General features: G+C 62.0%; 59 protein-coding genes and 2 pseudogenes (2 of these 61 only partly in view). 27 read left to right on the top strand and 34 right to left on the bottom strand.

Features of this window, described 5'->3' with window-relative positions; translation table 11 throughout:
- The 5 genes from traF to AmiPiv_RS20825 all read left to right on the top strand — a co-directional run.
- Positions 1-210 carry the final stretch of a conjugative transfer signal peptidase TraF gene (traF, locus tag AmiPiv_RS20845; protein ID WP_340040453.1) on the top strand. 324 nt of this gene lie to the left of the window's left edge, so the window shows 210 of its 534 coding nt (coding positions 325-534); its start codon lies off the left edge, out of view; it ends in the stop codon at positions 208-210.
- Positions 200-1,366 (top strand): conjugal transfer protein TraB, encoded by a 1,167-nt coding sequence (locus tag AmiPiv_RS20840; RefSeq protein WP_252928207.1) that lies wholly within the window; start codon positions 200-202, stop codon positions 1,364-1,366. The genes traF and AmiPiv_RS20840 overlap by 11 nt, the downstream gene beginning before the upstream one ends.
- A gap of 760 nt (positions 1,367-2,126) precedes the next feature.
- Entirely contained in the window at positions 2,127-2,876 is a 750-nt protein-coding gene (locus AmiPiv_RS20835; RefSeq protein ID WP_252928209.1) for a LuxR family transcriptional regulator, read from the top strand.
- A gap of 83 nt (positions 2,877-2,959) precedes the next feature.
- The gene (locus tag AmiPiv_RS20830) at positions 2,960-3,619 is read left to right on the top strand and encodes an acyl-homoserine-lactone synthase (RefSeq protein ID WP_252928210.1); all 660 of its coding nucleotides are present in this window, start codon (positions 2,960-2,962) and stop codon (positions 3,617-3,619) included.
- Positions 3,620-3,910: 291 nt separating this feature from the next.
- Positions 3,911-4,285 (top strand): transcriptional repressor TraM, encoded by a 375-nt coding sequence (locus tag AmiPiv_RS20825; RefSeq protein ID WP_340040450.1) that lies wholly within the window; start codon positions 3,911-3,913, stop codon positions 4,283-4,285.
- A 15-nt stretch (positions 4,286-4,300) separates the two neighbouring features.
- Here AmiPiv_RS20825 and AmiPiv_RS20820 read toward each other — a convergent pair whose 3' ends face one another.
- From AmiPiv_RS20820 to trbB, 12 genes are all read right to left on the bottom strand, one after another.
- Positions 4,301-5,005 carry an autoinducer binding domain-containing protein gene (locus AmiPiv_RS20820; protein WP_340040448.1) on the bottom strand — a complete coding sequence of 235 codons (705 nt, stop codon included), beginning with the start codon at positions 5,003-5,005 and terminating at the stop codon, positions 4,301-4,303.
- Between the two features lie 80 nt (positions 5,006-5,085).
- Complete coding sequence (gene trbI, locus AmiPiv_RS20815) at positions 5,086-6,387, bottom strand: IncP-type conjugal transfer protein TrbI (protein WP_252928215.1); 1,302 nt, start codon at positions 6,385-6,387, stop codon at positions 5,086-5,088.
- Complete coding sequence (trbH, locus tag AmiPiv_RS20810) at positions 6,384-6,851, bottom strand: conjugal transfer protein TrbH (RefSeq protein WP_223006676.1); 468 nt, start codon at positions 6,849-6,851, stop codon at positions 6,384-6,386. The genes trbI and trbH overlap by 4 nt, the downstream gene beginning before the upstream one ends.
- Positions 6,852-6,854: 3 nt before the next feature.
- Positions 6,855-7,679: a P-type conjugative transfer protein TrbG gene (gene trbG / locus AmiPiv_RS20805; protein WP_252928217.1), complete on the bottom strand. Its 825-nt coding sequence runs from the start codon at positions 7,677-7,679 to the stop codon at positions 6,855-6,857.
- 20 nt (positions 7,680-7,699) lie between these two features.
- The gene (locus tag AmiPiv_RS20800) at positions 7,700-8,362 is read right to left on the bottom strand and encodes a conjugal transfer protein TrbF (protein WP_252928259.1); all 663 of its coding nucleotides are present in this window, start codon (positions 8,360-8,362) and stop codon (positions 7,700-7,702) included.
- 2 nt (positions 8,363-8,364) lie between these two features.
- Positions 8,365-9,531 carry a P-type conjugative transfer protein TrbL gene (gene trbL / locus AmiPiv_RS20795; RefSeq protein WP_252928221.1) on the bottom strand — a complete coding sequence of 389 codons (1,167 nt, stop codon included), beginning with the start codon at positions 9,529-9,531 and terminating at the stop codon, positions 8,365-8,367.
- Complete coding sequence (gene trbK, locus AmiPiv_RS24800; protein WP_252928222.1) at positions 9,512-9,721, bottom strand: entry exclusion protein TrbK; 210 nt, start codon at positions 9,719-9,721, stop codon at positions 9,512-9,514. The genes trbL and trbK overlap by 20 nt, the downstream gene beginning before the upstream one ends.
- Positions 9,718-10,518 (bottom strand): P-type conjugative transfer protein TrbJ, encoded by an 801-nt coding sequence (gene trbJ, locus AmiPiv_RS20790; RefSeq protein WP_340040444.1) that lies wholly within the window; start codon positions 10,516-10,518, stop codon positions 9,718-9,720. The genes trbK and trbJ overlap by 4 nt, the downstream gene beginning before the upstream one ends.
- Entirely contained in the window at positions 10,490-12,937 is a 2,448-nt protein-coding gene (locus AmiPiv_RS20785) for a conjugal transfer protein TrbE (protein WP_340040443.1), read from the bottom strand. The genes trbJ and AmiPiv_RS20785 overlap by 29 nt, the downstream gene beginning before the upstream one ends.
- 5 nt (positions 12,938-12,942) lie before the next feature.
- On the bottom strand, positions 12,943-13,242 hold the full coding sequence (locus AmiPiv_RS20780; RefSeq protein WP_252928229.1) for a conjugal transfer protein TrbD: 300 nt from the start codon (positions 13,240-13,242) through the stop codon (positions 12,943-12,945).
- Positions 13,235-13,612, bottom strand: a complete 378-nt coding sequence (locus tag AmiPiv_RS20775; protein ID WP_252928231.1) for a TrbC/VirB2 family protein — start codon at positions 13,610-13,612, stop codon at positions 13,235-13,237. Before AmiPiv_RS20775 ends, AmiPiv_RS20780 begins: the two co-directional genes overlap by 8 nt.
- The gene (gene trbB, locus AmiPiv_RS20770; protein WP_340040441.1) at positions 13,602-14,573 is read right to left on the bottom strand and encodes a P-type conjugative transfer ATPase TrbB; all 972 of its coding nucleotides are present in this window, start codon (positions 14,571-14,573) and stop codon (positions 13,602-13,604) included. Before trbB ends, AmiPiv_RS20775 begins: the two co-directional genes overlap by 11 nt.
- A gap of 480 nt (positions 14,574-15,053) precedes the next feature.
- Here trbB and repA point away from each other — a divergent pair, with 480 nt between their 5' ends.
- The 3 genes from repA to repC all read left to right on the top strand — a co-directional run bounded on the left by repA (position 15,054) and on the right by repC (position 18,809).
- Positions 15,054-16,241 carry a plasmid partitioning protein RepA gene (gene repA / locus AmiPiv_RS20765; protein WP_252928233.1) on the top strand — a complete coding sequence of 396 codons (1,188 nt, stop codon included), beginning with the start codon at positions 15,054-15,056 and terminating at the stop codon, positions 16,239-16,241.
- A gap of 75 nt (positions 16,242-16,316) precedes the next feature.
- On the top strand, positions 16,317-17,327 hold the full coding sequence (gene repB, locus AmiPiv_RS20760; RefSeq protein WP_252928235.1) for a plasmid partitioning protein RepB: 1,011 nt from the start codon (positions 16,317-16,319) through the stop codon (positions 17,325-17,327).
- A 165-nt stretch (positions 17,328-17,492) separates the two neighbouring features.
- Positions 17,493-18,809 carry a plasmid replication protein RepC gene (repC, locus tag AmiPiv_RS20755; RefSeq protein ID WP_252928237.1) on the top strand — a complete coding sequence of 439 codons (1,317 nt, stop codon included), beginning with the start codon at positions 17,493-17,495 and terminating at the stop codon, positions 18,807-18,809.
- Positions 18,810-18,872: 63 nt separating this feature from the next.
- Here repC and AmiPiv_RS20750 read toward each other — a convergent pair whose 3' ends face one another.
- The 3 genes from AmiPiv_RS20750 to AmiPiv_RS20740 form a co-directional block, all read right to left on the bottom strand.
- Positions 18,873-19,082: a hypothetical protein gene (locus AmiPiv_RS20750; RefSeq protein WP_252928239.1), complete on the bottom strand. Its 210-nt coding sequence runs from the start codon at positions 19,080-19,082 to the stop codon at positions 18,873-18,875.
- Between the two features lie 96 nt (positions 19,083-19,178).
- On the bottom strand, positions 19,179-20,102 hold the full coding sequence (locus tag AmiPiv_RS20745; RefSeq protein ID WP_252928241.1) for a recombinase family protein: 924 nt from the start codon (positions 20,100-20,102) through the stop codon (positions 19,179-19,181).
- Positions 20,103-20,552: 450 nt separating this feature from the next.
- Positions 20,553-21,662, bottom strand: coding sequence for a tyrosine-type recombinase/integrase (locus tag AmiPiv_RS20740; RefSeq protein WP_340040436.1), 1,110 nt, complete (start codon positions 21,660-21,662; stop codon positions 20,553-20,555).
- Positions 21,663-21,789: 127 nt separating this feature from the next.
- Here AmiPiv_RS20740 and AmiPiv_RS20735 point away from each other — a divergent pair, with 127 nt between their 5' ends.
- Both AmiPiv_RS20735 and scpB read left to right on the top strand, forming a co-directional pair.
- Positions 21,790-22,818 (top strand): DUF1403 family protein, encoded by a 1,029-nt coding sequence (locus AmiPiv_RS20735; RefSeq protein ID WP_340040469.1) that lies wholly within the window; start codon positions 21,790-21,792, stop codon positions 22,816-22,818.
- A 5-nt stretch (positions 22,819-22,823) separates the two neighbouring features.
- Positions 22,824-23,522, top strand: coding sequence for an SMC-Scp complex subunit ScpB (scpB, locus tag AmiPiv_RS20730; protein ID WP_340040434.1), 699 nt, complete (start codon positions 22,824-22,826; stop codon positions 23,520-23,522).
- Between the two features lie 16 nt (positions 23,523-23,538).
- On the opposite strand, the gene AmiPiv_RS20725 is transcribed toward scpB, so the two are convergent.
- From AmiPiv_RS20725 to AmiPiv_RS20700, 6 genes and pseudogenes are all read right to left on the bottom strand, one after another.
- Positions 23,539-24,579 carry a TniQ family protein gene (locus AmiPiv_RS20725; RefSeq protein ID WP_340040432.1) on the bottom strand — a complete coding sequence of 347 codons (1,041 nt, stop codon included), beginning with the start codon at positions 24,577-24,579 and terminating at the stop codon, positions 23,539-23,541.
- On the bottom strand, positions 24,576-25,454 hold the full coding sequence (locus tag AmiPiv_RS20720) for a TniB family NTP-binding protein (protein ID WP_340040430.1): 879 nt from the start codon (positions 25,452-25,454) through the stop codon (positions 24,576-24,578). Before AmiPiv_RS20720 ends, AmiPiv_RS20725 begins: the two co-directional genes overlap by 4 nt.
- A gap of 1 nt (position 25,455) precedes the next feature.
- Entirely contained in the window at positions 25,456-27,108 is a 1,653-nt protein-coding gene (locus AmiPiv_RS20715) for a transposase family protein (protein WP_340040428.1), read from the bottom strand.
- A gap of 99 nt (positions 27,109-27,207) precedes the next feature.
- Positions 27,208-27,402 (bottom strand): annotated as a pseudogene (locus AmiPiv_RS20710) (LysR family transcriptional regulator); the annotation flags it as partial.
- Between the two features lie 99 nt (positions 27,403-27,501).
- On the bottom strand, positions 27,502-28,008 hold the full coding sequence (locus tag AmiPiv_RS20705; protein WP_340040426.1) for an Hsp20/alpha crystallin family protein: 507 nt from the start codon (positions 28,006-28,008) through the stop codon (positions 27,502-27,504).
- A gap of 51 nt (positions 28,009-28,059) precedes the next feature.
- Positions 28,060-28,551, bottom strand: a complete 492-nt coding sequence (locus AmiPiv_RS20700) for an Hsp20 family protein (RefSeq protein ID WP_340040424.1) — start codon at positions 28,549-28,551, stop codon at positions 28,060-28,062.
- 59 nt (positions 28,552-28,610) lie between these two features.
- Between AmiPiv_RS20700 and AmiPiv_RS20695 the strand changes: the two genes are divergently transcribed.
- Both AmiPiv_RS20695 and AmiPiv_RS20690 read left to right on the top strand, forming a co-directional pair.
- Positions 28,611-28,997, top strand: coding sequence for a hypothetical protein (locus tag AmiPiv_RS20695; protein ID WP_340040422.1), 387 nt, complete (start codon positions 28,611-28,613; stop codon positions 28,995-28,997).
- Positions 28,998-29,127: 130 nt separating this feature from the next.
- Positions 29,128-29,451 (top strand): DUF982 domain-containing protein, encoded by a 324-nt coding sequence (locus AmiPiv_RS20690; RefSeq protein ID WP_340040420.1) that lies wholly within the window; start codon positions 29,128-29,130, stop codon positions 29,449-29,451.
- Here the strand turns inward: AmiPiv_RS20690 and AmiPiv_RS20685 are convergent.
- Positions 29,435-29,713 (bottom strand): usg protein, encoded by a 279-nt coding sequence (locus AmiPiv_RS20685; protein ID WP_065996795.1) that lies wholly within the window; start codon positions 29,711-29,713, stop codon positions 29,435-29,437. The two genes, AmiPiv_RS20690 and AmiPiv_RS20685, sit on opposite strands and share 17 nt — an antisense overlap.
- Before the next feature lie 713 nt (positions 29,714-30,426).
- Between AmiPiv_RS20685 and groES the strand changes: the two genes are divergently transcribed.
- From groES to AmiPiv_RS20660, 4 genes are all read left to right on the top strand, one after another.
- Complete coding sequence (gene groES, locus AmiPiv_RS20675) at positions 30,427-30,741, top strand: co-chaperone GroES (protein WP_340040417.1); 315 nt, start codon at positions 30,427-30,429, stop codon at positions 30,739-30,741.
- Positions 30,742-30,797: 56 nt separating this feature from the next.
- Positions 30,798-32,426, top strand: a complete 1,629-nt coding sequence (gene groL, locus AmiPiv_RS20670; protein WP_340040415.1) for a chaperonin GroEL — start codon at positions 30,798-30,800, stop codon at positions 32,424-32,426.
- A 74-nt stretch (positions 32,427-32,500) separates the two neighbouring features.
- On the top strand, positions 32,501-32,725 hold the full coding sequence (locus AmiPiv_RS20665) for a hypothetical protein (RefSeq protein WP_340040413.1): 225 nt from the start codon (positions 32,501-32,503) through the stop codon (positions 32,723-32,725).
- 136 nt (positions 32,726-32,861) lie between these two features.
- Positions 32,862-33,077 (top strand): hypothetical protein, encoded by a 216-nt coding sequence (locus tag AmiPiv_RS20660; RefSeq protein ID WP_065996790.1) that lies wholly within the window; start codon positions 32,862-32,864, stop codon positions 33,075-33,077.
- A 105-nt stretch (positions 33,078-33,182) separates the two neighbouring features.
- Here the strand turns inward: AmiPiv_RS20660 and AmiPiv_RS20655 are convergent, their stop codons facing one another.
- Together AmiPiv_RS20655 and AmiPiv_RS20650 are read right to left on the bottom strand one after the other, a co-directional pair.
- Positions 33,183-33,467: a DUF982 domain-containing protein gene (locus tag AmiPiv_RS20655; protein ID WP_065996789.1), complete on the bottom strand. Its 285-nt coding sequence runs from the start codon at positions 33,465-33,467 to the stop codon at positions 33,183-33,185.
- 20 nt (positions 33,468-33,487) lie between these two features.
- Positions 33,488-33,793: a DUF982 domain-containing protein gene (locus AmiPiv_RS20650; protein WP_340040408.1), complete on the bottom strand. Its 306-nt coding sequence runs from the start codon at positions 33,791-33,793 to the stop codon at positions 33,488-33,490.
- A gap of 335 nt (positions 33,794-34,128) precedes the next feature.
- On the opposite strand from AmiPiv_RS20650, the gene AmiPiv_RS20645 reads away from it, so the two are divergent.
- From AmiPiv_RS20645 to AmiPiv_RS24785, 9 genes are all read left to right on the top strand, one after another.
- On the top strand, positions 34,129-35,196 hold the full coding sequence (locus tag AmiPiv_RS20645) for an RHE_PE00001 family protein (RefSeq protein ID WP_340040406.1): 1,068 nt from the start codon (positions 34,129-34,131) through the stop codon (positions 35,194-35,196).
- A gap of 71 nt (positions 35,197-35,267) precedes the next feature.
- Positions 35,268-35,489: a hypothetical protein gene (locus AmiPiv_RS20640; protein WP_340040404.1), complete on the top strand. Its 222-nt coding sequence runs from the start codon at positions 35,268-35,270 to the stop codon at positions 35,487-35,489.
- Complete coding sequence (locus AmiPiv_RS20635; protein WP_340040403.1) at positions 35,476-35,727, top strand: hypothetical protein; 252 nt, start codon at positions 35,476-35,478, stop codon at positions 35,725-35,727. The genes AmiPiv_RS20640 and AmiPiv_RS20635 overlap by 14 nt, the downstream gene beginning before the upstream one ends.
- Complete coding sequence (locus AmiPiv_RS20630) at positions 35,724-38,930, top strand: efflux RND transporter permease subunit (protein WP_340040401.1); 3,207 nt, start codon at positions 35,724-35,726, stop codon at positions 38,928-38,930. Before AmiPiv_RS20635 ends, AmiPiv_RS20630 begins: the two co-directional genes overlap by 4 nt.
- Positions 38,931-39,040: 110 nt before the next feature.
- The gene (locus AmiPiv_RS20625; protein ID WP_287947604.1) at positions 39,041-39,925 is read left to right on the top strand and encodes an MBL fold metallo-hydrolase; all 885 of its coding nucleotides are present in this window, start codon (positions 39,041-39,043) and stop codon (positions 39,923-39,925) included.
- Positions 39,925-40,137, top strand: coding sequence for a hypothetical protein (locus tag AmiPiv_RS24795; RefSeq protein WP_445206984.1), 213 nt, complete (start codon positions 39,925-39,927; stop codon positions 40,135-40,137). The genes AmiPiv_RS20625 and AmiPiv_RS24795 overlap by 1 nt, the downstream gene beginning before the upstream one ends.
- Positions 40,138-40,274: 137 nt before the next feature.
- On the top strand, positions 40,275-40,649 hold the full coding sequence (locus AmiPiv_RS24790) for a TIGR01244 family sulfur transferase (RefSeq protein ID WP_445206983.1): 375 nt from the start codon (positions 40,275-40,277) through the stop codon (positions 40,647-40,649).
- Between the two features lie 88 nt (positions 40,650-40,737).
- Positions 40,738-42,522 (top strand): SulP family inorganic anion transporter, encoded by a 1,785-nt coding sequence (locus AmiPiv_RS20615; protein WP_340040467.1) that lies wholly within the window; start codon positions 40,738-40,740, stop codon positions 42,520-42,522.
- A gap of 8 nt (positions 42,523-42,530) precedes the next feature.
- Positions 42,531-42,887, top strand: coding sequence for a response regulator (locus AmiPiv_RS24785; RefSeq protein ID WP_445206985.1), 357 nt, complete (start codon positions 42,531-42,533; stop codon positions 42,885-42,887).
- A gap of 15 nt (positions 42,888-42,902) precedes the next feature.
- On the opposite strand, the gene dinB is transcribed toward AmiPiv_RS24785, so the two are convergent.
- Positions 42,903-44,024 carry a DNA polymerase IV gene (dinB, locus tag AmiPiv_RS20610; RefSeq protein WP_340040465.1) on the bottom strand — a complete coding sequence of 374 codons (1,122 nt, stop codon included), beginning with the start codon at positions 44,022-44,024 and terminating at the stop codon, positions 42,903-42,905.
- A 119-nt stretch (positions 44,025-44,143) separates the two neighbouring features.
- Positions 44,144-44,841, bottom strand: a protein-coding gene (locus AmiPiv_RS20605; protein WP_340040396.1) for an IS6 family transposase whose coding sequence is annotated in 2 segments (ribosomal slippage) — positions 44,144-44,454 and positions 44,454-44,841 — 699 coding nt in all. Because the reading frame shifts where the segments join, the coding sequence is not laid out codon by codon here.
- A gap of 31 nt (positions 44,842-44,872) precedes the next feature.
- Between AmiPiv_RS20605 and AmiPiv_RS20600 the strand changes: the two are divergent.
- Positions 44,873-45,337 (top strand): annotated as a pseudogene (locus AmiPiv_RS20600) (UbiD family decarboxylase); the annotation flags it as partial.
- On the top strand, positions 45,337-45,948 hold the full coding sequence (locus AmiPiv_RS20595) for a UbiX family flavin prenyltransferase (protein WP_340040463.1): 612 nt from the start codon (positions 45,337-45,339) through the stop codon (positions 45,946-45,948). The pseudogene AmiPiv_RS20600 and the gene AmiPiv_RS20595, both read left to right, overlap by 1 nt.
- A 47-nt stretch (positions 45,949-45,995) precedes the next feature.
- Here AmiPiv_RS20595 and AmiPiv_RS20590 read toward each other — a convergent pair whose 3' ends face one another.
- The 8 genes in view from AmiPiv_RS20590 to AmiPiv_RS20555 are tightly spaced (at most 17 nt apart) and all read right to left on the bottom strand, a layout consistent with a single transcriptional unit that may run on beyond the window.
- Positions 45,996-46,589, bottom strand: coding sequence for a DUF2478 domain-containing protein (locus tag AmiPiv_RS20590; RefSeq protein ID WP_340040392.1), 594 nt, complete (start codon positions 46,587-46,589; stop codon positions 45,996-45,998).
- Positions 46,590-46,604: 15 nt separating this feature from the next.
- On the bottom strand, positions 46,605-47,912 hold the full coding sequence (locus AmiPiv_RS20585) for a molybdopterin molybdotransferase MoeA (RefSeq protein ID WP_340040390.1): 1,308 nt from the start codon (positions 47,910-47,912) through the stop codon (positions 46,605-46,607).
- Complete coding sequence (locus AmiPiv_RS20580; protein WP_340040388.1) at positions 47,885-48,721, bottom strand: peptidylprolyl isomerase; 837 nt, start codon at positions 48,719-48,721, stop codon at positions 47,885-47,887. The genes AmiPiv_RS20585 and AmiPiv_RS20580 overlap by 28 nt, the downstream gene beginning before the upstream one ends.
- Entirely contained in the window at positions 48,718-49,449 is a 732-nt protein-coding gene (gene narI, locus AmiPiv_RS20575; RefSeq protein ID WP_340040386.1) for a respiratory nitrate reductase subunit gamma, read from the bottom strand. The genes AmiPiv_RS20580 and narI overlap by 4 nt, the downstream gene beginning before the upstream one ends.
- Complete coding sequence (gene narJ / locus AmiPiv_RS20570; protein WP_340040384.1) at positions 49,446-50,150, bottom strand: nitrate reductase molybdenum cofactor assembly chaperone; 705 nt, start codon at positions 50,148-50,150, stop codon at positions 49,446-49,448. The genes narI and narJ overlap by 4 nt, the downstream gene beginning before the upstream one ends.
- On the bottom strand, positions 50,147-51,667 hold the full coding sequence (gene narH, locus AmiPiv_RS20565; RefSeq protein WP_340040382.1) for a nitrate reductase subunit beta: 1,521 nt from the start codon (positions 51,665-51,667) through the stop codon (positions 50,147-50,149). The genes narJ and narH overlap by 4 nt, the downstream gene beginning before the upstream one ends.
- On the bottom strand, positions 51,664-55,413 hold the full coding sequence (locus AmiPiv_RS20560) for a nitrate reductase subunit alpha (protein WP_340040380.1): 3,750 nt from the start codon (positions 55,411-55,413) through the stop codon (positions 51,664-51,666). Before AmiPiv_RS20560 ends, narH begins: the two co-directional genes overlap by 4 nt.
- 17 nt (positions 55,414-55,430) lie before the next feature.
- A protein-coding gene (locus AmiPiv_RS20555) for a nitrate/nitrite transporter (RefSeq protein ID WP_340040461.1) crosses the window boundary here: on the bottom strand, positions 55,431-55,432 show a 2-nt sliver of it. The gene runs 2,659 nt beyond the window's last position; a 2-nt sliver of its 2,661-nt coding sequence is all that appears in the window; its start codon lies off the right edge, out of view — the gene reads right to left on this strand; the stop codon is cut by the window's right edge — 2 of its three bases fall inside, at positions 55,431-55,432.

The raw sequence follows: 55,432 nt of genomic DNA, 5'->3' as shown, positions 1-55,432 counted from the left end.
GTCGACGGAATGCCGCTCGCAGGCTCCGAGCTGCGCGCGGCGGACGCCGAGGGAAGGGCGCTTCTTCGCTACCCCGGCGGCATCGTCCCGCCCGATCACATCTTTCTCCACTCTGATTTCGCAGGTTCATATGACTCGAGATATTTCGGGCCGGTCCCGATCGCCGGTGTCCTCGGCCTGGCGCGTCCGGTCCTTACCAGTGATCCCTAACGCCGCAAAGACCATCGGGCTCGCGGTGCTTGCCGTTGCCGCCGGAGCAATCGCATGGAGCGGCAATCCCCTCACCCTCCCGCTCGCCTTCGCCTTTCCCGTCCTGTGGGCCAATTCTCCTTCCCGGATCGCGGCCGGAATTGTGTCGGCGGGATATTTCCTCGCCGCGTCACGCGGTCTGCCACAGGGTGTTGTCAATTACTTTGGCAGCGGGATCGCCGAAGGTCTCGCGCTCTGGCTTGGCGCATCGCTCGCCTTCGTCGCCGTGCATGCTGTGCTGTGGACATCGCGGCCCGGGACGGGACGAACCCTTCGATATGCCGCCGCGGTAATCCTCATGAGCGTGCCGCCCTTCGGAATCGTGGGTTGGGCGCATCCGATCACGGCGGCCGGGATCGTGTTCCCGGGCTGGGGATGGTGGGGCCTCGTGGCGGCCGCGATCGGCCTCCTCGCCATGACAACGAAGTTTTGGCCGATCGCAACGCTCGTCTGGGGAGGAGCGTTTGTCTGGTCCGCCGCAACCTGGACGGAGCCCAGCCTGCCCCAGGGCTGGATCGGTGTCGATACGAAATTCGGGGGTGAGCGCGGCACATATGCCGAGTTGTTCCAGCATCGCGAGACGATCGCCGCAGTAAAGGCGGCAGCGGCCCAGGGCAACAAGATCGTGGTACTGCCCGAGGGTGCCGCCGGTGTGTGGTCGCCGACCGTTGAACGCCTTTGGGTCCGTGAACTCAAGGGAGTCGACGTCACCGTCAATGCCGGAGCGATCCTGGTTGACGGGCAGGGCTATGACAATGTCATGGTCGAAATCTCGGGCGAAGGAGCGCGCATCCTCTACCGAGAGAGAATGCCGGTGCCAATCTCAATGTGGCAGCCCTGGCTAACGCTGATTGGCGAGTCCGGCGGCGCGCGCGCGCACTTCTTCGCCAATCCGATCGTCGAAACCGGCGGTGTGCGGTTGGCGCCGCTGATATGTTATGAGCAGCTGATTGTCTGGCCCGTCCTGCAATCGGCACTCTACGCACCCGACATCATTGTGGCGACGGGAAACGGCTGGTGGACAGACGGCACAAGCATCGTCGCTATTCAGAAGTCAGCAACCATTGCCTGGGCGCGGCTCTTCGATCTTCCACTTATCATGGCGTTCAACATCTGAGAGGAGCAGACAATGGGCGCTGAGCTATCCGCACCCCGTGTCGCTATGCAAATTGCCTCAGCCTCAAGGAACTGCGAATTTCTGTTTTTTCGGGCTGTACGGTTCGCATCAGGGGACCACGCTACCTGCGGCGATGTCTTCTCGCAGAAATTAGATGGCGCGAACCAAGCCGAAATGGAAAGTACAACCCGATCATGAAGAGCATTTGCGAAGGCTCGGATCTGATCACGCATGCTCCTTGATTTTCTGCAGCCGTTGTGCATCTAAAAGATGAACAAAAAAGTCATCTTTTAGCCCTCGAACTCACGCAGCAAAAACAGGGCGTCAGGTGGAGATTTGCGACCACATAGCTCGGGACAATGATCGCCTTCATTGAGCCGGAGCTGATCCCGGCGCCATTTCGTCGGGCGTAGGCCAGGTCTTGAATGCGACCGACGGGCGATCGCTTCGAGCGTACCGTTCGCTACGGCCTGGACGAGCACGATGGAGGCGCGGCCAGCAGCCCCAGAACGTGAGCGGTTCGGGCGCCCGAACGGTGGCTGGCCGCGTGATTGTCGCCGCTGCGGCGGTTACGAGGAGATTCGATGGTTGAGCATTGCGGCTCCTTTCTTGGGTTCCTCTCGGTTGGGCCTCAGAAGTTGCCTTGGGGCCGGCATAGAATCCTCGTGCATCACGGGGCAGGAATGTCGCTTGGTCCAGTCTTCCTTGATCAACGATCAGCGGTCGTACGCACTACAGCACTGCAGGAGGAGCATTGAGCATGAGACGGCGCGATCGACATGACGATGATCTAGAACTGTTCGAACTGCTCGCAAACCTAGAGGAGATCGCAGAAGCGACTCGGATTCCCGCGCTCTTGTGCAGGCTACTCGAGATTTATGGACTGAAGTCCGTCGCTTATCTGGGCTCTGGGCTCGCGGCGCAGCCTGGGCAAGGTCCATACCTCGCGGTAACCTATTCGGACGACTGGGTCGATCACTACAAGGCCCAGCGCTTCGTCGATGTTGATCCTGCTGTGCAGATCGGCATGCGACGCATGCTGCCGATCGACTGGGATACCTTCGATCGGAGAGACAAGAACGTGCGGCGTCTGTTCGGTGAGGCCGCTGAGTTCGGACTCGGCCGCCGCGGCATCTCTCTTCCCGTCCACGGCCAGCATGGTGACAGGGCCTTGGTCTCGATCACGAGCGACGCCAGCGATCGGGACTGGAGACACTTACGCCTCTACTACATGCGCGACTTCCAAATGCTGGCCCTCCATATGCATCAGGCCATCCTGCGGCTGGAGGGCCAGAGAGTGGAGACCGCCAGCCTGTCTCCGCGCGAGCGGGAATGTTTGTTGTGGGTCGCCGAGGGGAAGACGGCGTGGGAAACCGCTATCATCCTGGGTTTGTCGGAGCACACGGTGCGCTGCTACCTCGAGAGCGCCAGACATAAGCTCGGAGCTGCCAACAACACCCATGCGGTGAACAAAGCCGGCAAGGCTAGTCTGCTCAGCCAAATACCGTAAATCCGGCAGATACACCGGATTTAGGGTCCTTCTCCCGGGGGTTAGTTGCTTCAGCGTTTTCAACAAACGCAAGGAGCAACACCATGATCACCATCGTCGAAGGCGCGGAGCGCGAGCGTCACTCCACCCTGATCGATGAAATGTTTCGGATGCGAGCAGCGGTCTTCGCCGACCGGCTCGAATGGGACGTCGCCGTCACCGATGGCAGGGAGATCGACCGCTTCGACGCCGAAGATCCCCTCTACCTACTTTCGCTCGACGACCGGACCGGGGCGCTGCAGGGGGCGGTCCGACTGCTGCCGACCACCGGCCCGAATATGCTGCGTGACGTCTTTCCGGTTCTTGTGCCGGGTGGGGCGCCGGCGAGCCCCCTCATCTGGGAAAGCTCCCGGTTCGCCGTAAATCCTGCCGCGCTCAACGCATGCGAACGTGCGGAAGCCAACCATGTCGTGAACCGCACAACGATCGAGCTTCTTTGCGGCATCGTCGAGGTTTGCCAGCGTGCCGGCATCGAGCACGTTGTGTCGGTCTTCGACGCGCGGATGGCTCGGATCTTTCGCTCGATCGACTGCGCCTTCGAGATCATCGGAACTCCGACCCGCATCGGTAGGACGATGACCTATGCCGGCGTGTTCGACATGTCGGACGACATGCGAGAGCGATTGGGGGAAGCAGGCAGGCTTCTCGCGCCTGTGCTGGCGACCTTTGAGCCGCAGCAGATTCCGGGTCCCCGCCACGTCTGATTGACCACCGCTTTTGTCAAATGGTTCTCTGGTCGACGCGGCAATCATGTCCTATAACGGCCCCGAGGCGGTACGCGCCGCCTTGGGGCTTAGAAACCCCACCACAGAGCAGGTGTCGGCTATCGCGACACCAAAGGATCCTCTGGCCATCGGCCGGGGGCCTGCGGCGTATGTCCAGGCACTCGTGCTAAAGGTCGTAGGGACCGTCTGTGGCGGTTTTCTAACCCCCGGCTTGGGGTCGAGATCTTATCGTTCGCGGGGGCGCACCGCGAACCAAGCCGCAGGGATTGCATGCGAAGGAAACCAGACGTCGACATAGGACCCGGCCGGGCGGCGACATCCAGTGTCATTCAGGCTCTCCTGGCTGAGCTGTCAGAGAACGAGCTGAAGCAGGTGGCCGTCGCGGTTATCCGGGAGAACAGGAGCCGGCTCCAGAAAGCACAGGAGCTATTCGAGGAGGTCAGCCGGCTTGACGCCGCCGGTTCGAGAGACGAGCATCTGGGGCATCTGGGGCATCTGGGGCATCTGGGGCATCTGGGGCATCTGGGGCACGACTATTGGATCGCCATGCTCAACCTCCACGCCCAGCATCTAATAGTGAGCCTGGTGATCGAACGTCTCGGATTCGTGCCCGAGGTCGACGGACAGCGCCCGGTACTCAATTAGCCGGCTTGGTCGTGATTAGATCAGCCCGATTCGCGTGGCAATAGTGCCTGCCTGTCGGTTGTTCGCGGCGCCAAGTTTGCTTGTAGCGGTGTCGATGTAGGACCGCACCGACCGATACGAGATGTCCAGCATGTGCGCGATGTCCTGCATCGCCATCCCTTCCGCGAACCAGCGCAGGCACTCCGCCTCGCGCGGTGAGAGCCGGATGCCGGAGGCAAGCGACACGTCTCCGCTCGCCGCTCCCAACCGCGAGTGCACGAAAGCGACCGCAACCGCAGCGGTCACCGGATCGATGTCCTCGCTCAGCGTCGATACAGCCCTCCCGCTCGCGAGCGTAAACACCATGCGGTCCCTGAATCCGACAGGAATCGAGATGGAGATCCCGGACCTGATGCCGAACCGCTCCGCCTCAACGCAGAACCTGATCACGTCCCGCCGCCCGTTGCGCCTCGCCTCATCCGCCGACCATGAGAACAACGGCGGTCCGTGCTTTGCCTTGGTCACCACCGGATCGACCCAAATGAACTCCCGTTGCACATAGAGCTCCTGCCACGCGCGCGGGTAGTTCGAGACCGCAAAACTCTCGGGACCGCGAAGATAGAGGTAGGCGAAGAAGTCGAAGCCCGTATCTTCCGCGAAATCCCGCAAAGACCCACGGGCCGCACGCTCGTCGAGCGGCAGCGAAAGCCTGTCGATGAGATTGAGCAGATTGGCGTTCAATGGTGGGCGGGTCCAATGGCAAGCCGTGCGACAGAAGGCGACCCTTCTGCACGGTGCGTTGAAAACGAAAGGGGTCATAGCTATCGATACGACCCGGGGAAGACGACGTCCTGGTCGACCAGGACATTGAACCGGTAGCCTGGACGGATCTCGAGTGTCGGCTGGACATTGAGGTTGCGCGAGACCGTCTGCTCGGAGATCTGCCCGAAGGTTTCGGCGAAGGAGCGCCGGGCGGCGTCCTCGGCACTGTTGGCCGTGCCGAAGCTGTTGCGGTCCTGCGGCAGCATCATTTCGGTCCCGGCCCCGATCAGGGCGACGAGGATCGCCGATCCGAACGTGCGCAGATAATGGTTGTCGACCTGATCCCGGAAGCCACCGTAGCCTGCGGCATCGGTCCCCGCCATGCCGCCGATCTGCAGCGTCGATCCGTTCGGAAAGATGAGATCGGTCCAGATGACAAGTACGCCGTCCTGCCCGAATGTGACCTCGGAATCGTAGCGGCCGAAGAGCTTCGATCCCTGCGGGATGAGAAGGTGCCGACCCGTCGCGCTGTCATAGACATTCTGCGAGACCTGAGCCGTAATCCGCCCGGGAAGGTCCGAATTGATGCCCGTAATCAGCGTGGCCGGGATGACCGACCCGCGCTTGAGCTCATAGGGCGAAATCTGGCCGACGACGGGATTGGGAAGGTAACCAAGGTCCCGGATGTCCTGATTGAAGAAGCGCTCCTTGGCCGCTTGCCCGTTCGCGTCCCTGGCGCCACCAAGCCCCGCCTCCATGGCCGCGGCGTATAGGTCAAGCGCGCTCTGCGGCCGCGTTGTCGACGATTGCGATTGGCCAGGCACCGTGGCTCTGCCGTCGTTGGCGTCAGCCGAAAAGCCGCCCAGCGAAACGGCGATCGGGGAATCGAACGCCGCGTCATTGGCTTGATAGCGCGCCATGCGCTGACGGTGGAGCTCGCGCATGAGCTGTTCTTCTTGCTCTCGCTCAAGTCTGGCTCGCCATATCTCTTCGGGCTCCAGAGCCGCCCGTTGCTGTTCGGCCGTGGACGCATCCGGTGGCTCCGGCATGAACGGGTTTTCCTCTGGCTCCGCCGGCTCAATCGGAATCGGTTGCGGTTGCGGTTGCGCCGGTTCGCCGATGATGCCGTCCGGGACACCCTCCTTGAGCTGGTCGGCATGCGTCGAGGCCGGGCGGGAGCCAGGTGTGAACGCTGCATCGTCATCGCCCAGGCGAATGCCGCGCGAGGACAGGCCATAGAAAATCGCGGCCAGAAAGAGCACCACCAGCATGATCGCTACGACGATCGGCAGGCGATTGAGGCGCCGGATTCGCGGCCCGCCAGTCAGATCGGAGCCACCGAGCTTGAGACTCTCGGTCATGACGGTTCTCTTGCCGCGCGCTGCATGACCGAAAGTGGAGAGATCGGCGTCGCCCCCTCTCCGCCCATCTGGTACATGCGCGTGAGGTCGAGTGTTCGGGTCGACAACCGGACCAGGATGCTACCCTCGAATGCGTCGACGACGTAGGCGAGGGGAACGGTAGCCGTGCCCTCTGTCGTCTGGTCCGTGGCGACGGCATAGCCCCAACCCTTCAGCGAAGACTCGAGCGCCTCGCCGAATATGGAGCCGTCCGGCTCAAGCTGGATCGTCGTCGTGCCTGGACCAACCTGCTCGGCAAATCGCCCGACCATGTCCCCTGCGATCGAGGACGCCGCCTCCGGAGTGAGCTCTGCGGTCGCAGAACTCGTGACTAGACCCGCCCCGCCCAGGGTCTGGCACCCGGCCAACAGGGCCGCGAACAGGACGAAAACCACCAGGCGAGGTTGGAGAATAGACTTGTGCATCTCCTACCCTCCCCGCCTGATCGTGACTTTCTCCTGGGAGCGTCCGACGCCCGAGACCAGGATCGCGCTGTCGACGTAGTAGTCGACCACCATCATGGTGCCGTTCATGCGGTAGTTGACGATCCGGTTCTCGCCGCCGGAAATCACGAACAGCACCGGCGCATCCTGGCCTGACAGCGACGAGGGGAACTGGATGTAGGTTTTCTGGCCGTCGCTGTAGATGCGGGTCGGCCGCCACCGCGCCGTTCCGCTCACACGAAACGAGAAATTGAGTTGCTCGGCCGGCACGCCTGCGCCGGGCACGATGCTCGCCTCCATGCGCGTGGCAATCTCGGCAAAGCGGGCATTGACGTCTTCGGGATATTCGAAACCCACCCGCGCCATGTAATTCGTCTGATGGGACTTGAGCTGGATGTGGTAGGTGCGCCGCGAGGTCGTCACCACCATCGAGGTGACGAGGCCGGGTTCCGATGGTTTGACGATCAGATGCACTGCCTGGCTGCCCGGCGCGCCCGACGTCGCCGGTTCGACCTTCCAGCGCACAGTGTCGCCGAGCAGCACGTCGCGCACGATTTCGCCCGGCTGGAGTTCGATGTCGCACACCTGCAGCGGCGAGCAGACCACCGATGGCTGAACCTGGCCGAAGAGGAAGATGACCTTACCGTCGGGGCCGCGCGTCACGACCCCCTGCCCTTGCTGCCACTGGCTGGAGAGGCTCGTGCCACGCTGTTCGTTGACACTCAGGGGCTGTGCCAGGGCCGGCACTGCAATTGTCGAGAAAACAAGCCCGGTGCAGAATGCTGCGCTCCGGAGTCTGGGTATGTTCATGAAAGGGATCCTCCGGGCACTCACAGCTGCGCCGTCCAGTCGAAATCTCTGAGGTAAAGGCCGATCGGGTTGAGGCGGATGACTGCCTCGTCCTGGGGCGGCGTCAGGGTGACCGTGGCGACGCCCCGAAACCGCTTTACGTCCTGTTCCCTGCCCTGCCGGTCGCGCTCATATTCCGTCCAGTCGACCTGGTAGCTCTGGTTGGAAAGCGGCACGATGTTCGTGACCTCGATGGCCACCGTCATCGTGCGGGCGCGGTCGAACGGAGAGTTGCCCCGAAACCAGGCGTTGACCTTCTCGGTCGCCGGATCGGCGGCGCGCAAGTGCGCATAGGTGCGGTCGATATATTGCTTCTGGACCACGGCATCGGGCGTGACCGAACGGAAATTGCTTACGAAGCTGCCAAGCGTGGCACGCACGACGCGAGGGTCGGCATATTCGATCTGTTGCGGGAAGCCGGCGCTCACCGCCGTGCCGAGCCGATCGACTTCCACGATGTAGGGCACCAGCTGCACCTGCGTGCTCTGATAAAGCGCATAGGAGAAGCCAATCACCGCCATCAGCATCCCCGTCACGCCGACGATGCGCCAGGACGCGGCCGCTTTCACATACGAGCCGTAGCGCTCGTTCCATTCCTGGCGTGCGGCAAGGTAGGGATTTTCCGGTGGGCTCTTTGCGGCCATGGTCACGCCTTGTCGTCTGCTGATTTTCTGGTGGTGGGGCGGCCCTGGCTCTGATCGAGCTTGGAATTGGCAAGGCCGAGCGTCGATGCCCCCCAGGTGCCGGGAACGCCGATCGCCTTGTCCCGCCCGGCCGAGGCGAGCGCGGAGCCGGCTGCCGTCGCGCCGCTGGTCATGCCTTTGAGCGCCGCGGCTCCGAACGAGCTGCCAGCGGCCCGTGCATCGGAATAGGCCGAGGCCCCTGCCCTCGCGCCGCCCCAGGCCAGCGCGGCGCTGCCGGCGGCCATGGTTGCGGCCTGGCCGCCGTGGCGGATCGTCTCCATGCCGCCGGTCACCGATACCCCCTGCACGACACCCTGGACGATGTTGGGTACGTACATGGCGATGACGAACACCACGACGGAAATGCCGCCGATCGCCAGCGTGGAGAGAAACTCGTCGGCGCCCGAGGGGGAGTTGGCGAGATTGATGAGGACTTCAGAACCGATGCGCGCGATCATCACCAGCGCCATCAGCTTCATGCCGACCGAGAACGCATAGACGAGATACCGGACGGCGAAGTCCTTGGTGAAGCTCGAGCCGCCGAGACCCAGCATGATCATCCCGGCGAGCAGCCCGACATACATCTCGGCCATCACGGCCACGAAGATCGCGGCCACCAGGCTGAAGGCAATGACGACGATCACCATGGCGAACACCGCCGCGATCGCCAGCGCGTTGTCCTCGAACAGCCCGAACTGCGCTTTCTCCGACATCTGGCTGGCGACCTGCAGGCCGGCATTGAAGACGTTCGCCGGTGAGGCCGATCCGCCCCCTGCGCCGATCTGGAACAGGCTGTCGACCATTGCCCGTGCGAAGTCCGGTCCCTGCTCAAGGATGAAGACGAACAGGCCGATGAACATGATGCGCCGCACCAACTCGGCGAACCACGTGTCGAGCGATGCCGCACCGAGGGCCAGCCAGACCGCAGCGATGCCAACCTCGATGCCGGCAAGGATCCAGAACAGCGAGCGGGCCGCCTGCATGACGGTCGTCTCCCAACCCTGCGCGGCGTCCGCGACCTCGTTTTCCAGCGTCGTGAGGAGCGAGCCATCCTGTGCAAGGGCGGGCTGGAGAAGAAGCAGGGCCCCGAGGAATACGGCAAGGGCGAGTTTAGTTCTCGGGGGCCTCATCGCCCTGCCCCTCTCCGTTGCCCCAGCGCGGCCGCATCTCCTGCCCGCCGGTGGTGTCATACTCAGTCGGTCTGTCGAGGACTCTGCGTGCCCGGTCCGGTTCCCCGCCAAGGTTCGGGACGACCCAGATCGCAACAGCGATTCCGACAATGACAGTGGCCGCCGCCACGATGATAAGTGTTCTCGTCACCAGCGCGGCTCCATGACCTGGCCGCCCGATGTCGACGGCGCGTTCGAGTTGAAAAAGTCCTCTCGACGTGTCTGCGCGAGATCCTTTGCGGCCTGCTCGGATTGATGCCAGGTCGCCATCATCGTGATCTGCTGGGAGACGAGGCCGCGCAGTTTCTGCGTCTGCGCCACCTGTTGCGCGGCAATCTGATGGCCGACCTGAAGCGCCTGCATCTGTCCGACGGAGCTCTGCGACATCGAGCGAAGTTGGCTCATCGTCGCCTCTTCACTGGCGAACTGATCGGCCGTCAGCCCGGCCGCCCGCAGCGTCGCCGAAATCGTCTCGCGGTTGGTGTCCGACCATGACTGATAGCTCGAGGAAAAATCCTCGCCGTTCGCGAGCCCCGTCTCGAACTCGGCGAAGCTCTCGAAGCGTTGCTTGAGAACGTCGTCGATATTGCCCATCGCAAAGGCGATGCCCTCGCCCTGGTTGACGAGGCTCTGGAGTTGCATGAGTTCGCTTTCGACCTGCCCCCAGATGTGATCGGGCAGCTGCAACGTGTTCTGCAGCATGTTCTCGTAGATGCGGATCTGGTTCTGGATTTGCTCGGAAAGTTGCGTGATCTGCGTCATCTGGTTCTGGATCTGCTCGGCCGACTGGCCTGTGAGCCCCACCAGCTCGGCGTTGTTGAGCAGCTGCGTCCATTCGGTTGCGTTCCCCGTGACCGCGCCGGCATGCGCCGGGCCCGTGAAAGCCAGGCAGGCGCTCACCACCGAGGCGGCGGTGATCCTAATCGCGTGTGAGAATGGCTTCGGCATTGCCTATACCCCTTTCCAAAAGCCACGCAGCCGGCCAGTCCGGACCATGATCCTTGTGCAGCTGATCGATGCGATTGAGGTCTTCCTTGCCCGAGGCGCCAGCGAAGGCGAGCGCGACCGGGCCAAGCGCCATGTCGAATAGCCGCCTGCCCTCGGGGCTTGCGACGTAGTATTCGCGCTTCGGCGTTGCCGTCGCGACGATCTCGATCTGGCGCTCGTTGAAGCCGATGCGCTCATAGAATTCGCGCGTGCCCGGCTCTCGCGCGGCGCCGTTCGGCAGGCAGATCTTGGTCGGACAGCTTTCCTTGAGCACGTCGATGATGCCCGACCGTTCGGCGTCGGATATCGACTGTGTCGCCAGAAGCACCGCGCAGTTCGCCTTGCGCAGCACCTTGAGCCACTCCCTGATCTTGTCCCTGAAGGTGGGATGGCCGAGCATTAGCCAGGCCTCGTCGAGAACAATGAGACTGGGCGCGCCCGTCAGGCGTTTTTCGATCCTGCGGAAGAGATAGAGGAGCACGGGCACGAGATTGCGCTCGCCCATGTTCATCAGCTCCTCGATTTCAAAGGTCTGGAACGCGCCGAGCGCCAGCCCGTCTTCCTCGGCGTCGAGAAGTTGCCCCATCGGCCCGTCGACCGTGTAATGGTGGAGCGCGTCCTTGATTTCGCGCATCTGCACCCCGCTCACGAAATCCGAGAGCGAGCGGCCGCGCGCCGACGCCATGAGGCCGACCTGCCGCGAGATCGCGTTGCGATGATCTGGTGTGATCGCAACACCTTGCATAGCGATCAGCGTCTCGATCCATTCGCTTGCCCAGGCCCGATCTCCCTCGGTCGACAACTCGGCCAGCGGGCAGAACGACAGGGAAGTCCCCTCCCCTGCCCCGACCTCATAATGATCGCCCTCCGCGGCGATCGTGAGCGGGCGCAGGGACCGGCCCTTGTCGAAGGCGAAGATCTGCGCGTTCTCGTAGCGGCGAAACTGGGCCGCAATCAGCGCGAGCAATGTCGACTTGCCCGAACCGGTCGGACCGAACACGAGCGTATGCCCTACATCGTCGACATGAAGGTTCAGCCGGAAGGGCGTCGAGCCCGAAGCGACCTGCATCAAGGGTGGGGATCCGGTCGGATAGAACGGGCACGGCGCGGTCGTGCTGCCTGACCAGACCGAGTTGAGAGGAATGAGGTCCGCCAGATTGCGCGTGTTGACGAGCGGTTCGCGGACATTGGCATAGGTGATGCCCGGCAGGCTGCCGAGATAGGCTTCGGTCGCATTGAGTGTCTCGATGCGCGCGCCGAACCCTTCGGCCTGGACAAGCCGGCGCACCGCCTCGGCCTGGTCGCGCAACCGCGCGTCGTCGGTATCGAAGAGGACGATCACCGGTGTGTAATAGCCAAAGGCGACGAGCTGGGAAGAGGCCTCGGCAATGGCGTCCTCGGCCTCGGCGACCATCGTCATGGCGTCCTGGTCGACCGCGCGGCTCTGGGTCTGGAAAAGCTGGTCGAAGAACGGCCGCACCTTCTGCTGCCATTTCTTGCGGGTGCGTTCGAGCTTTGCACGCGCTTCCTGGTCGTCGAGGAAAATGAAGCGGCTCGACCACCGGTAAGTGAGCGGCATCAGGTCGAGCGAATTGAGAATGCCCGGCCAGCTCTCGGCCGGAAGCCCGTCGATCGCGACGACGGCCAGATACCGCCCGTCGACCACCGGCGAGAGGCCATGGTGGAACTCGGCCGTGGCCAGCCAGTCGAGATACATCGGGATCGCCGGCAGTCGAACCGGATGGCTCTCTCCCACGATGCAGAACCGGATGAACTGGAAGAGTTCATCGTACTGGATCTCGCGGCCGGTCTCAGGGTCGGCGACCGTGCGCGTCACCATGCGCCGGATCGAAAGCACATTGGCCAGATACTGCTCGAACTCGCGGATAGACGTGCGGAAGGTCTCCAGGACCACATCGGCGTAGGTCTCCGAGCGGCTGTCACTGTCAGAATAGACATAGCGTGCGAGGCCCGACCGCCGTCGTTCGGGCGGCCGGTAAGTGAGAATGATCGCGTGCTGGCTCTCGTAATGCCCGCTTTCGGCCTCGAAATGCGCCCGGCGTTCGTTGTCGATCGCGCGTGTCACAGGCTCAGGGAAATGACAGTCCTCGCGTGCGGGATAGGCGACGGTGGGGATGCGCACCGCCTCGACCTGGATCATCCAGCCCGAGCCGAACCGGGACAGAATCGTGTTGATCTGCCTCGACACCTCATTGCGCTCGAGATTGGTCGAGCTTTCCGAGTCCGGGCCGGCAAAATACCAGCCGGCCATCACCGACCCATCCTTGAGCAGGATCACGCCGTCGTCGACCAGGCCCGCATAGGGCAGAAGGTCGGAGAAGGACGGCCGGGTGTTGCGGAACTGACGAAGCGCGACCATTCCAGTCAGGGCCTCCGCCATGGTGAGGCGGTCGGACGGTAGCCCGCGCGGTAGCGAATATGGCGCAGATAGACCTGCCGCATCATCGGATCGGCTTTGGCCATCATGCGAAGCGCAGCCAACGCGGCGGTCCAGATAGCGATCCCGAGCAGCACGGAAAACCACGTCAGGACCACGAAGATCAGGATCACCGCGGCAAGACCGGTCAGCAACACCAGCTCCCGATCGGCCCCCATCAAATGGTTCGGGCGCGAAAGCGCCCGATGGATGCGGGATCGTGTGAGAGCAACGCCTGGCTCAGCCATCGCTCCCCTCCCCTGCCCCGGCCGGCGGCGCCTCGTCGGCCGGATAGCCGATCGAGGCGCCGCTCGCGCCGAATAGGCCAACGATCTGCGTGGCGCCGAGGAGGATGCCGGCGACCAACACGACATACATCAGCCGGCGCGCGAAATCGTTGAGCTCTCCGCCAAAGATGAGCATGCCGCCTGCGACCGCAACGGCGGCCAGCGCGATGAACCCCGCAACCGGACCGGTGATCGATTGCTGTATCTGCTGGAGCGGCCCCTCCCAGGGCAGACCGCCGCCACTTGAGGCGAGCGCCGGCGTTGCAAGAGCGACAAGTAGGAGCGTTGCCGCAACCGGGATGGCGGCCAGAGCGCGGCTGTTACGCGGCATGACTTTCCTCGTCGATCTGGGGATGGTGATCTGTCGCGTAGCGCGCGCCGTCGAAGCCGGTGACATACATGACATCACGCACCCGCCGCCCGTGGCCGGCGCGTTCGATCGAAACGACGAGGTCGACGGCTTCACCGATCACTTCTCGCATCGGCTGCTGGCTGACCTCTGCGGTCAATTGCTCGAGGCGGCGAAGCGCGGAGATGGTGCTGTCGGCATGAATAGTCGTCACGCCGCCCGGGTGGCCGGTATTCCATGCCTTGATGAGGGTGAGCGCGGCACCGTCGCGAACCTCGCCGACAATGATCCGGTCCGGCCTCAGCCGCATCGTGCTCTTGAGAAGCCGGGCCATGTCCACTGTGTCGCTGGTATGAAGGGCAACCGCGTTCTCGGCGCCGCACCGGATTTCCGCGGTGTCTTCCAGGATGACCAGACGGTCATCGGGCGACCGGGCGACGATCTCAGCAATCACTGCGTTGGCAAGCGTAGTCTTGCCCGATCCGGTTCCGCCGCTGATCACGATGTTCATGCGCGAGGCAACGGCGCTCCGCAGCACGGTTGCCTGGCGGTGAGTCATGATTCCTGCGCGCACATATTCCTCGAGCGGAATGAGCCGGGATGCCCGCCTTCGAATGGTGAACGTGGGCGCAGCGACGATTGGTGGGAGCAGACCCTCGAAGCGGTGCCCGCCGATCGGGAGTTCGCCCGAGATGATCGGCTGGCTCGCATCCACCTCGGTCTGCAGCGCATGGGCCACGCTGCCGATAATGATTTCGGCTGCGCCGGGCGCGAGCTCACCAATGGGCCCGACCCCCTGCCCCAACCGTTCAACGAACAGCCGGCCATCGGGATTGAGCATGATCTCGACGACCAGCGGATCCTCGAGTGCCCCGCAGATCGCCTCGCCGAGCGCGTCCTGCAGTTTGCGCACGAGCCGGTCGTGCGATCGCGCCCGGCTCATCCGGCAACTTCCACAAACTGGACCTCGCTAGACGCAGATGTCTCGTATCGAGCGGCTCTGCACCGCTCTCGTCTCCATGGCATGTTTCCGTCCTACAAATGCGATCGACGGGCCTATCGATCATGGATAACTACGTTCCGTCAGCCCGGCAGAATTGCCGGGTTTGGTTGGGGTGAGTCGGGTTCCGGACGGCGGATTGGAGGATATTTGGTTTCCCCGGGCCCAACGGCCGGGTTCGGCCCCGGCAATTCTGCCGGGCCAGGATTTGCTCCAGGTATCATCGGGCAAAGTTGTTAAGTGACTGAGAGAAAAGGGAAAAGGCCGCCAAAGTCACGGCTTCCGCCGTTCTTGGTCGCCCTTCTGGCAACCTTCTGTTAACCTAAAATCGCTTGCCAGAGAACGGGAATCGCTCATACTGGCGCCAGATTGGCCGAATGGCTGAATATGGCGCTATTTTCTCGTTCGGGGGACAAAGCGGAGATGGCATTTCTCCCAAGTTTTGAGTTTGACGACAAGATCCTCGCCCAAGGGGCCGAGATCTCGCGCAAGCTCGACCAACTGAGGGTCGAGAAGTTTCCGACCGAAGGGCAGAAGACGCTTCGGCGGTTCTCGATGGCCGAGGTCGCCCATTATCTCGGGATCAGTCCAAACAATCTGAAACGCCTCCATCTCGAAAAGAAAGGCCCCGAGCCGTTCGTCGTTGCCGGCGGACGGCGCTTTTACTCGGCCGAGCAGATGACCGAGCTGCGGGACTATCTCGATAAGCACGGGCGATCGGATTCCAAGAAGTATGTGCCCTACCGCAAACCCGGCGAAAAGCTGCAGGTCATTGCGGTCGTCAATTTCAAAGGCGGGTCGGGAAAGACCACCACCACGGCACATTTGGCGCAGCACCTTGCGCTCACGGGTCACAGGGTCCTGACGGTGGATCTCGATCCGCAGGCTTCGCTATCGGCCCTCCATGGCTTCCAGCCCGAGCTCGACAAGAACCCCTCGCTCTACGATGCGATCCGATATGAGGATGCGGCGCCCGTCGAAGACGTTATTCGCAAGACGAATTTCCCGTTGCTCGACATCATCCCTGCGAACCTTGAACTGCAGGAATATGAGTACGAGACGCCGCTTGCGATGCAGTCTCCGTCTCAAGAAGGAAAGCGGTTCTTCACAAGGGTCGCCAAGGCGTTGGATTCGGTCAGTGACCGCTATGACGTCGTGGTCATCGATTGCCCTCCTCAGCTTGGCTACCTGACGCTCTCGGCACTCTCGGCCGCCACGTCGGTTCTAATTACAGTCCATCCGCAGATGCTGGACCTGATGTCCATGAGTCAGTTTCTGCTGATGCTGGGCAACATCATGAAGTCGATCAAGAATGCTGGCGCGCACGTCCAGCTGGACTGGCTGCGCTATCTCATCACCCGATACGAACCCACGGACATTCCCCAGGCGCAGATGGTCGGCTTCATGCAGTCGATGCTTGCCGAGGAAATCCTGAAGAACCCGATGCTCAAATCCACGGCGATTTCCGACGCCGGCCTCACCAAGCAGACGCTCTATGAGGTCGAGCGATCGAACTTCAATCGGGATACTTACGATCGTGCAATCGACAGCATGGATGCCGTGAACTTCGAGATTCAGGGACTGATTCACCAGGCATGGGGGCGGCTGTGATGTTGACTGCCGTCAAAACCGCCAAAAAAGTACGCGGTTTCAAGCGCATAAGTCGGATAAGGGGGTGCTAGTCAAATGGCGCGGAAAAATCCCTTTGCGAGCATTATGGACAACGGCAACGTTCCCGCCGAGCGCCCGGTCGCGCGAGACTACGCCTTCAAGGGTGCATCACGCTCGCTTATAAGCTCGATCGACGAAATGGCAGCGCAGGCAGGCAAGCTGCTCGAGGGCGAGACGATAATCGAGGTTGACCCCGACTTGGTGGACCAATCCTTCGCCAACGACCGGCTCAACGTTGATCAGGAAGACTACGAGGCCGACTACGCCCAGGTGCTGGAGTCGATCCGCAGTTCCGGTCAGAACTCCCCGGCCCTCCTTCGCCCTCATCCCGAGCGGTCCGGCCGATACATGCTTGTCTTCGGTCGCCTCCGCTGGCGCGCCGCTAAGGAGCTTGGTGTCAAGCTTCGCGCTGTCATTAAAGAGATCTCCGAGCGCGACCATGTGATCGCCCAGGGACAGGAAAACAACGCACGAGCGAACACGTCCTTCATCGAGAAAGCGCTGTTTGCCGCCGACATCGTTCAACGGAAATTCGACGAGGACAACGCGACCGCCCTCGCCGCGATCGGTGTCGATCGGCCGACACTTTCGAAGATGCTCTCTGTCGCGTCGATACCCAAGGACCTGCTCGAAGCGATCGGCCGCGCCAAAGCCGTCGGTCGTGATCGCTGGTACGAACTCAAGCTCCTCCTCGGCAAGCCGGGCAATGTCGACGCTGCCCTGGCTCTGACGTCGAATTCCGATTTTCAAGGGATGCCAAGCGAAGCGCGGTTCGAAGCTATCGTCGCGAAGCTGAAAGCCTCAAAGCCACGGCGCCGTGCCGCGCCGGCACCATCTAAACGCACTTGGGCGCCGTCTGATGGGCGTGTTACCGCGGAGATGGTGGCCAGTGGCAAGAAATTCACCATCGCCCTGAAGGCGAAGGGGACCGACGCAACAGCGTTCGGTGACTACCTCTCGGAAAATCTCAGCGAGTTGTATGAGGCTTTCCGTCGGGAAAAACGAGCAACCACAAACGGAGATTGAGCGCAAAAGAAAAAGGCCCCCGAAACGGCATTCCGGAAGACCTTCTCTTTAAGTTTGGCGACTGAGAGAATCCCACTTCCGCGAATCATAGTCAAGACCATTCAGGTCGGTTTGAGCGCCAATTCGGCGAGCAGGTTTCTTTTGCCTAGCGATAGGTGAAGAGAAATGCAGACGCATACCCCAACGACACCCTTTGGGCGGCGAACGATGTCGCTTGGCATGATGGCAAGCCAGGCTGTGGCGAAGACCGTGCCGGAAGGCGCGCAGGTCCAGAAATGGAAAGTGTTCCATTCGATCCGGGAGGCACGCGATCTGATCGGCGCCACGGACCGCGGACTCGCCATTCTCAACGCCCTGCTCTCGTTCCATCCGGAAGCGGAGCTCTCGGGCGACGGTGAACTGATTGTCTGGCCGTCGAACGAGCAGCTCATGGCCCGTGCAAACGGAATGCCGGCGACAACGCTGCGGCGGCACCTGGCCGTCCTGGTCGACTGCGGGCTGATCATTCGTCGCGATAGTCCGAACGGCAAACGCTATGCCCGCAAGGGCAGAGGAGGGCAGGTCGAGCAGGCATATGGGTTCGATCTGTCCCCGATCGTTGCCCGAGCGGAGGAGTTCGAGGAACTGGCGGACGCGGTTCGGGCCGAAAAGAATGCCTTTCGGCTTGCCAAGGAACGTCTCACGCTGCTGCGCCGCGACGTCGTCAAGCTCATCGAGACGGGCATCGAGGAGAACGTTCCGGGCAATTGGGGCAGGGTACAGCAGACCTACCAGGCGATTGTCAGCCGCTTGCCGCGATCGGCCCCCCGGCAACTCATTGAGGATATCTGCTGCGATCTCCACGGTCTCTACACGGAGATCCTCGAGATACTGGAATCATTCGCAAAAACACAGAATCCGGATGCCAATGAGTCCCATTCTGGTCGCCACATACAGAATTCAAACCCAGACTCCATATCTGAATCTGAAGAGGGCTCTCGAAAAGAGAATGAAGCGGGCGGCAGCGCCGCGGAAAACGACAACCTGCGGAGCTTGCCGAAGCGAGAGTTGCCCTTGGGGATCGTGCTTGATGCTTGCCCGGACGTGAAGGATTTGGTGCCAGGGGGCGAGATACGCCACTGGCGGGACTTTCTGGCGGCCGCGGAGGTGGCCCGGCCACTGCTTGGGGTCAGCCCCAGCGCCTGGCGAGAAGCCTGCGAGGCCATGGGCGAGGTTCAGGCCGCGATTACGCTCGCGGCGATCCTGCAGCGCACCGACCAGATCAACAGCGCTGGCGGTTACCTGCGCAGCCTGACGGACAAGGCGAGGGAGGGCAAATTCTCCACCTGGCCGATGGTAATGGCGCTTTTGCGCGCCAAGCTAGATGCCCGCCGGTCTTCCGCCGAAAAGCCTACGGAGCCGCAAAGCGATGGGAACAAGGCAGGCGAGCGTTTGGAGGTCTCGGACGCGCTGCTGCGGTCACTGGAACGCCCGAGAAGCTGAGGGTGCCTCGATGAGCCGAACTGCCTTATTTCCTCCGGCCATCCTTCGGCAGAAACTCTGTGCTCAGTCGCCGTCGACAAGCCCGTCGAATGCCTCGAGCAGTGCGTCGACGATCGCTTGGCCAAGAGCGTTCGCGGTTTCACCGATCCGTCGTTCGTCTTCGTTCCGGACCGCTGTAGCGAGATCCGAACCTTGGTCCTCCAGGATCGATTGGGCCCGCGCGATCGCCCATTGCGCGAAGTCGTCCCGGCTGTTGACGGTCATCGTTTCCATTGCAGCGCTCTCCGGGTTCGTTGGCGTATGCTGGCGACGGTCGGCACCCGCGATCTGTACCGCGTTCGCGCCCCAACGTCATTCCGGCTTCCGTGCTCAGGCTGCCTCGAGCAGGCCGCTGCGTTTTGCCCGGTCGAGAAGATTCTTGACGGAAGAGGGCGCCCACCTCGTACCGCCCCGCGGCGTGCGCTCATGAAGGCGCTCGAGCTGGTTTGCGATTTCGCGCAAGGTGAGCTCCGGATTGGAGGAATGGATCCCCGCCACAAGCGTCATCAGGCGGTCCTCGGGCGGTCGTGGCGGCGACTTTCTCAGAAGCGACTTGTCGGCCATGCCTTCGCTGACCATCCACTTCACCGCGCGCCGCAGGCGCTCAGGGGTCCAATCGAAGCCGCGTTGCTTGAGGACGCGCGAGATGTCGTCCCAGGTGTCGTCCGGTCGCATTCGCCGGACGATCGGAAGCCATTGATTGGCAGTGGACTGGATGCGCGCGCCGTAGGCCGCCTTCTGAGCAGCCGTCATCTTGGCCAGCATCTCCGGCCGACGTTCCCGAACCCCAGGATTGCCTGGTAGCCGACCTTTTGCCTTGGCGGCTTTGACGCCTGCTTTCGTCCGCTCCGAGTTAAGAGCCCGTTCCAGCTGGGCGACGGCGCCAAGGACCTGCAGCGAAAACATCCCCTGCGGCGTCGTGGTATCGATGGGATCGCTCAGCGAGCGGAAATAGGCGCCTTTAGACGTCAGCTCCTCGATGACATTGAGCAGGTGGCTCACCGAGCGCGCCAGGCGGTCGAGGCGAACGACAACGAGGGTGTCGCCGGCGCCGATCTCGCGCACAAGCCGGGCGAGGGCAGGGCGGGTCCGCGAGGCGCCGGAACCATGCTCCTGGATGATTGTGTCGCATCCGGCCGACCTCAGTTCCATCTCCTGCGCTTCCGTCGCCTGCTCGTCCGTGGAGACGCGCGCATAGCCGATAAGCCGGCCCTGTGGTCGACGGGAAGAGGGATTGGGCGGTGTTTTGGCCATTTGGAGAGCCTGAGAGCCGTGTTGAAGGCGAATTTACAAACATAGAAGATACGGATAATCGATCGTTTGTAAACGTCTCTTGGCACTTGTTTGTCGAACTCACAGCTGCACAGACGCCGGAAATGTATAGCTTTCGGGCCTCCCGTGCGTCCGGGCGATCGGCTGTACACTCTCGATAGGCGGCCGCTGCCGATAGTGGCCACACGCATCGGAAAAATCGCCGGTTGGTCAAGTAAAGGCTTCACTAGCTTGACATAGGCAAATCAGATAGCGTTGAAACAATGACTTACGAGATCGGCAAACTGTCGCTTGAGACGCTCGTTCGGCCTGTCGCAAAGGCTACCGAGGCTGTCGGTTTTACTTCCCGATTTCAATTGAAGCGCTAAGGTGAAATTCCTGCACTCCCAGACTGCGCCACTTCGGCTGTAATCGGGGAGGGGAGGGGGCTTTTCAGAGCCCGGACGCCTTGGTGAGGTTGGTCCGGAACCGGTCGCGCCGGCGCTGATATTTGCGGGTCATCTCAGCGGAAGCATGGCCGAGCTGCTTCTGGACGTAGCGCTCCTCGATGTCGGCCGAGGATGCGAGACCTGAACGCAGCGAGTGGCCGGCAAACAGGAGCACACGCTCCGCATCCGGCAGATCGGCGCGCACGCCGGCGGCAAGCACGGTCTGCTTGACCAGGCGGGCGACATGCTTGTCGGAGAGCCGTTGGACGTCGACGGTCTTGTTGTCCTTGAAGATGCGGCGAAAGAGGGGGCCTCGCGCAATGCGACCGTACTTGATCCAGGTTTCGAGCGCGACCACCGGGCAAGTGTGGTCGCTAGAGCCGCGGCCGACCTCGACCTCGCGCCAGCGGCTGCCCTTGCCGCGCAGCGTCACCAGCACGCCCTTGCCCGGAAGGATCTCGATCCAGCCGGCACCGTCGCTGTCATCGTCGCGCATGACGTCGAGGCCGACGATCTCGGAACGGCGCAGGCCGCCGGCGAAGCCGAGGAGCAGGATGGCGCGGTCGCGGAGACCTCTCAGGTCGTGGCCGAGCGTGGCGAGCATGGCGACGAGGTCGTCGCCGATGACGGCTTCCTTCACGCGCGGCGGCCTGGTGTGCTTGCGGCGGATGCCTGCGAGCACGGTGGAGATGTGGCGATCGGCCCGGTCGATGGAAAACCCGCGCTGCGTAAAGTTCCAGGAAATGCCGGAGAGTCGGCGCTCGATCGTCGAGACGGAGAGAGCCGGGGCACCGAGCTTGGCGCCGCCGGCGGCGCAGGCGCCGATATAGAGCCCGATCACCTTGGAATCCGGGGGCAGGGTATCGAAACCGTTGCGCCGGCACCAGGACGAAAAATGCTTCCAGTCCTTGGCGTAGGCGCTGCGGGTGTTTTCGGAGCTGGCGTTGTCGGCATAGTCCCGCGCGGTTTCGACCAGATCCTCGACATGCGCCGGGACGCGTGGTGTGGGCTGGCCCATCTCCATGACGAGGTCGATAATATCGGGCAACTCGCCGTCGAGCGGATCCTCGGCCGGGAGATTGCTTTTGGCGGGTTTTGGCGGGGGATTTTCCATGATTTGCGAGGCTACCAGAATATGTCCGGTAATGGAAGCTTACCGGACATAAAACAGTAACGACAGGCGCGGCGCTTTTGGCCCATTTTTGTTGCAAAAACCGCCGCCATGATTCATCCTGTTGGCGATGATTCTGCGCCCGAAATCCTCACCACGCCACCAGGGGCCGATGCTCGCCGCCCCTGCGGCCGCTCCGTCGGTCGCGCTTCCGGACTGGCTGCGGCGCGCCGTTCCCGATGCGCAAAGCCTTGCAGCGAAAGGGTCCGGGCCAAGTGCCCTTGAGGACATCGCGGTTGCCGCCGGCGCCGCGATCGGCGCGCTCGATGCCGTGGTCCGCCGAAAGGAGCGATGGGCCGGCGTGTGGCGGCAGCGACTGGCACTCGCCGCGGCGGCGGTGACGACCAGGCAGGCCGGGCGAACCGAGGACGAAGCGGCGCTGCGCGACGCCGTTCTGCTCACCCGGCCCGGCGACGATGTCGGCCCGGCGGGCCGAATGCTGCTGGCTTGGCGCCGGCTGGCGGCACGGCCCGCGGAGGAACTGCTGACCGAGGCGAGCATCGCCAGCGTGCTTGATGCCTTGGGCCTCGCCCGGGACGACGAGACGGCGAGCGATCTCGCCGAAGAACTTCGGCAGCTTGCGGCGACCGAAGGCACCGTCGGTGTGCTGATCGGCGCCTTCGCGGCCGTCGAGCGGCGCGGCCTTCCGCGCACTCTTGGATGCTGGATCGCCGATGCGATGCTTGCGCAGCGGCTGGGCTGGGCGCACGCCGTGGCGCTGCTCGGCGAAGATGCTGGCGTAAATAGTTCCGGTCGGCCACGGCTCTCCACTGGCATCGCGGCGACGAGCATCGAGGCGGTTCCCGCGCGTGCGAAGACCTTGCTCGCCGCACAGGCGCGTGCGGCGTTGCGCGCCGTCGACCTGTCCGCCGACATCGAGCGCCGGGCGGATCGGCTGATCGCCGTGGCGCCCGGTCTTCGCGCCCGAGGTGCGGACGTCGTCGTCGACCGGCTCTTGTCCGACGACGCGATCGTCGCATCGGCAAAGATCGCCGGTATGAGTGACCGCAGCCTGCGTCGTCTGTTCGAGCGCCTGGTCGAGCTCGGCGCCGTGCGCGAGCTTTCCGGCCGCGCCGCCTTCCGCATCTACGGGATCTGACGAGGATGGCGGAGGCGTCGCGAGCAAGAAGGAAGAAGGGGCGGCCGGACGATGGTCTCTTCGACCGCGAGCTTGACCATCTGCCGCCAGAGGCGCGCTGGAGGGAATGGATGAATCGCGTCGAAGCATCCATCTTTGCGGCCAGCGAGCCAGTCGGCCGCGAGACATTGGCGCGCATCGTCGGCAAAAGCTGCAGCATCGACCTTCTCATCGACGACATCCGCGAGGAGTTGCGCGGCCGCCCCTACGACCTGGTTGCCGTCGCCGGCGGCTGGAAGCACCTGACCCGTCCGGCCTACGCCGACGCCATCCGTACCGCCGTCGGCGCAAGCGAGCGAACGGTCGACCTCACGCAGTCGGAGATGCTGGTTCTGATGTGCATCGCCTACTTCCAGCCGATCACCCGCGCGGAACTGTCGTCCTTCTTCGGCAAGGAGATTAGCCGCGACCTGATCGGCAATCTTCGCTCTCACGGCTTCATCGCGTCGGGTCCACGCGCGCCGCAGCCCGGGGCGCCCTACACCTACGTCACCACGCCGGCCTTCCTGCTCGAGTTCGGGCTCGACACGCTGCGAGACCTGCCCGACCGCGAGGCGCTCGAGGATGCCGGGCTGCTCTCGAAGGAAAAGCTGCTGGCTGGAGACATCATGCCCGGGTTCGAGGATGCCGGCGACAATGGCGACTATGGCGCCATCGACGAGTAAACGGACGTGTTCAAGATCACGGGATTTGACCACGCTGTTTGGCCGCGCGGCCGGTCCGATGACCGGCCACACGCACATAGGCGGTCAGCAGATCGGCAAGGTCAGCACTGGGCGGTATCGGCCGCCTGGATGATCGCGGCCGCGCCTGATGTTCATCCAGGAAATCCGCAAAGCGCGAAATCAGCGCGTCATGACCGCCGGCAGCCACAATCGTCCGGCGCCGGTATGCGTCGACGGTGTCCATGTCGTTCACCAGCCAGTCGGGAGGTTTTGCTGCAAGCGCCTCGAAGCAGCGAATGCGCGCGGCGGTCGAGAGATTCGTCAATGTCCTCCCCGAACGGACCTCGGCGGCGATCGGCGTGCGCAGCACACGCGAGACAGCGTCGTTGGTTCTCGCCGAACCCCTGACCGACTCCACCCGGCATATATCCGCGATCGCGCGTTCCAGGCGGCGTGCGGACGCCTTGACCGAGGCCTTCGGCGCAGCACGGAGGTCGTATCCACATCGCGCGCAAAAATGCTGCGGGACCAAATCGGCTTGGTCGAAGGTCGCGATGCCGGCGTGGCAGGTAGGGCATCGATCCCGAAGCCCGCAGGCATGTACGAAGCACGAGACACGCGATGCCAGCCGCCACTGCCGCCGGAAATACGTGGCCTCGTCCCCGGCAAGGCAAAGCGGGCAGTATTGCATCCAGGTCGAGCGGTTTCGGTGCGCGTTATCGCGCAGCGGCAGCAGGAGCGCTGCCGTGGCCCAGCCGTTCATTGTCATCGACGAGATATCTGCCGGCGCCAGACTTGTCTTTTGGCTGAGCAGCGTGGTGATGTTGCGCGGCAGGCGAAGGTCGAGGCGCGGCGACCACATCCCGTCGCCGAATCCGAGAACGCCAGCGAACGACCGTGGGGCGATGCCGTTCGCGGTTCCAAGACGGTGGAGCCAACTCGACAGCAGTTCGTTCGGAAGCGCCTGGACGGAAACCGGCCACCTATCCGGAGCGACGTCGCCATATCGTTCGCGGACCTCGATCGCGAAACCCGCCCGTGCGGCGCCACCCGTCACAGCAGGTCCTCGCGTACCGGCGCCCGGCGGCGCTTCGTGACCGATACGTAGTTCAGGGCCTCGATGCCCGATTTGGTGATCCGCTCCTCACCGGACCTCACCGCGGCCGCGGCCGCCGTGGAGACGATCGCCACGATCTCGCCAATCAGACCCTCGGAGAGCTGGAAGATCGTGCGCGCCAGGGGTTCATCCGAAAGATTGGATGCGCGGGCGAGCGGCAGCGCGCTCTCAAGGCTGTCGAGCAGCGCAAGAAACTCCTCGCCATATTGCCAACGCGGGACGGCTTGCAGGTCGAAGCGGGTTGCCATTTCGGCGGTCTGGTTGATGAAGTCGTAGACTGCGACCTCGCCGATCAGAACAGGCGAGATGTCGAACTGGCGACCGATCCTTCGAAGGAAGGCAAGCACGGCTTCTACGTCGCGCGCCCTGCCGCGGAGAGCATTGTGGAACTCATCGAAGATCAGGATCCTGGGGTTCAACCTGTGGAGCAGATGATCGATTTGCTCGGCCTTGCGGCCCACGTCCCGGCTGCTGCCCGTCGGCGCGCGCAACGCCTGCAGGATGCTTCCGTAGAAATGGGAAAGACCTGCACCTTCGCGCGTCTGCACCACCCACACGCGTTGCTGTTCGGCTGTTTTCAGATGTCCGACGGCGAACCGTTCGGCGATCATCGTCTTGCCGTTGGCATAGGGCCCGACGAGCATCAGACCGCGGGTCCGCAACGACCGTGGCCGCGACAGAAGCTCGGCAAGGCGTGTATGCGCCGTGACCGCGACCTCGTGTCCGATCCACCGCGGCGCCTGGATGTAGGCGATCCGCTCTTCCGTGCCGTGGTCGAGGTGGGGACGAACGTGATCAAGCAGATGGTCTGCCACGTCACCAATCCTCCACAGGCAAACGGCGCTTCTGGCGAACGGGATGGTCGGCAGGCGCCGCTGTCGCCGGCCGCATCGCGTCATAGGGCTTGAGTGCGTCTGCGGCATGAGATTTTCGCACTGCATTGCGAAGCTCGGCCTTAGACGGTTTCGGTCCGCCGGCGATGTCCGCGATCTGCCGGCGGAGCTTCACCTTCTCGACATCCGTGCGCGCATTCGCGGTGCGCCGCTGCAGCCGGTCGGCCTCGTGCTCCCACAATGTCATCGGAGCGAGCATGCCGTCGCGCCGCCCCACCGGCCGAGAATCCCTCGTCTCCGGATCCCTGATATAGACGTGGCTGATATCGCGTGGATCGTACCGAACCTCGAGCTTGCCCAGCCGGTCCCGCTGCGGGACCAGGCTGCCCAGCCAGGACGAGTAGTAGTCGAGCGCGAACATGCTGACGCCCTGCGGCGACAGGCTCCGCTCCGTCCCGGGCATGAATGCCAGCAGAACCCGCATGGGATCGTCGTCGAAGCGCGCAAGATCGTGCGCCTGCCGGTCCCATTCTGTTGCCGGCACCTTCAGCGTCCTCGCGTTCTCCTGAGTGTTATGGTCGATCACCGCGAGCGCTACGCACCGTTCGAGATCGGCGAAGCTGAGACGCGCCCGCCGCTCGGCAGGATACTGGTCGCGGTCCTCTACGGATCGGCCGGTCGTGCCGGGCTTGGTTGCCAGAACCGAATTGAGCTTCCCGAGCAGCCTCTCGACCACGCCGCCCTGGTGAACGAGACCGCGATCCCGGTATCGGATACGGATGCCGTAGTCCTCGCACCCGCGCTGGAAGGCATTGCCCTTGAACTCCTTGGCCGAGTCGGTGACCAGCGACCGAGGCCGACCGAACATCGGCCAACCATGCTCGATGCTGCGTGCGGTCAACCATTCTTCCTTCGGACACATCGCGTGTGCCAGGCATAGCGCGACCGACAGCGCCGATGGCTTTTCGAGCGTGAGGCAGAAGCCGAGAATGCAACGTGTCGCCACGTCGGTGACGATCGTGAGGTAGGCCCGGCCGATGAACGTTCCGCCGCCCTCTACGACCTCGACGAAGTTTATGTCGGTCGGAGTGTGATCGATCTGGCAGACATCGAGCAGACGCTCGGCATGGATGTAGCCCGGCCGCGGCCTGAGCCGATGGAGATGCTTCGGATTCGCGGATCGCTTCTTCGCGATCTCCTCCGGGCTAAACAGCGCAGGAATACGTCGGGCCACCGTAACGTAGGACGGCACAGCCAAACCAGCCTCTTCGCAGCGGGCGCGGACCTCGGCTACGACTGGAGCGAGCGGCGGAGCCTCCAGGACAAGCCAATGTTCGCGCAGCGTCGTCGCGATGATCTCTTCGGCTTCCGGCTGAAGCCGCTTCTCGCGGATTCCGTCCCCTCTGGGCAGAAGCGAGGCCACGGTCCGGTCGACACGGTATCGTGTCAGTAGATTGTAGATCTGTCGGGTCGAGAGGCGCAGCTCGGCCGATGCGCGCGCGATTGCAGATTGCCGCGGACCCGGTCCGTCGAGAATTCGGTCCAGCTCGCGAGCGACCCGTCGCGCCGCCAACCATGCTTCATCGGAACGGGCCAAGGCCGCCGGCTTTTTTCGGCTTTGCGATCGATAGGTCAAATTGAGCGGTCATTGAAATCGCTAGTGAAAAATCGCCTCCATTGTAGCAGCCAAACCTAAACAGCATATGACGTTCGGACTTTTGCTGTCCCCTGTTCTCTATTTCGGTGGTCGGGCCATGAATTCCCGCACCTCCTCGGCTATCCAGGTCCGGAAGGCACGAACTTTTGGATGGTCCCGATTGCCTGCCCGGTGGACGAGATCATATCCCCATTCGACGTCCATCTTGGCTTGCGGGAACACAACCACAAGGCGGCCTGCCGTCAGGTCTTCGGCGACCAGCACATTGCGCCCGAGGGTGACGCCTTCCCTTCAAATCGCCGCCTCGATCGACATGCTCTCGAGCGTGTAGCCTGGGAAGCGGCATCGGCCGCTTCCCAGGCTATCCAGACGTCAGCTTTTGATTTCAATGCGTTTTGCCTGCGACTGCGCTTTCACCGTCTTCGGCAAGGTCACGGACAGGACGCCGTTCTTGAAGCGAGCGTCGATCTTGTTCTCCTCGACCTCGTAACCGAGGGGGATACGACGCTCGAAGCGGCCGTAGGTGCGTTCCGAGAATTGCCGTTCCTTGTCCTCCGTCTCCGAACGCTTCTCGCCTCGCAGCGTCAGCACGCCGTCATCGAACAGGACCTCGATGTCCTTCTCGTCCATACCGGGCACTTCAGCCGTCACCTTGATCTCCTTGTCGTTGTCGGAGATCTCGACGCTCGGCCAGTTCCCGCCGAAGGAGGACGCTCTGCCGAGGGACGGCAGGCGTCCGTCGAAACCGCGGAAGACATCGTCGAACAGCCGGTTCACCTCGCGATGCAGCGACAGGAACGGATCGCGCTCGTTGTCGCGGAACAGGCTCGGAACGCGGCTCTCTTCATGCCCCCAGGGGATAAGATCGCGTACGCTCATCGTTCGTCTCCTTTCATTGTCTCTGGCTTTCCCGGATTCCTCCGGATCGCCTCAGGCGGCCTGCTTCTCGGCCCGCTTATCTACGGCCTTGACGGTCCTGGCCTCGATGCGGGAACCGGCATTGCCGCTACCGATCTCGATCTTGCGCGGCTTCATCTCCTCGGGAATCTCGCGCTGGAGATCGATCGTCAGCAGGCCGTTGACGAGGCTGGCTCCGGTCACCTTCACATGGTCGGCGAGCTCGAAGCGGCGCTCGAACGGCCGCCCGGCGATCCCGCGATGCAGGTAGTCGCCGTTGTCTTCCGCCGTTCTCTCGCCGGAGACGACAAGCATGTTGGGCTCGTGCACGATACTCAGTTCGTCCTGACCGAAGCCCGCCACCGCCATGGTGATGCGGTAGGCGTCCTCGCCGGTTCTGGCGATGTCATAGGGCGGCCAGTTGTCGACGCTCGGCGTCCGGCTCGCATTCTCGAGCAGGTCGAAAACGCGATCGAATCCGATGCTCGACCGGTAGAGCGGGGAAAAGTCGAATGCGGTTCTCATAGCCATATCCTCCATTGCTGAGCAACATGGGTACGAGGAGCGCCAAGGATGAGCGCTCCTTGACCTTGCCGACCCCGGAAGGCGCCGGCGGATTCGATCTGGGAATTCGCTTTCCGCGCGTCAAGAGGTCGATCGCGGAACGTCCTTCGCCGATGCGCATTGTCTTGCCGTCGTCGGCGGGATTCGTCTTCCGGCCGGCGCCTTCCATATCAATACGCAGGAGAGCGACCATGCCCTTGACGCGGGAAGAGATCGTATCGGTCCTTGGGCCGACCGACGAAACGCTCGTCGCCGACATCCTGTCCACCGGCGCTTCCTTCGCGGAACTGCGTGAGGCCTGGGCATGGCTCAACGAGGACGAAGCGCTGATGGGCGAAGGACGGCCGCTGCCTGGCACGCGCGTCGCGGAACTGATCGAGCTGCTGGACGCCGATGAGGACGATTGAGCGTTCCGGTGCCGGCATGAAGGCTCACGGTCTTGATGTTCCGCGCGCCGCACCCATCTCAACCATAGATGCGCGTCGCCGACGCCATCTGATTGCTTGCTCGCAAAAGACGTCAAAAACGGAGGAAGTGATGAACGACGTTCGGTTTCCCGAACCTGTAACCCTCGAATTCCCCACCGCTTCGCGCAATGTCGCCAGCAGCTTCGAGGCGCTGGAGTGCCTGGACCAGCAGTGGCCGGAATGGGCGCGCGGACGGAGCTGGCGTGCTGCCGCACGCGCCTGCCGCGATGCGCTGGATGGCTGGCGCAGCGCGCGCGACGCGCGCAAGGCGTTCCTCAAGGCAGCCAAGCGGGCCGGACTGGTGTCGTCGGAAGTACGGCCTCCTCGTAAGTCGCGCCCGCTACGGGTGATCAATGGCCTGCGGCCCGAGATGAGCCTCAGTGGATGGCAATGACACCGTCGACGGCCCGCCATTCCGAGGGTTCGATGAGGCGATGGTGGGCGACGCGTACCGAGTGCAGCGCGCCCTCCAGTTCGCGCTCCCAGTAGCCGAGGAAGCCTTTCAGTTCCGGAAAGTGGGGCGCCAGATCGTATTCCTGCCAGACATAGAGCTGAAGCAGGCTCGGATGGTCGGGAAGATGGTAGTGGATCTCGGCCGTGGTGAGGCCGTAGCCTTCCATCTGCAGGCGGAATCCCCTGCTGACCGCAGTGACCATTTGCGTCTCCTCTGCCTCAGGCCTTCATGCATCCAGATGATCGGAAGTGTGCCGTCGATCACCTGTCGAACGTGGTGGCGCAGCCGCCCTGTCGAGCCGGCATAGCGCGTCCATGATCTGGTCGAAGGAGACCGGCTGCTCGGCCCCCGGCGGCCGACGCAGCGCCGGGACGGATTCGACGGCGCAGGCATCGGAGGCCCAGGACGACAGGATCGCCCGCTTCTCCTGGATGTCGAGTGGATGTCGAGCGCATCGTCGTTCAGGACGTCGTCGGGATGCCTGAAATGCCTGGCCGGCGACAGCAGCCGGTCAAGCGCAAGGTCGGATGTTTCGGGAACGAGAGAGGGAATAATCGGTGTGGGATTCTGTCGGTCCATCTTGATCCTCCGTCTTTCCAAAAAGCTCCTTTGCACAGGTTTCGACTTCACAGCCTCACCTATGGCGAAGCTTGCGATAATTTTGTTCGACCGGCCGGAAAATTCAAGCGGGAAACGCGCTGCCGCACTCCGATTAGCCGCGTGTTTTCATGGCACTAGCACTTGATCGGTGCGAGTGACAAAAATTTTTGCGAAGCCTCTTGAAACCGGAAATTCGTAAAACTAGCTCGATATGCGCGCGATGCCGAAAGGGTCGCGCGAGCCCCGCACCGGTCCAATATTGCTGGTCCGGTGTGGAGGAACTTCAACAATCTGTTTGTCCTGAAGGAGAACGATATGACGTTCCGTCCATTGCACGACCGTATCCTGGTCCGCCGCATCGAAGCCGATGAAAAAACGGCCGGCGGCATCATCATTCCCGACACCGCCAAAGAAAAGCCGCAGGAGGGCGAGGTCATCGCCGTCGGTCCCGGCGCGCGCGACGACAGCGGCAAGCTCGTCGAACTCGACGTCAAGGCCGGAGACCGCATCCTGTTCGGCAAGTGGTCCGGCACCGAGATCAAGCTGAACGGTGAGGACCTGCTCATCATGAAGGAAAGCGACGTGATGGGCGTGATCGGTGAGACGGCCACGCTGAAGAAGGCCGCCTGACGGCTTCTTTCAACATCAACCAGTCAACGAAAGCTGCCTATCGAAGGAGTGATCCAATGGCTGCCAAGGAAGTGAAGTTCCATTCCGACGCGCGCGAGCGCATGCTGCGCGGCGTCGATATTCTCGCCAATGCCGTGAAGGTGACGCTCGGCCCCAAGGGTCGCAACGTCGTCATCGACAAGTCGTTCGGTGCGCCGCGCATCACCAAGGACGGCGTGACGGTCGCGAAGGAAATCGAACTGGAGGACAAGTTCGAGAACATGGGCGCGCAGATGGTGCGCGAAGTGGCTTCGAAGACCAACGATCTGGCCGGCGACGGCACCACCACAGCGACCGTGCTCGCCCAGGCCATTGTCAGGGAAGGCGCCAAGGCCGTCGCCTCCGGCATGAATCCGATGGACCTGAAGCGCGGCATCGACAAGGCGGTCGACGCCGTGGTGGCCGAGCTGAAGGCCAATGCCCGCAAGATCACGAAGAACGACGAGATCGCCCAGGTCGGCACCATCTCGGCAAACGGCGACGCCGAGATCGGGCGTTTCCTTGCCGAGGCGATGCAGAAGGTCGGCAACGAGGGCGTCATCACGGTCGAGGAAGCCAAGACCGCCGAGACCGAGCTGGAAGTCGTCGAAGGCATGCAGTTCGACCGCGGCTATCTCAGCCCGTACTTCATCACCAACCAGGACAAGATGCGGGTCGAACTGGAGGAGCCCTATGTGCTCATCCATGAAAAGAAGCTCGGCAATCTCCAGGCCATGCTTCCCGTCCTCGAAGCCGTGGTGCAGTCCGGCAAGCCGCTGCTGATCATTGCCGAGGACGTCGAGGGCGAGGCGCTCGCCACGCTGGTCGTTAACAAGCTGCGCGGCGGCCTCAAGGTCGCGGCCGTCAAAGCGCCGGGCTTCGGCGATCGCCGCAAGGCCATGCTGGAGGACATCGCCATCCTCACCGGCGGCACGGCGATCAGCGAGGATCTCGGCATCAAGCTGGAGAACGTCACACTGCAGATGCTCGGCCGCGCCAAGAAGGTGGTGATCGAGAAAGAGAACACCACCATCGTCGACGGAGCCGGCCGCAAGGAAGAAATCCAGGGTCGCGTCACGCAGATCAAAGCCCAGATCGAGGAGACCACCTCCGACTACGACCGTGAGAAACTCCAGGAGCGACTGGCCAAGCTCGCCGGCGGCGTCGCGGTGATCCGAGTCGGCGGCGCTACGGAAGTCGAGGTCAAGGAGAAGAAGGACCGCGTCGACGACGCGCTGCACGCCACCCGTGCGGCGGTCGAAGAAGGCATCCTGCCCGGAGGCGGCGTGGCCCTGCTCAGGACCGTTAAGGCGCTCGACACGTTGGCGGCCGACAATGCAGACCAGAAATACGGCATCGACATCGTGCGCCGCGCCATAGAGGCGCCTGCCCGCCAGATCGCCGAGAACGCCGGCGCGGAAGGCTCGATCGTCGTCGGCAAGCTGCGGGAGAAGACCGACTTCGCCTGGGGTTGGAATGCCCAGACGGGCGAATATGGCGATCTCTACAGGCAGGGCGTGATCGATCCGGCCAAGGTCGTGCGCACCGCGCTGCAGGACGCCGCTTCGGTCGCCGGCCTTCTGGTGACCACCGAGGCAATGGTGGCCGAGAAGCCGAAGAAGGAAGCCGCCCCCGCCATACCCCCCGGCGCCGGCATGGACTTCTGACGCATCAGGCAAAGCGCTCGCTCCCGGTATCGGGAGCGGGCACCCTCCGACCGCATAAAGAATGGAAGGCCATCATGAACGCGATGACCGACACCGGATCGATCCCCGCGCCGACGCATTCACCGAGCGAATTCCTCGCCTACGAAACAGAATGCCGCAGCGCATTGAAGCCGCTGCTGACGGGCCTGCTGGACATGGCCGTGTCCGCCGGCTGGAACCGGCGCACCGCCGCGTCGGCGCTGATGTATCTGGCGGCGCAGCAGGTGTCGGCGGCATCGGAAACGTCCATGATCGGGTGAAGCTGAAGGCCAGTTCTCGCCGACTACCGGTGGAACCGCAGTCCCCGGCGCGCGGGCGTAAACACCCTTTTGGTTTTCAACAGGGCATTGACGCGATATGGTCCCGGCGAGTGGGGGCCAATCGAGGGCCGGACCGATGCAGGAATACCTGGATCATAAACTCGAATGCCCCTATTGCGGGACGATCCGGCTGCGCATTCCCGCCGACGCCACCGAGTCCACCGAAATCAGATGTGATGACTGTGGCAAACCTCTGGGCACCTGGGGCGAGTTGCAGGACGATTTTGTAAAGCAAGGCGGCCACGACGGCGTTTTCCGGCTGTCGAGAGGCAGGATCAAACGGATCGAGTGAAAAGGCCGCGCGTTCCAATATCACGCTGCGCATCTTTACGCATGCTCGTTCCGAGAAACGGAGAGCGGCGACACCATGGTCGCCGCCCCGAAATTGCGCTGCGGATCAGGCGTGCAACCATTGTCCGGAGTCCATCACCGGCGGCATCGTCCCGTCCTCGGCCAGGATGTCCTTCTTCCTGGCGAACCGGACCAGGATCCCGCGCGCTGTCTCGGCGTCGATTTCGCCAGCCAATGCGGCTTTGCAGGCGCGGATCGCCGCCCTTTGCTCCGGACTGTTTCCACACCAGTCCACGACGAACTGGTAAGCGTCCACGACCGAGTTCAGTTGGCGCGGAAAGCCGAGCCCGACCCACACGCGGACAGGCTTTTCGAAGGGTTGAGAAAGCATCGTATCCTCCCTTCGTCGCGTCAGGCGGCGACACCGCCAGTCTCGCCGGCTTTCGCCCCGGTCATCCAGGGCATCGCCATAGAGACATCCTCGAGGATTTTCGCCGAACGGGCAAAGCCGGCGAACGCGTCGCGTGCCGCCTTCAGCGGCACAAGGCCATCGAACGCGCTGTGGCACGCCCGCGTCGCCGTTTCATAGATCGCGCCACGGCGGTGCTTGGGCCACTCGTGAAGAAAGTCGCAGGCATCCTCGAGACAGGCGATCTCCTGGATAAGGCCCTCTGCGGCCCTCACGAATACCGGACTTTCGAATGTTCTCTCGCTCATTGAAACCTCCAATGGTTGAACGATTTCAGCTGTTTGAGGATGGCCGCCCCGCAATCGGCAGCGGCCATGAGAAATATGTGAAGGCCGACTTCCAGCGTCAAGGCTCATGAAGTTGCGAATATACTGAGACGCCAAACCGAACGGCCGGTGTCCCTCCGCCGCCTTGAAAACTGCTAGTTTGCTCTCCACCCCATTGCGGACGCCGGCTTCGCATACCTCCAACTTGTGAGCGGGCCGCACAGTGAACGAAAATTGAAATCGTTAGATGAAAATCACGCCCTTGTTGGGGCGCAAACACTTGCGAAAGCAGGCTTTCTTCCGATTGAAATCGGGAAGTGAAAGCGACAGCTGAAGATCACCTTGCGCGGCTTGACGAGCAGGTCCGGCGGAATCCGGTCGGCGAGGGCTTCGTCGAGCGCGGCCATTTTTTCGATGCGGCAGCCAGCATGTGGGTGGGAGGTGATCTTGTCCATATAGACGACCTGGTTCTCCATGATGAGAGGATGGACGTTAGGGCGCCCACGCACGAATTGACGATCGCTCACCGAATCCTGCGAGCCCGACGACGCATCGCCGGTGCAAAATCGGATTGGGCGATGAGCGACGCGGGGATCGGTGCGCTGACCGGATACGGAGATCGTGACTATGAGGCCGGGGCAGGGGAGGCGACGCCCGCGAGCGAAGGGCCGGCGGACCTTGAGTCGATGGTTGTGGAAGACGATCCACTGGCTCGCGAGCTTGCGAATATCGACGCGGTCCTCGAGCAATCACAGCGTCTCCTCGACAGGGTATCTGACGCTAAAAGCAGCCGCCAAGAACTCGTTGTCGGCGATCTTGTCGTTCGAGATCCCGACTGGGATGAAGAGGATCGGGTGGCGCAGTGGAAGCATGTCCTGCGCGATACCGATGATCTGCCGCCGACGCTTGGCGCCGCACTCATCTGGGATGCGTGGGAGTCGCTCGAACCGATGCAACGCCAGCATTGGCTAGGCGCGCTATTGGTCGCTGCATATCTCCGCGCCCGGGGAAAGGTGGCGTCACACCTGTTCGGCTTCAATATCGGGCTGAAGGCGGTTCCGAGGGAACGGCGCCGGTCCCACAACCGGGTGACCCGACTGCTCTCCTTCCTCGATGCAATGTCGGCCTCGGCGGAAACCGGCATGAAGGAAATTGCTCGACTGGCCCAGGCGCGGGAACAGATGACGCGACGCTTGAACGGCCGCCGGTCGTCGAGCAGCCTTCCGACGGCCATCGAACTCGTCCTGTCTAGGCCGGTCGTGTCGGCGCCGATGATAGCCAAACGTGCCAAGGTGACGCAGCGCGCCGCTCTCAATCTCATCAGCGAACTCGGCGTGCGAGAGTTGACCGGGAGAGGGCGGTATCGCGCTTGGGGCATTATCTAGGGGTGCCGGATCGGGAAGTTAGCGACAAATATTACCGTGCGTTCAATATCATGAATTACGAGGTCTGACCGATGGCTACTCTTCTACGTGATATCTTTGCCAAGCCGGTCGACCGTTCGATCGATGGGGTGATCAAGGCTGACGACAAGGCCAGCCTCCTGACCGAGCTCGATGAATATGTCATCACCAACGAGATCGGCGCCCGCCTGGAGCAATTCCTCGACGCCTACAACAATTACGATACCGCAAACGGCGTGTGGATTTCGGGCTGCTGTCGAGGTGGAGCGGCTTGACGATGCCTTTGTCGATGCCCGTGTGCTGGTCGAGGTGCCGGTCGGCAGCCGGAAGGCGCTGCTGGTGCCACAGGCCGCGCTCATCACCCGCTCAGGGCTCGATTTCGTTCGCGTCATGCGCGAGGAAGGCGAAGTCGAGCGCGTCGTGGTGCCGGGCGAGACCGTCATGCGCGACGGAAAAGCCTTCGTCGAAATCCTGACTGGCCTTGCCGCCGGCGACAGCGTGATCTTGCCATGACAACACCTTCCCATCGCCTTGGCATGGCGGGCGCACTGACCCGCGCCTTCATCACCTCGCCGCTGACGCCGCTTTTCCTCATCGCCGCACTCGCTTTCGGCCTTCTGGCGCTTTTTGCCCTGCCGCGCGAGGAAGAACCGCAGATTTCCGTGCCGATGGTCGACATTCTCGTGCGCGCCGATGGCCTCAAGGCCGACGACGCCGTCAAGCTCGTCACCGAGCCGCTGGAAGTGATCGTCAAGGGCATTGACGGTGTCGAGCATGTTTATTCGCAGACCCGCGACGATGGGGTGCTGTTAACGGCGCGCTTCCTCGTCGGAACCTCGGCTGACACGGCGGTCCTGCGCGTTCATGACAAGCTGCGCGCCAATATGGATCGCATTCCCGTCGGCATTCCTGAACCGCAGATCATCGGACGCGGCATTGATGATGTCGCCATCGTGTCACTGACGCTGACCCCAACCCTGAAGACGGCCGACCGGGTCGACACCAACGAACTGACGCGGATCGCCCGCGAGTTGAAAACCGAACTCGCCAAAATCGACAATGTCGGCCTGACCTATCTCGTCGGCGCGGCTGACGAGGCGATCCGCATCGCGCCCGACCCGGCGCGGCTGGCGCTTTATGGCGTCACGCTGCAACAGCTTGCCGGCAAGGTGCAGGGCGCCAACCGGGCGTTTCCGGCCGGCACTTTGCGCGATGGCGGCGAACAGATCATGCTGGTCGCAGGCGAGACCCTGGCGACGCCAACGCAGATCGGCAATCTGCTTTTGACCTCACGCGATGGCCGCCCGGTCTATGTCCGTGATGTCGCCAGGGTTGAGTTTGCGACCGAACCGGAGGATGCGCTGGTCTCGACCGTGACACGCGACGGCGACCAGATCGCCCGCGTTCCGGCAATTACGCTGGCCCTCGGCAAGCGCGCCGGCTCCAATGCCGTCACCGTTGCCGACACTATTCTCCAGCGCGTCGATGTATTGAAAGGCTCAATGATCCCGGACGAGATCACTATTGAGGTAACGCGCGACTATGGCGAGACCGCCAATGAGAAGGCCAACGAACTGCTGTTCCACCTCGGACTGGCGACCATTTCGATCATTCTTCTCATATGGTTTGCGATCGGCTGGCGTGAAGCGATCGTGGTGGCGGTGGTCATCCCCGTCACCATCCTGATGACGCTGTTCGCCTCATGGATAATGGGCTATACGCTCAACCGCGTCTCATTGTTTGCGCTGATTTTTTCCATCGGCATTCTGGTCGACGACGCCATCGTCGTCATCGAGAACATCGCCCGCCATTGGGGCATGGGCGACGGCCGCCCGCGCCGTCAGGCGGCAATCGAGGCGGTAGCGGAGGTGGGCAACCCCACTATTGTCGCCACGCTCACCGTCGTGGCTGCGCTTTTGCCGATGCTGTTCGTGTCGGGCATGATGGGGCCTTATATGAGCCCGATCCCGGCCAATGCATCGGCGGCGATGATCTTTTCCTTCTTCGTCGCCGTGATGGTGACGCCATGGCTGATGCTGAAGATTGCCGGCAAATCGCCATTGCCTGTGCATGGCGGACAGGGCCAGGCCAGCGGAGGTCTCCTCGGACGCCTTTACGCTGCAAGCGCCCGGCCGATCCTGAAAAGCAAGGCGCGCAGCTGGATGTTCCTGATCGGCGTCGGCGTGCTGACGCTGGGTTCGCTGGCGCTGTTCTACACGCAAGCAGTGACCGTCAAACTGCTGCCTTTCGACAATAAATCCGAGCTTTCGATCATGATCGATCTGCCGGAAGGCTCGTCGCTCGAGGCAACGGACGCGCTGGCGCAAGCCGCGGCGCGGATCGTACTGGCCATGGACGAGGTGAAGTCGGTCCAGACCCATGCCGGGGCGGCTGCGCCCTTCAACTTCAACGGACTGGTGCGCCACTCCTTCTACCGCACCGATCCGCATCTGGGCGAGGTGGCGATCAATTTGCTGCCGAAGGGCGAGCGCGCCCGCGCCAGCCACGACATCGCCCTCGATATCAGGCAGCGTTTAGCTGTACTCGATATGCCCGCAGGCACCAGCCTCAAAGTGGTCGAGCCGCCGCCGGGACCGCCGGTGATGGCAACGCTCCTGGCCGAAATCTATGGCCCCGACGCAACCACCCGTCGTGAAGTAGCACAAAAAGTCGAAGCCGCGTTTCGCTCCGTGCCCTATATTGTCGATGTCGACAATTCCTATGGCACGGCGGCGCGCCGGCTGCGAGCGACGATCTCAACCGACGACCTTGAATTCTTCCGCGTTGAGGAAGGTGACGTGCTCGACATCATCGCCATTCTCAATGGCGGCATGACCGTTGGCTATTCGCATCGCGGCGAAGGGCGTCAGCCCATCCCCATCCGCATCGAGCGGCCGAAATCCGAACGCCGCCTTGATGAACGTTTCCTGACGACGCCGATCCCCGCCAATGTGCTGCCGGGCGATCGTGGCGTGGTCGAACTGGGCGATGTGGTGCAGATTTCCGAAGAACAGGCGTCATTTCTGGTTTTCCGCCGCAATGGCCGTGCTGCCGAGATGGTCACGGCCGAGCTTGCCGGCGCGTTCGAAGCGCCGCTCTATGGCATGATCGCCGTGCAGGAGGCCATTGACGCGCAGGACTGGACTGGTCTCGAAAAGCCGGTGATCTCGCTTCACGGCCAGCCGCAGGACGAAAGCGCGCCAACTCTTTTATGGGATGGTGAGTGGGAGGTGACATGGGTCACCTTCCGTGACATGGGCGCAGCCTTCATGGTAGCGCTGCTTGGCATCTACATCCTCGTCGTTGCCCAGTTCGGCTCCTTCAAGGCGCCGCTCGTCATCCTGACGCCGGTGCCACTGACCTTCATCGGCATCCTTGGCGGACACTGGCTGTTCGGCGCGCCATTTTCTGCCACCTCGATGATCGGCTTCATCGCGCTTGCCGGTATCATCGTGCGCAATTCGATCCTGCTGGTCGACTTCATCCGCCACACCGACGCCAAAGGACGGCCTTTGACGGAAATCCTGATCGAGGCGGGCTCGATCCGCTTCAAGCCGATCCTTTTAACCGCGCTCGCGGCCATGATCGGTGCCGGTGTGATCCTCGCCGATCCGATCTTTCAGGGGCTGGCGATTTCGCTGCTGTTCGGGCTCGCCTCATCGACGCTGCTGACCGTCCTCGTCATCCCGGCAATCTATCGCGTGCTCAGGACGTGAGGTGGTTGAACTCAAGCTCATCCTCGGACTGGCATGCAATGGCGCAAGATTGTCGAAATGGGTTCGGTATATGATTTGCTTCTGTGGTTACGATGAATTGAGGTTACAACATGCCTTCCAAGCCTGAAGTTACTGGCTTTTATGACCAGCGCACGGGATCCATTCAGTACGTCGTCGCCGATCCGACAGCGAAGAAGTGCGCAATCATCGATCCGGTGCTCGACTATGACGAGAAGTCGGCGGCGACTGCGACAACCCATGCCGACGCCATCCTGAAATTCATTTCCGACAAGAGCTACGAGGTCGAATGGATCCTTGATACCCACCCGCATGCCGACCATTTTTCTGCAGCGGCCTATCTCAAGGACAGGACTGGCGCGCCGACCGCGATCGGTGAGAAGGTCACCGACGTGCAGAAGTTGTGGAAGGATTTCTACAACTGGCCGGATTTCCCGGCCGACGGCTCGCAGTGGGACAAGCTCTTCGCCGATGGCGAGACGTTCAGGGTCGGCAATATCGACGCGAAGGTGATGTTCTCGCCCGGCCACACGCTGGCCTCGATTACCTATGTCATCGGCGATGCCGCCTTCGTCCACGACACGCTGTTCATGCCCGATAGCGGCACGGCCCGCGCCGACTTTCCCGGCGGTTCGGCCAGCGTCCTGTGGACGTCGATCCAGGACATCCTCGCCCTGTCTGCTGAGACCCGCATCTTCACCGGCCACGACTACCGGCCCGGCGGGAGAGAGCCGATGTGGGAATCGACCGTCGCCGAGCAGAAGGCGAAGAACAGCCACATCTCGGTCTACAGGACCGAAGCCGAGTTCGTGGCCGCCCGCGAGGCGCGCGACAAGACACTTCCCATGCCCAAGCTGATCCTGCACGCCCTGCAAATCAACACTAATGCCGGGCGGCTGCCCGCGCCTGAAGACAATGGCCGGCGCTATCTCAAGATCCCGCTGAACCTGCTGGAAGGCGCGGCCTGGGACGATTGATGGAAACGATGCTGCTTTCGGACGAAGCAAGGGAACTGAGAGACAAGGTCGGTGACGTCACCGCATTCCTCAAGAAGCTGTCCAATCCCGACCGCCTGCTGCTCGTCTGCGCTCTCGTCGATGGCGAGCGGTCGGTGCGTTCGAGGCCGGGCTCGGCATCCGCCAGCCCGGCCTGTCGCAGCAGTTCGGCGAACTGCGCGAGGCTGGACTGATCGTCGGGCGCAAGGAGGGCAAGCAGGTATTTTACCGGCTTGCCGATCCGCGCGTCGAAACCGCGGTCCACATCATGAACGACCTGTTGTCCGTACCTCACCAATTAAGCTCAACGTGGTAACGCACGAGTGGAAGGATGCCGAGAGCCATGTGGCCATTCAGCCTATTTCACAACTCTTCCCAGCGGAAGATCAGAAAGATAGACGAGCAATTCTCGACTGCGGGTCAGATACGCCCGGAAGACATAAAGGGGTTGGCGCACCAGGGCTTTGTAGCCATTGTTTGTGCACGCCCCGACAATGAACAACGAGATCAGCCGTCGTTTGCCGAAATTGCGCATGCAGCCAGGCAATATGGAATGAAGGCCGTTCACATCCCCGTCGGGGGCGTTCCTTCGCCCGATCACATTCATCGGCTCAAGAAGGTAATGGCGACAACAGATGGCCCCGTATTGAGCTATTGCCGTTCCGGCGCCCGTTCTGCAGCGCTTTATCTGTCAATCCGACGGTAAATTCTCCTACGGTCCGAGCGTACGCTGTCATATTTTCTTGTTCGCGACCGTCGCCTATTATCTATCTCCTAGCGCCCGAAAACGGTTTATGACTTTCGCTTCCCGATATTTTCCCATTGTCCATTGGGCCAAAGCTTACAACGGTGCGGTTCTGACCAGCGACTTGCTGGCGGCGGTGATCGTCACCATCATGCTGATCCCGCAGTCGCTGGCCTATGCGATGCTCGCCGGTCTGCCGCCTGAAGTAGGTCTTTACGCGTCGATCCTTCCGCTGGTCGCCTATGCGATCTTCGGCACCAGTCGCACGCTGGCGGTCGGACCGGTGGCCGTGGTCTCGCTGATGACGGCATCCGCGGTTGGGCAAATCGCCGCCGACGGCACGCTCAACTATCTCACCGCTGCCATCCTTCTTGCACTGCTGTCTGGCGGCATGCTCGTGGTTATGGGGATCTTCCGGCTCGGCTTCCTCGCCAACTTCCTGTCGCATCCGGTGATTTCGGGCTTCATCACCGCATCCGGGCTGCTGATCGCCGCCGGCCAGTTGCGCCATATCTTTGGCGTTTCGGGCGGGGGTGACACCTTTCCTAAAATTCTTCTTTCCCTCGCGAACCAGCTTGGCGCCGTCAATCCGACGACGCTAGCCATCGGCATCGGCGTTCTGGCTTTCCTCCATTTCGCCCGCAAATATCTCAAACCGCTGCTGATCGCGATCCGCGTGCCCGCACGCCTTGCCGACATGATGGCCAAGGCCGCGCCCATCCTTGCTGTCGCCGTGACGGTTGTCCTGGCCGCAGGCCTCGATCTCGGGTCGCGCGGGGTCGCGCTCGTCGGCGAAATCCCGCAGGGCCTGCCCGCATTCGGCGCTCCTGCCCTCTCGCTCGACCTGATCTCGGCGCTGCTTGTGCCTGCCTTCCTGATTTCCGTGGTGGGCTTTGTCGAATCCGTGTCGGTCGGGCAGACGCTCGCCGCCAAGCGGCGGCAGCGTATCGATCCCGATCAGGAACTCATCGGTCTCGGCGCGGCCAACATTGCCGCCGGTCTCTCGTCCGGCTATCCGGTCACCGGAGGCTTCGCCCGTTCGGTGGTCAATTTCGACGCCGGCGCGCAGACACCTGCGGCCGGAGTGTTCACTGCGGTCGGCATCGCGCTCGCCGCATTGTTCCTGACGCCTTTGCTTGCCAGCTTACCGCAGGCGACGCTCGCCGCCACCATCATCGTCGCGGTGCTGTCGCTGGTCGACTTCGGAACCGTGCGCCGGGTCTTTGCCTATTCTAAGTCCGATTTCGCCGCCATGGCCGCCACTATCCTGGTGACGCTGGGTTGGGGCGTTGAACTAGGCATCGTCGCCGGGGTCCTGTTGTCGCTGCTCCTGCACCTCTACCGGACCAGCAAGCCGCATGTCGCCATCGTCGGGCAGGTGCCCGGTACCGAGCACTACCGCAATGTCGAACGGCACTCCGTCCTCACCACTCCGGAAATCCTGTCGATCCGGGTCGATGAAAGCCTCTATTTCGCCAATTCGCGCTTTCTCGAAGACACGATCGCCGCCCATGTCGCCGACCGGCCGGACCTCGAGAATGTCATCCTGATGTGTTCCGCGGTCAATGCAATCGATGCCTCGGCGCTCGAAAGCCTCGAGGAAATCAACCGCCGCCTTGCGGATGCAGGCCTTGGGTTTCACCTTTCCGAGGTGAAGGGCCCGGTGATGGACCGACTCAAGGACACGGAATTTCTTGAGCACCTCAACGGCAGGGTGTTCCTCAGCCAGCATGAGGCCGTTTTGATGCTCGATCGAAACCATACGAGCGACAGTCAGGCGGCGAAGCCAACGTCGGAAGGAACTCAAATTTCTGCAGGTGCCTCCCGACCGTGAGCGAGTTGATGCATTCGAGCGAGCATGTCGTGTTGGTTGTGGACGATCATCCTTTGATAAGCATGGATACGGCGGGCCTGGTCGTCTCCTGCGGATGCACGACGATCGAGGCGGTGAACGCCGATCACGTCGTTGCGTATCTTGAGAGACGGTCAGACATCAGATGTGTGCTTACCGATGTCGAGATGCCCGGTGGTATGGACGGCATCGGACTGGCTCAGCTCATTCGGACGCGATGGGCTGATATTGCTATCGTTGTCGTGAGTGGAAGGACGCTCATGGATTCAGAAGACCTGCCCGACGAGATACCGTTTCTAGCGAAGCTTTTGCGCCGTGGTTGTCTCCGACCCCACCTTAGAATCTGACAGTCTTGGTGCGTTTCAATCAATCAATCTGAGCTGAAGCTCCTCCCGCTCTGGCGGTATCGCTTGGAACCCGGAAACAGTTACACCTAGCAACCGGATGCCTTTGCTGATCGGAAACACCCCATCGAGAAGTGTGGCGGCCAGATCGATGAGATCGTTGCCGCCGGGCAATGCCTCGGCGATGGTCCTTGAACGTGTAACCTGCTGGAAGTCATTGTACTTGACTTTCACAGTGACCGTGCGTCCACGCGAACCCTTGGCTTCGCAAGTCTGCCAGACTTTCTGGGCGAGGCGCTTCAGTTCGGCCTGCGCGATCTTGATGTCGTAGATGTCCTCGGGAAACGTATCTTCTGTCCCGATGGACTTCCTTTCGCGGTTCGGTTGAACTGGTCTTTCATCAATTCCGCGCGAAATTTGATAATACCAGCTTCCTGATTTCCGGAAATGTTGCTGAAGGAAGTCGAGTGACTTCTCGCGCAGGTCGGCGCCAGTCAAAATACCCAGACGCTCCATCTTCGCGGCCGTCGCGGGCCCCACACCGTGGAATTTCCTGACCGGCAAGTCGGCGACGAATTGCGGCCCCCTGGTCGGTGTGATGACCGCCTGGCCATTCGGCTTGTTGAGGTCGCTCGCCATCTTTGCGAGGAATTTGCAATAAGAGATCCCGGCCGAGGCGTTGAGGCCGGTCACCTCCTTGATCCGAGTCCGGATCAGCGTCGCAATTTCGGTGGCAAGCCGAATGTTCTGCTTGTTATGCGTGACGTCGAGATAGGCCTCGTCGAGTGAGAGCGGCTCGACCCGGTCCGTGTGCTCCGCGAAGATTTTGCGGATTTGCGCGGAGACTGCGCGATAGACCTCGAAGCGCGGCTTGACGAATATGAGGTCTGGGCAGCGGCGTTTCGCGGTCATCGAGGGAAGCGCCGACCAAACCCCGAAGGCCCGCGCCTCGTAACTGGCCGCCGCCACGACGCCGCGTGCGGCCGATCCGCCGACGGCGACCGGCTTGCCTCTTAGCTCGGGATTGTCCCGCTGCTCGACGGAGGCGTAGTAGGCGTCCATGTCCACATGAAGAATCTTGCGGACGCGAGGCTCCGGCTCTTCTCCAGCACCGGCATTTCCAACCCTGCTCTCGCCCATCGTTTCGATTGTTCGGTTCGCCATAATCGAATCCGTCCTAGAGTGGAAGGTTATCCTTCGGTTTCGGGTTTTGTTGCAACGGCTGATTGGAAGTGCAAAGAGGGCCAGTCTGCGGCCAATTATGCGGCAAGAATTGTGAACTGCTCGGCCAGGGACGGATTTGGATTGAAGGCATATCTGGCCTGTCGCTTACGCATCATATGGACCATCTCGATGCCGGACAGGATGATCGCTGCTGATGCTGGTGATTTGAACCCAAGCATTGGCCGGACGCGGCGCTTGATACGTCGATGATCTTGCTCAATCCGGTTATTCAGATATTTGCTCTTACGGATTTCAATCGGCTTCAGCCGACGCCGGGAGCGATCCTGCAAGCGATTTGTGGTGTCACAGGAAACGATGGCCTCGTGGTTGGTTTGGCTGCCGTCGAAACGACGCGGTCAGGCCGGCCATGACGTGCCAGGGCTTTCCTGAAGAACTGCTTTGCTGACAGCAGGTCGCGCTGCTCGCTGAACCAGAATTCAACCGTATCGCCGACACTGTCGATGGCGCGATAAAGGTACATCCACTGACCACGGACCTTGATATAAGTCTCGTCGACATGCCATTTGCCAGTCACGCTTCGCTTGCGTCGGTTGAATCGCTCCAGCAATAGCGGTGCATAACGGATGGTCCAGCGGTGAATGGTCGTGTGATCGACAGAAATGCCGCGCTCGGCCATCATCTCTTCCAGATCACGCAGGCTCAGACTGTAGGCCAGGTACCAGCGCACGCAAAGCAGGATCACCGATTGGTCGAACTGGCGGCCCTTGAACATTCAATCCTCCGAAATATCACAGGATCTCCTTGCCACGGTGCCGGTATTCAAAACCTTGCAACAGAACCTGCCGCCGGAGGCCTGCTCCTATCGGATTGCCGTCATCGTCATCGCCAAGAGATATGCAGGGCAGGCGCGCCGCGTCATGATGGGCTTCTGGTCGCTGCTGCCCCAGTTTTCGATGACCAAGACGATCATCGTAGTGGATGACGATATTGATATCCGCTCATGGGACGATGTGATGTGGGCGCTTTCCACGCGCATGGACTCTTCGCGCGACCTGCTTCTGGTGGAGCGGACGCCCGTGGACCCGCTTGACTTTGCCTCGCCTCTGGAAGGATTGGGCGGCAAGATGGGCCTTGATGCCACCCGCAAGATCGGTGCCGAAACCAGTCGCGAATGGGGCGTCAAGCTGGCGATGGATGTCGCGATCACGGAGCGGGTCGCTGAGCGCTGGGGGGAATTCTTCCCCGAGCGACAGGAGCGCGCGCGATGATGGCGTCACGATTGATCGTCGGCGTTACCGGCGCGTCGGGTTCGGTGCTGGCATTCGAGACGCTGCGCCAGCTTCGCGCCACCGGTGTCGAGACGCATCTTGTGGTGACGGCCGGGGCGCGGATGACGATCGCCCACGAGATGGGCAGCGAAGGCCTTGCCCGATTGAGCCAGGCGGCGGCACATGTCCACTCGCCACGCAATCTCGCCGCACCCATAGCCAGCGGTTCGTTCCGCACCGCGGGCATGATTGTCGCGCCGTGCTCAATGCGCAGCCTGGCGGCCATGGCGCATGGGCTGGGCGACAACCTTTTGACCAGGGCCGCCGATGTGGTGCTGAAGGAAAAGCGCCGGCTGGTGGTGGCCCCGCGCGAAGCGCCGCTGCATGAAGGCCATCTCGAAGCCATGCTGAAACTGGCCCGCATGGGAGCCATTATCGCCCCGCCGGTACCGCCCTTCTATGCAAGGCCGACGACCATGGAGGATATGGTGCGCGAGATCGCGGCCCGGTTGCTGCAATGGGCGGGCATCGATCCCGGCGAGAGCATGACGCGCTGGGGTGGTGGTGAAATCGCAGTTGAGGACGGCCCTAACGCCGATTCTTCAGAATGACCCGGAACCCCGTATTTCATTCTGATGGCAAAGCGGTTGCACTATGATCAACGCTGGCCTGCGGCTGTCCGTTCTATTTCGGTGTGGTACTGGCGATCCTGAAAGTCTGCTCCGCTCGATGAGGCAAGGCACCAGTCCACGATGGTCTCGGCATCTGCCACTAATTCCGTGGCCATGCCGCCTGCGAACTCGAGGAAGGAAGGAAGGTTCAGCCCGTTGACGCCCACCAGAACCGGAAGGCCGCGCTCCAGAGCATCGGCGACCACCTCCGCGAGGCCCTTGCCCTCGGCTTCCTGCTTGCCGAACTTGTTGACCACCAGAAATTCCGCCTTTTCCAGCGAGCCTTCAACCCAAAGCACCGCCTGCTCCAGCACACCGGCGTCCAGCCGGCATCCGCGCGCCTCCGCTCCCCGGTCAACGCTGATGCGTACTGTCGGCCCGTCAGGCAGCAGGCGCAGGTCCATGTCGCATCGCGGCCGGTCGTCGCGGTCGATATTGGTCTGCACGGTTCCCGCCAGGGCCACGCCGTGCGCTTGGAGCCGCGCGACCACTTCGGCAAGCAGGAGGTCGATCAGCCCGCGGCCGCGCAAGGTTACGTATCCAAGCTTCATCGCGATTTCCTTTTTGCGTTTTTCGTCCATATCACGGCAGGCGCGTCATCCGTCAGGGAACGGCAGGAATTCCAACAGGTCGCCGCGCGCGACCCGGTCGGTCTCCGCAGGGATCAGCAGCAGGCCGTCCGTCTGCGCCAGCAGCGCCACCCGGTGCGAAACCTCCGAAGTGACAATCTCTACGCTTCTAGTTCCGTGACCGTCATGGCGGCCCAGCCGCGCCGGCAGGAATTCGCAGCGTCCCGGTCGCCTCGTCCTTTCAAAGCCGGCGCGCACAAGAATGCGGGAGGGGCCTGCCTCGGCGATTCCGGCCAATGCCTGCGCGATGCGTGCCCCGATCACGTGCCAGGTGACGAATGCCGAAACCGGATTGCCGGGCAAGCCGAGATAGAGCGCCGCGCCGATCCGCCCGATGACGAGAGGCTTGCCGGGCTTCATCGCCACCTTCATCACATGGATTTCGCCACCGGCGGCGCGCAGCACCGCAGGCATGTGATCCTCATCGCCCACCGAGACGCCGCCGGTGGTCACCACCATGTCGGCCAGAAGCGACGCCTGTTCCAGCGTCTGCCGCAGCAGGTCGGGCCGGTCGGGCACGACGCCCATGTCGACGGCCTCAATCCAAGGCAGGTCGAGAGCGCCCGCCAGATGATAGCGGTTGGCGTTCCAGATTTGCCCCGGTGCGAGCCGGATACCCGGTGCGCGCAGTTCGGAGCCGGTGCTGAAGAAGGCGATCCTGACCTGGCGTCTGACGACGACATCGCCGCAGCCGGCCGAGGCGAGCAGCGCCGCTGCACGCGGCCCGATGCGCCGCCCGGCCGGCAGCAATTCGGCTCCGCAAGACAGGTCCTCTCCGGCGCGCCTTATGTTCTCGCCGGGTTGAGGACGCCTCTCTATCTCGACAATATCCCCTTCCTGGCGCGTGAATTCCTGGATGACCACCGCGTCGCAGCCTGGCGGGATGGCCGCGCCGGTGAAGATACGCAGCGCCGCACCGGGCGAGACCGGCATATCGCCCGCATCACCGGCCGCCACGCGCCCGGCCACCGGCAAGCGCCATGGCCCGTCACCTGAAAAATCCGCAAGCCGGACTGCGTAGCCATCCATGGCAGAGTTGTCGAAGAGCGGAAGCGAGACGCCGGCCCGGACAGCCTGCGCCAGCACACGGCCATGCGCCTTATCGAGCGGCAGACGCTCCGTCTGCGCCACCGGTGCGGCGAGCGCCAACGCGCGACGAAGAGTTCCATCGACCGACAGCATCGCGCCCGGCTCCACCTTGGCTTCACCTCCGCAATAAAATGGCTCGCTCAAGGCGGGGGAGGGGGTCATGCTGGTTGTTTCGCTTCCATCCATGATGTTTCGACAAGATCGATGCCCGTCACCTTCGCCCGCGCCACCAGTTCGCCGACATAGGCGCGGCTGGCGCGTACCCATTCGGCCTTTTCCTGCGCCTCGCGCAGATGCGGCAGCACGGCCGGGAAAGGCAGCACCTCGCCGCGCACTCTCGCATCCAGCCGGATCAGATGGAAGCCGTAGCGGCTTTCAAGCGGAGTTTGCGAGATCGTTCCTTCCTCCATCACGGAAAGTGCGGCCTCAAATTCAGGCACTGTGTCACCGGAGGCCATCTGGCCCAACAGGCCGCCATTTTCGCGTGAGGGACAGGCGCTGAACTGTTTGGCCAGTGCGGCAAAGCGCCGTGGATCGCGTTTCAATTCAGCCAGAACCGCATCGGCCTGCTGGCGCGCCAGAAGCCGGTTGGCGCTATCATCGGGGCCGGCCGCAAACAGGATATGGGCAGCCTCAAATAGCGATGGCCCATGAAACCGCTCTGGCGAACCTTCATAGATAGCGCGCAATCCGGCTTCGTCAGGCTGCGCTGCCGGGATCGCCTGTTCCAGAAGCTGACGGATCAGCGCTTCATCGTCTGTCTCCCATTTACCTTCTTCCAGTTCGACCGGGTCGGCGGTGATATTTTGCGCCCGCGCCTCCTGCAACAGCGCCTCGCGCAGCACCAGCGCCTTTGCCGCCGCCTGCCAGGCCATGCCGGGCTTCCCCTTCGGCGCTGGATGGTTCTGCGCTTCCGCCGCAATCGCTTCAGGCGCTATGGTGACGCCATTGACGGTGACGGGAGCCGGGCGATTGGTCAGATCAAGAACTCTCATTTGCCCGGCTCCACATAGGGCAATGGCTGCAAGCCACTTCGCGCCGGCTTGGCGCCACGGCGTGAGCGCACGATCTGATAGCCCGGCCGCCACAGATAACGCACTGGCGCCGAGAAAATGTGCACCAGCCTTGTGAAAGGAAACAGCAGGAAGATCGTCAGGCCAAGGAAGATATGCGCCTTGAACAGCCAGTGGACGCCAATCAGATAATTGGCGGCGTCGGGGCGCAAATAGATGATGCCCTGCGCCCAGTTCATCAGCCGGATCATTTCCGAGCCATCGAGATGGTTGAGCGAGACGAGGATCGAAGCCAGCCCCAGCACAAGCTGGACCATCAACAGCACCATGATGCCGGTGTCGGCCAGTGTCGAATTGGCCCGGATACGCGGATCAAACAGCCGCCGGTGCAGCAACAGCCATCCACCAACCAGCGCCATCAGGCCAGCCACACCGCCAAGCCCGATCGCCATCCATTGCTTGGCTCCATGGCTGACGCCAAGAAAGTCGAAAATCTGGATCGGTGTCAAAAGCCCGACCAGATGCCCGGCAAAGATCGCCAGAATGCCGACATGAAACAGCACCGAACCGGCAACGAATTGCCGCTTGCGCAGGATCTGGCTTGATTTTGATTTCCACGTAAAGGGATCGCGGTCATAGCGGATGATGCTGACGGCGAACATCACCGTGATGGCGATATAGGGATAGATGCCAAAGACAATATAATTCATGTCAGCCTCCCATTTTGCTGCGGTGTTGATGCTGCTGCCGGGTCCATGCGGGCGAGGATGTCACGGCTGATCGGGCAGCCCGCATTCGGATCAGGACCGAAGGTGACCTGCGCCTCCTCCCAGACGGCGTCAAGTGCGGCCAGATCTTCCGGGTTGTCATCATCCTGCGCCAGCAGCGCCTGCGCTTCTTCGCTGGCGGCGTCGGCGGCGGCAACGGCTACGAGTGCTTCCAGCACGGCGGCATAGACACTTTCGCGGCGGTTGAGCCGCTCGGCCAGCGCCAGAATGATGTGCCCGGCATCGCTTAAAATAGCGCGTGCATCCGCAACCGGCTGGGTCGACAAGAATTCGAGCAGCACCGGCAGATGGTCGGGCAGTTCGCTGCCGATCAGGTCAAAGCCACCGGCGCGATAGGTTTCCAGAAGATCAACCATCGCCCCGCCGCGGTCACGACTTTCGCCGTGGATGTGCTCAAACAGATTGAGCGACAAGGTGCGCGAGCGATCAAACAACAGCACATAACGCTCTTGCAGATCGTAAATATCACTAGTGGCAAGCGAGACAAGCAGCGGCTCCAGCGCGGTCACACTGGTGCTTGACAACAACCCCTCGCCCAGCACGTCTCTGATAGCCGGAATTGCTTCCTGAAGATCATCGCCCGGATAGGTCAGCAGGGCGGACAGCGCCTTGAAGGTCTTCATGCGATGAACTCCTGCGGGCTGCGGAATTTTTTACCGCTGAACAGCGACTGCCCCGAATGGCCGGACGAACAGCCATTGCCATCGGTGAAACCGCAACCGCTTTTCAGATCATAGGCGTCCTCGACCAGTTCGCGATGGGTGGTCGGGATGACAAAGCGGTCTTCATAATTGGCGATGGCGAGCAACTGATACATCTCGTCAATCTGCAATGGTGTGAGGCCAACCCGCTTGGCGACACCGAGATTGACGACACCATCGACTGTTTTCGAGCGCATATAAGAGCGCATGGCCAACATCCGCTCCAGCGCCGAGACGATGGGCGCTTCATCGCCAGCGGTAAGCATGTTGGCGAGATAACGCACCGGGATGCGCAAGGAGCGCACATCCGGCATGTCGTCCTGCGCGGCGATCCGGCCTGCTTCCGCGGCATTCTGGATCGGCGACAAAGGCGGCACATACCAGACCATCGGCAGGGTGCGATATTCAGGATGCAGCGGGAAGGCGATCTTCCATTCCATCGCCATTTTCCAGATCGGCGAAGCCTGCGCGCCCTTGATCCAGTCTTCGGGAATGCCGGCGGCACGCGCTTGCGCAATCACTTCCGGGTCGTTGGGATCGAGGAAAACGCCAAGCTGGGCGTCATACAAATCCTGCTCGTTTTCGACGCTGGCAGCCTCGGCGATCTTGTCGGCGTCATAAAGCATGACTCCGAGATAGCGGATGCGTCCGACACAGGTTTCTGAACACACCGTCGGCTGGCCGCTTTCCAGACGCGGATAGCACAGGGTGCATTTTTCGGATTTGCCAGTCGACCAGTTGTAATAGATTTTCTTGTACGGACAGCCCGAAACGCACATGCGCCAGCCGCGGCATTTTTCCTGATCGATCAGCACCACGCCGTCATCTTCGCGCTTGTAGATCGCGCCCGAAGGGCAGGCCGCAACACAGGTCGGGTTGAGGCAGTGTTCGCACAATCTCGGCAGATACATCATGAAGGTATTTTCGTACTGGCCGTAAATTTCCTTCTGGATGCCCTCAAAATTATAGTCCTTCGAGCGCTTCTCGAACTCGCCGCCAAGGATTTCCTCCCAGTTCGGCCCCCATTCGATCTTTTCCATACGCTCGCCCGAAATCTTCGAGCGCGGGCGGGCCGTCGGAAACGCCTGCATCTCCGGCGCGGATTTCAGATGGTCGTAATCATAGTCAAACGGCTCGTAGAAATCGTCGATCTCGGGCAGGTCGGGATTGGCGAAGATATTCGCCAGGATACGCCATTTGCTGCCTTGCTTCGGTTGCAGCGCGCCTTTCCTCGTCCGCGTCCAGCCGCCATTCCAGCGCTTCTGGTTCTCCCAGTCCTTTGGATAGCCGATGCCCGGCTTGGTCTCGACATTGTTGAACCAGGCGTATTCGACGCCCTCGCGGCTCGTCCACACATTCTTGCAGGTGACGGAGCAGGTATGACAGCCGATACATTTATCGAGATTGAGCACCATGCCGATCTGAGCACGTATTTTCATTCCGCTGCCTCCGGTGACTGGGTTGCGGGCTGGTCGAGCCAGTCGACCTTCGACAATTTGCGCAGGATGACGAATTCGTCGCGGTTGGAACCGACCGTGCCGTAATAGTTGAAACCATAGGCCAGTTGGGCGTAGCCGCCGATCATATGGGTCGGTTTCAGCACGGTGCGGGTGACGGAATTGTGGATGCCGCCGCGCTTGCCGGTGATCTGGCTGCCCGGCGTGTTCACGATCTTTTCCTGCGCGTGATACATGAACATCGAGCCTTCCTTCATCCGCTGGCTGACCACCACGCGCGCGGTGATGACGCCATTGATGTTGAAGACTTCAACCCAGTCATTGTCGACCAGACCGGCTTTTTGAGCGTCAATTTCAGAAATCCACACCACTGGCCCGCCGCGGTTCAGCGTCAGCATTAAAAGATTGTCGGTATAGGTCGAATGGATGCCCCATTTCTGGTGGGGGGTGAGGAAGTTCAGCACCACATGCTTCTCACCTTCTGCCAGTGAACGGCGCGCTTCAGCCCCGACGGTTTTCAGATCAAGCGGTGGTCGCCATGTCACGAACCCCTCGCCAAAGGCGCGCATCCACTCATGGTCCTGATAAAGCTGCTGACGGCCAGTGACCGTGCGCCAGGGGATCAGCTCATGCACATTGGTCCAGCCGGCATTATAGGAGACATCCTCGCTTTCAATGCCTGACCATGTCGGCGACGAGATGATCTTGCGCGGCTGGGCGGCAATGTCGCGGAAGCGGATTTTTTCATCTTCCTTGACTTCTGCCAGATGGCGATGGTTGCGGCCCGTCGCCTTTTCCAGCGCCTCCCATGCCTTGACTGCGACCTCGCCATTGGTTTCAGGCGCCAGCATCAGGATCATTTCAGCGGCATCAATTGCCGTATCAAGCCGCGCCAGCCCTTTGGTCGCACCCTCATCGGTGACAGTGCCGTTCAGCGCCTTCAGATGATGGATTTCTGTCTTGGTGTCCCAGGCAATGCCCTTGCCGCCATTGCCGATCTTTTCCATCAACGGCCCGATGGAGGTAAAGCGCTTGTAAAGATTGGGGTAATCGCGCTCGACTGCAATATAGTTTGGCGCCGTCTCGCCGGGGATCAGTTCGCACTGGCCCTGTTTCCAGTCGGCCACCACGCTTTGCGCCAGTTCGCCGGGGCTGTCATGCTGCAAGGGTAATTGCACCACATCGGCCTCGACGCCGAGAATTTCCGGCGCGACTTCGGAGAATTTCTTCGCAATCGCCTTGAAGATTTCCCAGTCGCTCTTCGATTCATAGGCCGGGTCGATGGCAGCCTGTAGCGGATGAATGAAGGGATGCATGTCGGACGTGTTCAGATCGTCCTTTTCATACCAGCTTGCCGTTGGCAGTACGATGTCGGCATAGACCGCCGTGGTCGACATGCGAAAATCGATGGTGACGAGAAGATCGAGTTTTCCTTCCGGTGCCTCTTCGTGCCAGACGGCCTCAACCGGCTTCATGCCGCCCTCGGCACCCAGATCCTTGCCCTGCACACCATGATCGGTGCCGAGCAAATATTTCAGGAAATATTCATGCCCCTTGCCGGATGAACCGAGCAGATTGGAGCGCCAGACAAACAGATTGCGCGGCCAGTTTTCCGGCGCATCCGGGTCTTCGCAGGACATCTGCAAGGCGCCTGATTTCAGACCATCTGCGACGTAATCCTGAACATCGACACCGGCATTTTGCGCCGCTTTTGCCACCTCCAGCGGATTGGTTTTCAATTGCGGCGCAGAAGGCAGCCAGCCCATGCGCTCGGCGCGGATATTATAGTCGATCAGGCTGAGCCTGGCCCAGTCGCCTGCCGGCGCGGTCGGCGACAGAATGTCGGCGGCGCTCACCGTTTCGTAGCGCCACTGGCCGGTATGGGCGTAAAAGGCGCTGGTCGAGTTCATGTGGCGCGGCGGGCGCGCCCAGTCGAGCGCGAAGGCCAGCGGCGTCCAGCCGGTTTGCGGCCGCAGCTTTTCCTGCCCCACATAATGCGCCCAGCCGCCGCCCGACTGGCCGACACAACCGCACATCACCAGCATGTTGATGACGGCGCGGTAGTTCATGTCCATGTTGAACCAGTGGTTCATACCAGCACCGATAATGACCATTGAACGGCCATTGGTCTTTTCGGCATTGGCAGCAAATTCGCGGGCAACCTGAATGATCTTGTCGCGCCGCACCCCGGTAATGTGCTCGGCCCATGCGGGTGTGAAAGGCACATCGGCATCATAATCTGCCGCGACATGCTCGCCGCCAAGGCCACGATCAAGGCTGTAATTGGCGCATAAAAGGTCGAAGACGGTGGCGACCAGCACGTCCTTGCCATCGGCCAGCTGCAGCTTTTTCACCGGCACCTTGCGGGTGAGGATTTCGCCACGGTCATCGACCTGAAACCCATTGCTGGCGGCACCGCCAAAAAAGGGAAAGTCGACGCTGGCAACTTCGTCATGATCCTGATCGAGGATCAGGCTGAGTCTCAGTTCAACATCTTCCTTGCCAGCCTTCTGCTCAAGGTTCCATTTGCCCTTCTCGCCCCAGCGAAAGCCGATCGAGCCATTTGGCACGACAATCTTGCCTGTTGCCTCATCGATGCCGACTGTCTTCCAGTCAGGATTGTTTTCCTCGCCAAGCTGATCGGCAAAATCAGCAGCACGCAATTGCCTTCCCGGCACCAGCCGCCCGCCCTGCCGGTCAAGGCGCACCAGCATTGGCATGTCGGAATATTTGCGGCAGTAATCTTCAAAATAAGGCACCTGCCGGTCGAGATGAAATTCGCGCAAGATGACATGGCCGAATGCCATGCCAAGTGCCGCATCGGTGCCTTGCTTGGCATTCAGCCAGATGTCACCGAATTTGGCAGCTTCCGAATAATCCGGGCAGATGACGGCGCTTTTGGTGCCCTTATAGCGGGCTTCGGTGTAAAAATGCGCATCCGGCGTGCGCGTCTGCGGCACGTTGGAACCCCAGATCAGCAGATAGCCGGAATTATACCAGTCGGCAGATTCCGGCACGTCGGTCTGTTCGCCCCATGTCTGGGGGCTGGCCGGCGGCAGATCGCAATACCAGTCGTAAAATGACATGCAGGTGCCGCCCAGCAGCGACAGATAGCGCGTGCCGGCGGCATAGGAAATCATCGACATCGCCGGGATCGGCGAGAAGCCGAATACCCGGTCGGGACCATATTTCTTCGTCGTATAGGCATTGGCCGCGGCGACGATCTCGGTCGCCTCATCCCAGCTGGCGCGCACAAAGCCGCCCTTGCCGCGAATGCGCGTATAGCTTTCACGCGCTGCCGGGTCGTTCTGGATCGCCGTCCAGGCTTGAATCGGGCTCATTGTCTGGCGCTTTTCACGCCACAGCCGCATCAGCCGGCCACGAATGAGCGGGGTTTTCACCCGGTTGGCGCTGTAGAGATACCAGCTATAGGACGCGCCACGGGCGCAGCCGCGCGGCTCGTGATCTGGCAGGTCGGGGCGTGTGCGCGGATAGTCGGTCTGCTGCGTTTCCCATGTCACAATGCCGGATTTGACATAGATCTTCCATGAGCAGGAGCCGGTGCAATTGACGCCATGGGTTGAGCGCACGATTTTATCATGCTGCCAGCGGCGGCGATAGACATCTTCCCAGTCGCGATTTTCAATTGTCGTCTGGCCGTGACCATCGGCAAAAGTATCCTTGCGCAATGATGTCAGGAAGTTCAGTCGATCCAGCAGATGGCTCATCTTTGGTCTCCCAAGGTCT

The sequence above is a fragment of the Aminobacter sp. Piv2-1 genome (assembly GCF_037625995.1).
In the GTDB taxonomy this organism is placed as follows: Bacteria; Pseudomonadota; Alphaproteobacteria; order Rhizobiales; family Rhizobiaceae; genus Aminobacter.
Note: the sequence above shows the minus strand (reverse complement) of the source record. Positions and strands in the feature narration are given on the sequence as shown.

Bases quoted from the DNA above. Each gene is read 5' to 3' on its own strand.
- AmiPiv_RS20655 (WP_065996789.1), bottom strand. From the start codon at position 33,467: ATGCTTTCTCAACCCTTCGAAAAGCCTGTCCGCGTGTGGGTCGGGCTC.
- AmiPiv_RS20775 (WP_252928231.1), bottom strand. From the start codon at position 13,612: ATGCCGCGTAACAGCCGCGCTCTGGCCGCCATCCCGGTTGCGGCAACG.
- AmiPiv_RS20745 (WP_252928241.1), bottom strand. From the start codon at position 20,102: ATGGCCAAAACACCGCCCAATCCCTCTTCCCGTCGACCACAGGGCCGG.
- AmiPiv_RS20590 (WP_340040392.1), bottom strand. From the start codon at position 46,589: ATGGACGAAAAACGCAAAAAGGAAATCGCGATGAAGCTTGGATACGTA.
- AmiPiv_RS20585 (WP_340040390.1), bottom strand. From the start codon at position 47,912: ATGGATGGAAGCGAAACAACCAGCATGACCCCCTCCCCCGCCTTGAGC.
- AmiPiv_RS20750 (WP_252928239.1), bottom strand. From the start codon at position 19,082: ATGGAAACGATGACCGTCAACAGCCGGGACGACTTCGCGCAATGGGCG.
- repB (WP_252928235.1), top strand. From the start codon at position 16,317: ATGGCGCGGAAAAATCCCTTTGCGAGCATTATGGACAACGGCAACGTT.
- AmiPiv_RS20595 (WP_340040463.1), top strand. From the start codon at position 45,337: ATGGCGTCACGATTGATCGTCGGCGTTACCGGCGCGTCGGGTTCGGTG.
- trbL (WP_252928221.1), bottom strand. From the start codon at position 9,531: ATGAGGCCCCCGAGAACTAAACTCGCCCTTGCCGTATTCCTCGGGGCC.
- AmiPiv_RS20625 (WP_287947604.1), top strand. From the start codon at position 39,041: ATGCCTTCCAAGCCTGAAGTTACTGGCTTTTATGACCAGCGCACGGGA.
- repC (WP_252928237.1), top strand. From the start codon at position 17,493: ATGCAGACGCATACCCCAACGACACCCTTTGGGCGGCGAACGATGTCG.
- AmiPiv_RS20615 (WP_340040467.1), top strand. From the start codon at position 40,738: ATGACTTTCGCTTCCCGATATTTTCCCATTGTCCATTGGGCCAAAGCT.
- scpB (WP_340040434.1), top strand. From the start codon at position 22,824: ATGGCGGAGGCGTCGCGAGCAAGAAGGAAGAAGGGGCGGCCGGACGAT.
- trbG (WP_252928217.1), bottom strand. From the start codon at position 7,679: ATGAACATACCCAGACTCCGGAGCGCAGCATTCTGCACCGGGCTTGTT.
- AmiPiv_RS20700 (WP_340040424.1), bottom strand. From the start codon at position 28,551: ATGAGAACCGCATTCGACTTTTCCCCGCTCTACCGGTCGAGCATCGGA.
- AmiPiv_RS20780 (WP_252928229.1), bottom strand. From the start codon at position 13,242: ATGGCTGAGCCAGGCGTTGCTCTCACACGATCCCGCATCCATCGGGCG.
- narJ (WP_340040384.1), bottom strand. From the start codon at position 50,150: ATGAAGACCTTCAAGGCGCTGTCCGCCCTGCTGACCTATCCGGGCGAT.
- AmiPiv_RS20785 (WP_340040443.1), bottom strand. From the start codon at position 12,937: ATGGTCGCGCTTCGTCAGTTCCGCAACACCCGGCCGTCCTTCTCCGAC.
- AmiPiv_RS20630 (WP_340040401.1), top strand. From the start codon at position 35,724: ATGACAACACCTTCCCATCGCCTTGGCATGGCGGGCGCACTGACCCGC.
- AmiPiv_RS20735 (WP_340040469.1), top strand. From the start codon at position 21,790: ATGATTCTGCGCCCGAAATCCTCACCACGCCACCAGGGGCCGATGCTC.
- AmiPiv_RS20665 (WP_340040413.1), top strand. From the start codon at position 32,501: ATGAACGCGATGACCGACACCGGATCGATCCCCGCGCCGACGCATTCA.
- AmiPiv_RS20800 (WP_252928259.1), bottom strand. From the start codon at position 8,362: ATGGCCGCAAAGAGCCCACCGGAAAATCCCTACCTTGCCGCACGCCAG.
- AmiPiv_RS20740 (WP_340040436.1), bottom strand. From the start codon at position 21,662: ATGGAAAATCCCCCGCCAAAACCCGCCAAAAGCAATCTCCCGGCCGAG.
- AmiPiv_RS20705 (WP_340040426.1), bottom strand. From the start codon at position 28,008: ATGAGCGTACGCGATCTTATCCCCTGGGGGCATGAAGAGAGCCGCGTT.
- AmiPiv_RS20580 (WP_340040388.1), bottom strand. From the start codon at position 48,721: ATGAGAGTTCTTGATCTGACCAATCGCCCGGCTCCCGTCACCGTCAAT.
- AmiPiv_RS20650 (WP_340040408.1), bottom strand. From the start codon at position 33,793: ATGAGCGAGAGAACATTCGAAAGTCCGGTATTCGTGAGGGCCGCAGAG.
- narH (WP_340040382.1), bottom strand. From the start codon at position 51,667: ATGAAAATACGTGCTCAGATCGGCATGGTGCTCAATCTCGATAAATGT.
- AmiPiv_RS20825 (WP_340040450.1), top strand. From the start codon at position 3,911: ATGCGAAGGAAACCAGACGTCGACATAGGACCCGGCCGGGCGGCGACA.
- dinB (WP_340040465.1), bottom strand. From the start codon at position 44,024: ATGGGCGAGAGCAGGGTTGGAAATGCCGGTGCTGGAGAAGAGCCGGAG.
- AmiPiv_RS20560 (WP_340040380.1), bottom strand. From the start codon at position 55,413: ATGAGCCATCTGCTGGATCGACTGAACTTCCTGACATCATTGCGCAAG.
- AmiPiv_RS20640 (WP_340040404.1), top strand. From the start codon at position 35,268: ATGGCTACTCTTCTACGTGATATCTTTGCCAAGCCGGTCGACCGTTCG.
- AmiPiv_RS20835 (WP_252928209.1), top strand. From the start codon at position 2,127: ATGAGACGGCGCGATCGACATGACGATGATCTAGAACTGTTCGAACTG.
- trbB (WP_340040441.1), bottom strand. From the start codon at position 14,573: ATGAGCCGGGCGCGATCGCACGACCGGCTCGTGCGCAAACTGCAGGAC.
- AmiPiv_RS20660 (WP_065996790.1), top strand. From the start codon at position 32,862: ATGCAGGAATACCTGGATCATAAACTCGAATGCCCCTATTGCGGGACG.
- groES (WP_340040417.1), top strand. From the start codon at position 30,427: ATGACGTTCCGTCCATTGCACGACCGTATCCTGGTCCGCCGCATCGAA.
- AmiPiv_RS20830 (WP_252928210.1), top strand. From the start codon at position 2,960: ATGATCACCATCGTCGAAGGCGCGGAGCGCGAGCGTCACTCCACCCTG.
- trbI (WP_252928215.1), bottom strand. From the start codon at position 6,387: ATGACCGAGAGTCTCAAGCTCGGTGGCTCCGATCTGACTGGCGGGCCG.
- repA (WP_252928233.1), top strand. From the start codon at position 15,054: ATGGCATTTCTCCCAAGTTTTGAGTTTGACGACAAGATCCTCGCCCAA.
- AmiPiv_RS20685 (WP_065996795.1), bottom strand. From the start codon at position 29,713: ATGGTCACTGCGGTCAGCAGGGGATTCCGCCTGCAGATGGAAGGCTAC.
- AmiPiv_RS24795 (WP_445206984.1), top strand. From the start codon at position 39,925: ATGGAAACGATGCTGCTTTCGGACGAAGCAAGGGAACTGAGAGACAAG.
- trbH (WP_223006676.1), bottom strand. From the start codon at position 6,851: ATGCACAAGTCTATTCTCCAACCTCGCCTGGTGGTTTTCGTCCTGTTC.
- trbJ (WP_340040444.1), bottom strand. From the start codon at position 10,518: ATGCCGAAGCCATTCTCACACGCGATTAGGATCACCGCCGCCTCGGTG.
- narI (WP_340040386.1), bottom strand. From the start codon at position 49,449: ATGAATTATATTGTCTTTGGCATCTATCCCTATATCGCCATCACGGTG.
- AmiPiv_RS20690 (WP_340040420.1), top strand. From the start codon at position 29,128: ATGAACGACGTTCGGTTTCCCGAACCTGTAACCCTCGAATTCCCCACC.
- AmiPiv_RS24785 (WP_445206985.1), top strand. From the start codon at position 42,531: ATGCATTCGAGCGAGCATGTCGTGTTGGTTGTGGACGATCATCCTTTG.
- AmiPiv_RS24790 (WP_445206983.1), top strand. From the start codon at position 40,275: ATGCCGAGAGCCATGTGGCCATTCAGCCTATTTCACAACTCTTCCCAG.
- groL (WP_340040415.1), top strand. From the start codon at position 30,798: ATGGCTGCCAAGGAAGTGAAGTTCCATTCCGACGCGCGCGAGCGCATG.